Genomic DNA, 57,671 nt, shown 5'->3' with positions numbered 1-57,671 from the left:
GCGAGTTCCGTTGTTTGCTGGCGACACGGCCTACAGGGTTGTATTGCTTCCGTCACCATGGATTTCGACTCGGTGTTGCAGCATCGCATCGCCACGCATTGGCGGGTTGCAATCGATGGCGAGCACAGTATGCCCGACGCGCTTTCTGGCGACTTCGATGTGAGCCATATCCAGAGCAGCCATCTTGACCGATGGAGCAGGATCTGGGGCGAGCATGACGTCACTGTTCAAACCGCGCAGAGAGGTATCGATCTGGGCATCAAATACGCGACGTTTCAATTGCTGCAGCACGGCGCGGGAGTCGTGCCCCCCGAGCGGGGAACGCTCTCGCCGGCGCGCGGCCTGACCAGCACATATCACTCCGGAGCGACGTTCTTCGATACCGAACTGCACAAGTGCATGTTCTGGATCTGGAATGAACCCGGCGTCGCCAGGGCGTTGATTGACTATCGCTACCACTGTCTGGAACAAGCGCGGGAGTTTGCTCGGGCCAGTGGCTATGAGGGAGCGCGTTTTCCGGAAGCAGCCAATGATCGAGGGCGGGAAAATGGTCCCCATTATGTGCTGGCGTATCCCGAACAGGACATTCGACGAGAGTGGAGTGTCCATGAGGTGCTCCACATTTCGGCAGACGTTTGCTATGCCGTGAACAAATACTGGAAGGTCACCGGTGACGATGCGTTCATGATCTCTCGCGGCTTTGAAATGCTGCTCGAGTGCGCCCGTTTCGCCGCGTCCGTGTTCAAGTGGTCCGAGAGTCGTCAGGCGTATGTCGTTGAATCGGTCATGGGGCCGGACGAATACCACTATCATGTGGACAACAGCTTTTTTACCAATTACATGCTGCGCTGGTGTCTCCGGTCAGCGCTTTCCCTGTGCGACCGGCCGGGGTTTCCGGGATTGCCCGAGGGCCAGTCCAGGCGCTGGCAGTCGATAGCCGATAACGTCTTTCTGCCCTGGATCACTGTGGGTGGGGTGGTCATTCCTGAAGAGTTTGAGGGTTATGCCGCCTTACCTGACACGCAGCTGCGTTCCGACAAAAAGCGCGGACCGCAGTTTGCGGACGAGGCCGAACGGGAGAGCGCAGAGAACCTGCAGAATTTCGCGTCGCAGGTGGTCAAACAGGCCGACATCGTGTTGTTGATGTCGATGTTTCCAGAAGATTTTTCAACGGACGTGAAACGCGCAGCGTTCCAATATTATGAACCGCGTACGGTGCATGAATCGTCATTGAGCTACGGCCCGCACGCGGTTGTCGCCGCGCACTTGGGCAAGACGTCGATCAGTGCCGATTTCATTGCTCGGGCCAGCCGCTACAACCTGGATTTCACTCCGCTCGACGACTACAGCAATGGCCTGCATCTTTCCGCCTATGCCGGAGCCTGGCAGGGCTTGGTGGAAGGGCTGGCAGGACTTGATCTTGTTGCGGACCAACTGGCCTTCCGCCCGAGGTTGCCCGCCGATTGGAATGCCTACCACTTCACCCTTGAGTTTCGGGGCCGGCGTCTGCGCATTTCCGTAATCGGGGACGATGAGCTGGAAATCCGCGAGGGCGGCCGGCAGTTGCCAACAGAACATGGCCAGGATGGATATATATGCCTCAAGGAGGGGCACCGATGATTTCTATCAAAGAACGCTTATCCCCCTATAACGATGCGCTGCGAGTCTTGCCTTTTCGCAAGTTGCTGATCGGCCAGGGCCTGTCGATGGCCGGCGACGCCATCTGTCTGGCGGCGCTGCCGATAGCGCTGATACGGGACGGTTTTGGTGGTGATGTGTTTGGCTTCATCATGGCCGCAGTCGGAATCGGAACCGTCGTCGGTGCTCTGGCCGGCGGCATGCTGGCGGATCGCAAGTCGCCTCGACAGGTGCTCATCTACACCGATACGGCCCGAGGCATGGCGCAGCTTGCGGCCGTCGCACTGCTTCTGACCGGTGCGCCTTGGGGCTGGCTGGTGCTGGCCTATCTGATCTTCGGCATCGGCATCGGCGTTTCTCGGCCCTGCGCTCAGGTGCTGCTGGTCAGCCTGTTACCGAAAAAGGCGCTGGTCGCGGGCAACGGCGCGATGAACTTCATCGATAACCTGGTCGCCATTCTGTTTCCGGCGACGTTGGGCGTGTTCATCATCTTGTGGGATCCGGTCTGGGGGATACTGATCGATGGCTTGACCTTCTTCGGCGCGGCGATTTACACCGCTCAGTTACCGAATGTCGGCCGTCATGAATCCGAAGAAGAGTTCTCCCTGCGCGAGGCGTTCAAGGGCATCACCGTGGTCATCCACAACGCCACCCTGCTGCTGGGGTTTGCGGCGACGCTGGTGGTGAACGTGCTGTGTTTCCCGATTTTTCTGGTCGTTGCACCCTACGCGATCAGTCTTCGTTTCAGCGAAGAAATGTGGGGATATTGCCTGGCAGCATCAGGGTTCGGCGCTTGTCTCGGATCGGTTGTCACCGTGCTGGCCTCGGGGCACGAACGCCTGGTGGGCCTTGCTGTGGTATGCGGGTTGTTCCTGGCCGGAGCGATGGCGTTACTCGGGCTGGGGACGGCGGCATGGATGGCGGTTCTGGGGGCGACGTTCGTCGGTATCGTCGAAGCGTCCTGGCTCACCGGCTGGGCAACCGCCATGCAGACACTGTCGCCCGAAAAGGATCTGGGCAAAGTCGTGGCGGTGGATACCTTTGTCACCAGTGGTGTGCACCCGTTCATTTATCTGGGCAGCGGCGTAGTCGGCGGGATGATCGGCTACTCGCAGACGCTTGCGTTGACTGCCGTCATCAGCGCGGTTGGCACTCTGCTGATCGTCCTGACGTCCATCATGTTCATGCCAGGGAGTGCGCGTAATGATCAAGTGCAATAACGTACAGGAACAGGCCCAGGATCTCTGTGGCGAGATCTTTGAACGCTGGCGGGAGCTGTTGCAATCGGGCGAGTTCATTCTCGGCGATCAGGTTCTGGCGTTCGAGTCATGGATGTCGGATCGTTGTGGCGGCGCGCACGCCGTTGCCCTCAATTCAGGCACGGATGCGCTGTTTCTGGCATTGCGCGCGCTCGATATCGGCCCCGGTGACGAGGTGATCACCTGCGCCAATACCTTTGTTGCCACTGTCGGAGCCATTGTTGCTGTTGGCGCCCGGCCGATCCTGGCAGATGTGGGTGACGATGAACTCCTGAGCGTCGAGACGATTGCGCCACTTGTGAATGATCGGACCAAAGCCGTGATTCCTGTCTATCTGCGCGGACGCCCTCTGGATATCGACCCCATCATCGACCTGTGCCGCTCGCGCGGGGTTGCCGTGATCGAGGATTGCGCTCAGGCGATCGGCACTACGATCGATGGCCGGCAAGTCGGCACTTGCGCTGATGCGTCAGCGTTTTCCATGCATCCCTTGAAGACGCTCGGTGGTCTGGGTGACGGTGGGATGCTGGTGACTCGCGATCCGAGAATTGCCGAGTACGCGCGGATTGCACGCAATCACGGCCTGGAAAACCGTAACGAATCGATCCGGTTCGGCATCAACTCCAGACTCGACTCGTTGCAGGCAGCAGCACTCAACATCAAAGCGAAGTATCTGGATCAGTGGCTGAAGCGACGCGTGGAAATTGCCGCGTTCTATGATGACGTCCTCTCTACAACCCGCACGGGCGCTGACCTGGGGGGCGGCAAACCGGGAAATGCCTACTATCACTATGTCGTGCAATCCACGCACCGTGACGAGCTGCAGGCTTATCTGGCAGAGCATGATGTGCAAGCGGCCATTCATTATCCGTTGCCCATTCATTGGCAGAAGGCATGGTTGAGCAGTCAGCCGCGCATTGCGTTGCCCACAACCGAACGCCTGTCCCGGCAAATGATCACACTTCCTTGCCACCATCATTTGTCGGATGGCGATGTAGAAAAGGTCGTCACGCTGATCAAGCAATTTGAACGCGCGGTGAGACGGTGAGCGTCGATATCGAATGTGTTGTGATTGGCGCCGGAGTGCTCGGGCTGGCTGTCGCCCGGGCCCTGGCCTTGAGCGGCCGTGAAGTGGTTGTGGTAGAGGCGGGTGAACGCATTGGAACGGGCATCAGCTCGCGCAATTCAGAAGTCATTCACGCTGGCATCTACTACCCCACTGGCAGCTTGAAGGCGCAAGTGTGCGTCGACGGCAGGCATCGTCTGTATGCCTTTTGTGAAGCGCACGCAGTAGCGTGCCAACCTCTGGGCAAGCTTGTCGTCGCAACCGATGACGCGCAGTGCGGGACATTGCAGCGCTTATGGCAGCAGGGACGGCGCAACGGCGTCAACGACCTGCAACTGCTCAGCGCCCGGCAGACGCTGGAACTGGAGCCTGAGTTGTCATGTATCGCGGCACTCTGGTCGCCCTCTACCGCAATTGTCGACTCCCATGCCTTGATGCTTGCCTTGCAGGCAGACGCCGAGGCGGCGGGCACCTCGTTTGCCTTTAACACGCCGTTCGAATCGGCCTGTCGTCGCCCGCAGGGTTTTGAGTTGCAGATCGGCGGTGCGCAACCCATGAACGTCAGCTGTGGCGAACTGATCAACTGTGCGGGCTTGTCTGCGCCCCGGCTTGCGGGCCACATCGTTGGTCTGTCTTCGCGACATGTGCCGTTGGCCAGGTTGTGCAAAGGCAGCTACTTCAGCTTCAGCGGTCGGATACCTTTTCGCCATCTGATCTATCCCGCGCCCGAAGCTGCGGGTCTCGGCGTGCACATGACGCTTGACCTGGGGGGGCAGGCGCGTTTCGGACCGGATGTCGAGTGGATCGATCAGGTTGATTACCGTGTGGATCCTCAGCGGGCCGAAGGTTTCTATCAGGCGATTCGCCGCTATTGGCCCGGTCTGCCCGATGGCAGCCTGGAACCGGCCTATAGCGGCATCCGCCCGAAAATCAACGCCGTACACGAACCGGCGGCGGACTTTGTCATCAGTGGCCCATCGGCGCATGGAGTGCCGGGGCTGGTTAATCTGTTCGGCATCGAATCTCCAGGATTGACGAGCTGTCTCGCCATCGCGGAGCGTGTCGTACAGGCGCTCGGGCAAAATTGACCAGCCTTTGTCCAGAGGGGTCACACGTCCAATTCGATCAGCTCGCCTTCGTCTTTTTCCAGCCGCTGCAAAAACACCTGTGCGTCCAGCAGCTGGTACGGAAAATAAAGCCCGGGCGGGGCAGGCGGCTGCCCATCCAGCCCAACCAGCCGCTCCAGCAACATGGCCACGCTGAGCCCGGTCAACGCCGCTGCACCTGCGCGGTGAACTACGGCGTGGCGGGTGCGCAATGGCTGGCCATCGAGATCCGTGCCTTCGAGTTCAATGAGTATTTCCGTCGACATCGGCTGACCCTGACGCCGGGTCGAGCTGACGCCGCTGGCGAGGTTGAACTCGACGTTCGGGGCGTCGGTGGCGGCGGCCAGGCCGGTGACGTCGATCGAGGAAAAGCCGGCGCCCTGCATGATTGTGCCGTCGACGGCGCGGAAGCTGACCTTGGCGTCGTCGCCTTCGCGCCAGATGAATTTGCCGTCGCGGCGGGTCAGTGCGGCGGGCAGCATTTTGTTCAGGTGCTCGAAATCGACGGCTACGGTCGGGCCGCCGCCGTCCTGTTCGTCGACCAGTGCGTGGATGCGTATGTCGTGCACGCGGGCGAAGGCTTTGGCGATGTGCAGCGTCGCTACCGTGGTCGCGCCGACCATCCATTCGTAGCCGAGGACAATGGGAGACGCGTCGGGCGAGTGGATGAAACTGGCGATTTGCGGGGCGATTTCGAACACGCCGGAAGAGATGCTCAAGTGCGGAACCTTGCGCTTTTGCGCAAAGCGCAGTCCGGCGAGGGCGTGGTCCATGTAGAACAGGGCGATGGCGCTGACCGGGCGATCACCCAGCCCCAGATCATCTGCGCGAGCATCGATGACCACACCCTGGGCATTGCCGATTTGCTCGGCGGTTTGCTCAGCCTTGGCGAGGTCGCGTCCGCCGATCAGCAAGGGGACGTCGGGATGCGCTGCGCGCAATGCGCGAGCCGTCTGGTGGCCGATGGCGCCGGAGCCGCCCATGAACAGAATGGGATGAAGTGGCATGAATCCTCCTCATTTTTCCTGGATTGAAACGTGCTTGGGCTACACACCCTAGCACGCACTTTCCAGTTCGCCGGTGCGCTTGGCCTGCGCACCGACGAACGACCACTTGAGGAATCAGCCCAGATGATGCCGCTATGCAAGGCGATAGACATCGGTGTCGAGGCCTTCGAAACGGGCCTTCAACTGCAACGCCAGATACAGCGAATAGTGCCGTGACTGATGCAGGTTGCCGCCGTGGAACCAGAGGTTCTGCTGCTGGGTCGGCTTCCACATGTTGCGCAGTTCACCTTCATACGGGCCGGGGTCGTTGGTGGTGCCGGAACCCAGGCCCCAGCAGCGTCCGACCTTGTCGGCGACTTGCTGAGAAATCAGCTTCGCGGCCCAGCCGTTCATCGAGCCATAACCTGTCGCATAAACGATGAGATCGGCCGGCAAGCGGCTGCCATCGGTGAGCACCACCGCATCCGCTTCGATGCGTTCGACACCGAGGCCCGGCGCGCTCCTGAGCTTGATCGTGCCGTTGGCGATCAGTTCCGAGGCGCCGACGTCGATGTAGTAACCCGAGCCACGGCGTACGTATTTCATGAACAAACCCGATTCATCGTCGCCGAAATCGAGCATGAAACCCGCCCGGCTCAGGCGTTCATAGAAGTCCTTGTCGCGCTCCTTGATCGCGTCAAAGATCGGTCGATGAAACTGTGGCATGACCTTGTACGGAATCGAGGCGAACAGCAGGTCGGCCTTATCCGTGGTCAGACCCGACTCGAGCGCCTCTTCGGAATAAAGCCCGCCGAAAACCAGTTCCATCAGGCTGTCTGAACGCACGATGTGCGTGCTCGAACGTTGCACCATGGTCACCTCGGTGCCGTTTTCCACCAGATCGGCGCAGATGTCGTGGGCTGAATTGTTCGCGCCGATGACCACTGCGCGCTTGCCTTTCCACGCATCGCCGCCGGGGTGACGGCTGGAGTGATGTTGCTGGCCCTGGAAGTTTTCGGCGCCTGGATACACCGGCACATTCGGTACGCCAGACATGCCGGTGGCGAGGATCAGTTGCGTCGGTTGCAGGGTGACGGGCTCGCCGTTGCGCAGGACCTCCACGGTCCAGCGGCCAGTCTCTTCGTCAAACGTAGCGCCGAGGCACTCAGTGCGGGGCCAGTAGTTGAGTTCCATGACCTTGGTGTACATCTCCAGCCAGTCGCCGATCTGGTCTTTCGGGGTGAACACCGGCCAGTGGTCGGGGAAGGGCAGGTAGGGCATGTGGTCGTACCAGACCGGGTCGTGCAGGCACAGCGACTTGTAGCGGCCGCGCCATTGATCGCCGGGGCGTTCGGCTTTGTCGATGATCAGCGTCGGTACGCCCATGCGTTTGAGCCTTGCGCCGAGGCCGAGCCCGCCCTGACCGCCGCCGACGATCAGGCAGTACGGTTGCGTGGTGATGCCCAGCGCCGCTTCTTCATCGCGGCGGCGCTCCAGCCAGTTGCGCTTGTCAGCGTGGGCATGGCCGTGGCTCGCGCCCATAGGCCGGCGGCGGCCGCTGGGTTCTTCGAAGCCTTTGAGTTCGCGCATGGTGGTCAGCAGCGTCCAGCACAAACCTTCTTTCAGGCGCACATAGCCTTTGCCGCGCGCCGAGTCGGTTTCCAGGCTCATCCAGCCTTCAAGCACGCCATCGCTAAGCGTGGCTTCACCTTCGAGTTGCCAGCGTTCGGGCCGGGTCTGCTCAAGGCGTGTTTCGAGCATGTCGCGAATCGCCGGTTTGCCTTCCAGGGTGACGAGGTTCCAGCTGAACAGCAGCAAGTCACGCCAGTGGCATTCTTCGGCAAACAGCTCCAGCGTGCCGTCCACATCTCGTTGCGCCAGACGTCCGCCGAGGCGTTCGACCCAAGCGGCGAGTTGCGCTGTTGGCGATTGCAAAGGGGTTTCAATAGCGATGTTCATGGGGCCACTCCCGATCTTGTTGTTTTGGTAAGCCATGGCATCAGAGCAAGGCTTGGGCCATCTCCTTGAAAGGCGCGGGCCAGAGCGTTTGATGCAAAGGCCGACAAGGCTTGGCACAGGCGACATGTCACAAATTCGAGAATCGCGGATGACACTGTGTCACTCGGCGCGAAATTCCCCCGCAACGAGCTTTTCATCTAAGCTGCGGACACACCCGTGTCTTCACCGAAGCGGAGAACAACAACAATGAAACCGGCCTCGATCAACGCCCACGCGCGCCAGGTACTGCAAGCCGTGCAGGGCTCTGTTGCCAGCCACAGCGCGGCGGCAGACCTGGCGATCACCCGTTCGTGGCGGCGTTGCCTGGATCAATACCAGCTCGATCCGGCCAGCCGCCGCGCGCCGGATGTGCTCGAACAGGCGCGTTTGCGCGAACACCGTGCGCCGCTGGAACACATCATTTCCGTTGCGCACTGGCAGATGAACAGCCTGCACCAGCAACTGGGACGTGACGGCCATGTCGTGCTGCTCACCGATGCGCGCGGCGTGGCGATCGACAGCGTGTTCAACGAAGCCGAACGCGGCGAGTTCCAGCGCTCCGGGCTGTGGCTCGGCTCGGTCTGGAGCGAGGAGCACGAGGGCACCAACGGCGTCGGCACCTGCCTGGTCGAGCGCCAGCACGTGACCATTCGCCGCGACGAGCATTTCCGTGGCCAGCACGTCGGCCTGACCTGTTCGGCCAGCCCGATATTCGACGCCAGCGGTGGGTTGCTCGCGGTGCTCAACCTGTCCTCCGTGCGCGAGGAAAGCAGCCTTGAGCAACGCTTCAAGGCCATGGCCCTGACCAATCTGTCGGCCAGGTTGATCGAGAGCTGTTTTTTCCTCGGCCACGATCCGCAGCGCTATTTGCTGCGGTTTCATCCCGACGCCGGGTTTGTCGGGCTGCTGGGTGAAGGCCTGCTCAGCTTCGACGAGAGTGCGCGGATCTGTTCGGTGAATGCGGCGGCGCTGGATCTGTTGGGCCTGAGCCGCGAGCAGATGGTCGGGCAGTCGTTGACCATGTTGCTGGAAACGCCGATGGAGCAGTTGCTCGATCAGGCCAGTGCTCAGGCGCACGTCTGCTGGCCGATGCGCCTGGCCGACGGGCGCTTGTTCTACGGCCAGTTGCGCGAACCGATCCGCTCCGCGCCGTTGACCCTTGCGCCTGTCCCGCCAATCAAGGATGAGCGCGTGTGCCTGGAAGACCCGCGCCTGCAACGCGGATTCGCTCGCGCGTTGCGTGTACTGGAGCGTGACGTGCCGGTGTTTCTGCAGGGTGAAACCGGCACCGGCAAGGAGGCCTTTGCGGCAGCGCTGCATCGCGCCAGCTCGCGCGCCGGCCAGCCGTTTGTCGCGATCAACTGCGCGGCGATCCCCGAGACGCTGATTGAAAGCGAGCTGTTCGGCTATCGCGGCGGCAGCTTCACCGGCGCGCGCAAGGACGGCATGGTCGGCAAGCTTGAGCAGGCCCATGGCGGCATTCTGTTTCTCGACGAAATCGGCGACATGCCCCTCGCGCTGCAGACCCGTCTGCTGCGGGTGCTCGAAGAGCGCCAGGTCGTGCCGCTGGGCAGCGCAACGCCGCGACCGCTTGATGTACGCCTGATCAGCGCCAGCCACCAGAATCTGTCAGCCTGCGTGGCCGACGGACGCCTGCGCGAGGACCTGTTCTATCGCATTGGCGGTTTCGCCGTGGAACTGCCGCCGCTGCGCGAGCGTTCCGACAAGGGCCGTCTGCTCGACCTGCTGCTGCGCGAAGAAGCGGCGGGCGCCACTGTGCGGCTGCAAGCGGGAGTTCGAGAGCGCTTGCTGGCGCAGCCCTGGCCGGGCAACGTCCGGCAACTGCGCACCTGTTTGCGGACGTTGGTGGCGTTGGCAGTGGAAGGCCGGGTCACGCTGGAGGACGTGCATGAGTTACTGCCCGCAAGTGACGACCAACCTGTTGACGATCCACTGGGCGTATCCGAACGGCAAACTCTGCTGAGCTTGATTGAAGCTGAACACTGGCATGTCGCGCGAGTTGCCCGTCGTCTGGGGATTAGCCGCAATACCCTGTACCGCAAGCTTCGTCAGCATGGGATCACTCGACCTGGTTGAAGACAATCGCGATCATTTGCGTTCATTCGCTGTTGATTGCGTGCATTGCCGGGAAATTGCTTGGATCCAACCATTAGCTCACTATATCGCACGCCGACAAGCGGTAGGCTGAGCCTATTGCTAAAAGTGATGGCGCAATGACATATTGCAGCACCTTTCCTCACCTCAAGATGTACCGAAAATGCGCCCCCTCAAGTCACTTGTTGCAGCGTCGTTGCTGCTCAGCGGGTGCAATGGAATGCCAGTCGCTTTTGTTCAGGATCCTGTTTTAGACCAAGCCTTTGTCGTCCACTCCGGCGCGCCTTTGCCTTACCTGCTGATGGGTTCGGCTGTGCAATGGAATGAAGACTTCGCCGTGACGGTAAAGCACATTCCTTACTTGTCGGGCACGGTTTTCCAGGGGCAGGCAGATGTGCAGTTCTTCCGTCACAAGGCCAATAGCGTGCCGGCGTGGCGCGGCTACAAGCCGGGCGAGGAGCTGACTTCGGTGGGCTTCAATTCGCTGTACATGTCGGTCAAGGGCACCGGCCAGGCGTTGCCGGCGATGGTTCGCCTCGACGTCAAAGAGGGCAACGTGCTTTACGGCACCCATAATGGCGCGCTGGCCAAAGGCATGTCCGGCGGGCCGGTGTTTTCCGCCGATGGCAAAGTGGTTGGCATCAACGTGGCGTTCCTCACCCGTGACGACGTCAGCCGCCTCAAGCGCAAGGACTTGCTCGATCAACCGCGCGTAAGCATCTTTTTGCCGTACGCGGAGATCAATCGCGAGTGGTCGCGCTATCAGGCCAGCATCACTCCAACGACGCCACCAGCGACCAAACTGGCCAGTCGCTGATCAGCGTTCGCGCAACGCTTCGCGGGCGCGGTTGAGTGGTTTGATCAGGTAGTCGAGCACGGTTTTTTCGCCGGTACGGATGTCCACCGTGGCGATCATCCCGGGCACGATGGCGAAGCGTTTGCCAGCCTTGTTGCGCAGTTCATCCGAAGCGGTGCGGATGAACACGCGGTAGTAGAAGATCTCCGGCTTGGCTTCGTCCTGGATGGTGTCCGGCGAGATCGTCACCACCTCGCCGTCGAGGCTGCCGTAGATCGAATAGTCATAGGCGGTGATTTTCACTTTCGCCGCCTGGCCTGGGTGAATGAAGGCGATGTCGCGCGGCGAGATGCGCGTCTCGATCAGCAGTTGTTCGTCGAGCGGCACGATCTGCATGACCTGGCCGTTGGGCGCAATGACGCCGCCAATCGTGCTGACCTCGATGTCCTTGACGATGCCGCGCACCGGCGAGCGCAGGGTCAGGCGCGACAGTGAATCGGTGCGCCCACGGATCACCGCTTCGAGCATTTGCGCCTCGGCGTTGGCCTTGGCCAGGTCTTCGCGGGCGCGGACCATGTAATCGGAGCGGGCTTCGGTGGCCTTCAATTCCAGCTCCGAGCGCTGACGGGTCAGGCGCAGCACTTCAACCCGGCTCGAGGCGCCGATCTTCGCCAGGTTTTCAGTGATCGCCAGTTCGCTGCGCACCAGTTTCAGCGAGCTTTGAATACCGTCGAGGGTTTCTGCCAGACCTTTGCGCCGGGTCTGGTAAAGCTCGGTTTCGGCGCGGATCAGATCGGGAAATTCCTGCAGCGATGCGTCGAAGGTCAGCGGCTTTTCGCTGACTTCGGCCTGCAAGCGGTTGACGCTGGCCAGCGCCGCGCGGTACTTGGCCGCGCTTTCGCCGACGTTGGACTGGTTCTTCACCGGGTCCAGTTGCGCGAGGATCTGCCCGCGCTCGACCAAAGCACCTTCGCTGACATTGAGCTGCTCAAGAATGCCGCCCTCCATCGACTGAATCACCTGCTCGCGCGAGCTGGGCACCACTTTGCCGGTGCCGGTCGAGACTTCGACGATCTCGAACCACGCGGCCCAGGCAATGAAGCAGGCGAGCATCAGCGCGCAACCCCAGATCACCTTTGCGCCGCCGGCAAGAGCGCGCTCATCGCGGCCGTCGAGGTAGGACATCGGGTCCGGCACGTCGGTCATCATCGGCTTCATACCGCCACTCCTTTGCCCGGTGCGCGCAACCGCGCGAGTGCCGCGTCGCGGTGGTCGTCGATGACGATACGTCCGTTGTCGAGAACGATGATCCGCTCGACCAGTTGCAACACACTGACCCGGTGCGTAGCGACCACCAGCGTTCGGCCCTGGGTCCAGGTCGCGAGTTTTTCCAGCAGCAAACGCTCGGTGACGTCATCGAGCGCGGCCGTCGGTTCGTCGAGCAACAGCACTTGTGGCTGGCGGATCAACAAGCGTGACAGCAACAGGCTTTGACGCTGACCTCCAGACAAACCCAGCCCGCCCTCAAGTACCAGATGATCCATGCCTTTGGGCAGCTGCCGAACGAAATCCAGCGCGCCAGTGACAGTCAGCGCGGCGATGATTTCCTGATCGCTGGCCTGCCCGGCGCCGAGGGTGATGTTGTCGCGCAAGGTGCCGTGAAACAGTCGCGCCTGTTGCGACAACAAGCCCACATCGCGGCGCAGATCGGCCGGATCCAGATGCGCAAGGGCAATGCCGTCCAGGGTGGTCTCACCGCTGCTCAGATCCATCGCGCCGCCCAGTGCTTGCAGCAACGTCGACTTGCCGGCGCCGTTGCGGCCGAGCAGTGCGATGCGCTCGCCGGGGCGAATGCTCAAATCGATGTTGTTGAGCGCCGGGGTCGCTTCCTCGCTGTAGCGAAAACTGGCCTGACGCAGGCGGTAGTCGCCACGAATCGCCGGCAGGTGCACGCGCTGACTGCCTTCGGGATGATCCACCGGCATCTGCATGATCCGGTTCAAGCCTTCGAGCGCGACCTTGGCCTGCTGCCATCGGGTGAGCACGTGGGTCAGTTGCGCCATCGGCCCCATCATCCGCGACGACAGAATCGACGCCGCGACCAGACTGCCGGTGGTCAGGTCGCCGGCAATCACCATCGGCGCGCCGAACACGATGACCACCGCGAACACTCCGCCTTGCACGTTTTGCGTCCACGCCACCAGGCTGTTGGTCAAGGTGCGCAGGCGCAGGCTGCTGTCCGCCGAGGCGGCGTTGTACTGGTTCCACTGTTGCTGGAAACGCTGCTCGGCCTGCAATGCCTTGATGTCGTCGAGGCCCTGAATACTCTCCACCAGCATGGCGTTGCGCAACGCCGCCTCACGCATTGATGCATTGGCCAGTCGCGCCAGACGCGGTTGCGCGATGATCCCGGGCAGCAACATGAACACCAGCGCCACCAGTGGAATCAGCACCAGTGGCCCGCCGATCAAATAGAACACCAGCAGGAACAGCAGGAAAAACGGCATGTCCGCCAGTGCCGTGGCAGTGCTGGAGGTAATCAGGTCGCGGATCTGTTCCAGCTCGCGCAACTGCGAAATGAACGAACCGGTGGACTTCGGCCGCGCGGAATTGCGCAGACGCAAGGCGTGGCCGAAGACCAGATCGGAGACGCGCAAGTCGGCGCGTTTGCCCAGCACATCGGTGATGCGCAGACGCAGAATGCGCATGACGAAATCGAACAGCAGCGCCAGCATCACCCCGCCGAACAACACGTACAGGGTCGGCAGCGACTCGGCCGGAATCACCCGGTCGTACACCTGCATGGAAAACAGTACCCCGGCCATGCCCAGCAGGTTCGCGACCAGTGAGGCGATCATCACTTGGCTGTAGGGCCGCAGATCGGTGAGGACGATGCGCCGGAACCAGTGCTCGTCGTAGGGCTTGATGTAATCGTTGGTGCGCACGTCCGCCACTGGTTGCGTCGGACGCAGAATCACCGTGCGCAGGGCCTGCTCGGCGAGCGCGCCAGCCTCCATGCGACTCTGCAAACCTTGATCGCCACTGAAGCAGATGCCCAGCTCGCCGGTTTCGCCGATGCTTTCGAGCACGCCGACCTGACCATCACGCAGTTGCACCACCAGCGGCGTGCGCCAGCGACTCAGGCTCTTGTTGTCGAACACCGCGAATTTCACGCTCAAACCGGCCTGACGCGCCATGTGCCGAACCACTTCTTCGACGCGGCCTTCGCTGTGCACCGAGGCCAGACGCACGCTTTCCGGCGAGACGTCGAGTCGGTAGTGGCGGGCGACCTTCAACACCGCTTCCAGCCACGGTGAATAATCCTCGCGAGCTTCGGCAGCAGCGGGTTCGGGAACAGTGATGCTGGCATCGGTCATGGCAGGATCTCGACATTCTGGATGGCGCTGTGGTCGATGCCGAAGACCCGGCGAATCGCACCGCTGTTGTAGAAGCAGTCGATCTGCAGGCGTTGCAGATCAGCCTGGGTGTTGACCAGATCGAAGCGCGACTGATGGATTTCCTGCTCGGCGTTGAGCAGGTCGAGCAGCGGCCGCGTGCCCAGTTCCAGGTACTGGCGGCCATACAACATGCGCGCCTCGGTGATGCTGGTCTGGCGAAATTCCAGCGAGCGCAGCCGCCGGTTCAGGCCGGAGGTTTGCGCTTGGGCTTCAGCCAGGCCCTGGCGCGCTTGCAGGCGGGCGAAGTCTTCGGCCGAATCCGCTGCGGTCAGCGCATGCCCGGCGGCGCGGCTGCGCGCACTGATGGCGCCGCCCTGATAGATCGGCACTTCGAGGTTGAGGAAGATCCCCACCTGAGTGCGATCGGCGCGCGAGTTCTGATCGTCGTAGTGGTCGTCCAGGTATTGGTTGACCGACGGTTGCAGCGACAGGGTCGGGTAGGCCTCGGCTTTGGCCTGGGCTAGTTCGGCCTGGGCCTGAGTGCGTTGCGCGGCGGCCTGGAGGACGGCGGGCAGGGTGTCGGAGATCTGCGAGGCGTCGCAGGCCTGGGTTAGCGTAGGCGCGGCGGCGTCGCTGACCGCCGGCGGCGTGCGCCGTCCGAGCAGACTGGTCAGGGTCGCTTGCCAGCGTGCGTACTGCGCCTTGAATTCCTGCAACGTCGCCGTCGCGCCTTCGGCCCGGGACTGCGCCTGAACCATATCGGAGCGGGTGCTGGCGCCCATGTCGCTGCGCTGTTTGGCCAGATCAACGATGCCGCCGATGCCCTGAATCTGTTCGCGCGCAACCTCGAGCAGACGCTGATAACGCTGCACCTCGATGTAGGCCCTGGCGGTGTCGCGGGCGATGTCGTCGATCGCCAGCAGAATTCCGGCCTGACTGCGCGCCACCCGGGCGCGGGCGGCGTCGACCGAACTGGAAACCTTGCCGAAGTCATACAGCATCTGCTTGAGGGAAATGTTCACCGACTGGCTGCCGGCATCGCTGCCGTAACCGCTGGTGTAGCCACCCTTGATGCCGCCGGTGACCTGCGGGTAATAGCCGGATTCGGCGACGTTGACCCCTTCGCCTTGCTGGAACAGGGTGCCGATGGCTTCGCCGATGCGTGGGTGCCAGTCCACGGCGAGTCTGACCGCTTGTTCCAGCCCCAACGCGTCCGCATCGGCGGACGCTTTCAGAGCAGGGGCAGGGCGCTGACGGCTTTCATTGCCTGCCGGTTGTTGCAGTTGCGACGGGCTGATGCTGCGCAAGCTGCTGTCGAGATTGTCGTCGGCGCGAACGCCCACGGTGAAAGCGGGGTATAGGCCGATGGTCAACAGGACCACCGGCCATTTCTGGCGAAAAACTGACTCCACAGACTTCCCTTACTGTTGAGAGACCAACGTTCGATGTCTTGTTTCAAACCACTTGAATGCCGTTCTGTACCCACAAGTGGTGGCTCGGATCCTCCTGTGCCGTGTATTGAACATAGTCGATGCCGTCGGCCTGTTGCGTGCCATCGGCGACCCAGCCATCGGTCATGTGCACGCTGTCCCTGTCGTCACCCTTGATCAGCAGGGTGTTGTTGTCCGAAGAGGTAATCGCCAGCAGATCGCTGAGATTCAGTGTGAGCGCGACCGCACTGGAATGGTTGAGATCGAGGATTTCGACGTTGTGGATCTTGCTCTGCAGATCGCCGAGGTTGATCGACACATCGCCACCGGCCCAGAGCAGGGTGTCGGTGCCGCTGCCGCCGTCCACCGAGGTGAACTGCTGATCGGCGATGATCAGCGTGTCGTCGCCACCGCCACCTTGCAGGGTCACGGCGCCACCGTGCGAGCCGTCGAGGATGTCGTTGCCCTCGGTGCCCTGGATCAAGTCACTGCCAGTGGCATGGGCGAGACCGAGGTCATCGCTGGCCAGTGCCGAGAACGCGGTGCTGGCGAATGCGCCGGCATTGTTCAGGTCGATGGTCAGCGTCGCGGTATCCACGGTGCCGTTGGGGTGGGTAAGTTGGTAGGTGAAGGTGTCTTCCTGGCCGATCACCGCATCGGTCAGGCCGGCCTTGAGCGTGTAGGTGTAGTTGCCGTTGGCCTGGACCACCAGGGTGCCGTAATTGCCGACCAGCGAGACGCCGTTGTACCCCGGCGCGACGTAACTCCCAGCGACCAGCACGCTGAGCAAGGTGTAGACCGAGCCCAACACATCGGCGCCGCCGCCAGCGGTGTCGGTGAGCAGGTTGCCCGATACCGGCGTGTAGCTGCCGACCACGAACTGATTGTTGTAGGTCGCGACGTTGATCAGGCTGGTGTTGACGCTGGTCAGCAGGCCGAGGCCGCCTACTGCCACCCGCACCTGATAACTGCCGGCGGTCTGGTCGTCGAACTTGATCCCGTAGTTGCCGCCGCCGAGATTGACCAGCGCGTTGCCGCCGTAACTCTTGACCAGCACGTACTGGTTGGTGGCGGTGTTGAGTTTGTACAGGCCCACCGTCATCGAACCGAGCAGCGCCAACAGGTTGCTCGAATTGACCACCACGGTCAGGTCACTGACGGTATCGGCCGCGACCACCGTGTTGTAGTTACCACTGCCGCCGCCCAGCAGCACATTGAAAGTGCCAAGGGCAGAGTTGGTGGTGACTTCGCGGTTGATCAGGGTGACGTCAGTCGAGGCGATGTCCGCTGTGGCATCAACCACCAATGCCGGGCTGCCGAGGTTGGCGTCATTCCACACTTCGCTGGCTTGCGGGCTGTCGATGCGCACGTACAGATTGGCGGTGTCGCTCAAGCCGTTCGGGTGCACCAGTTGATAGTTGAACACGTCGACTTTGCCGACGCTTCCGACACTGCCGTTCGGTTTGTAGCTGTAGTTGCCATTGGCGTCGATGGTCAGCGTGCCGTACAACCCTTGCACCGTGGTGCCGGCGCCGGCGCTGACCCAGGCGCCGTTCTTGAAGATCTGCAACTGCGCGCCGTTGTCCGGGCCGGTCTGATCGGCCGTGCCATCGACGCCAACGTTGGTGATGACGTTGCCGGTCACCGCTGGCCCGGCAATGCCGTTGAACTGGGTCAGGCTGCTGACATCCAGTTGCAGCTGGGTATTGACCGTGGTCAGCACGCCGATGCCGGTGCTCGAAACCGTCAGTCGATAATCGCCTGACAGCAGGTTACCGATGTCGACCCGTACGCCCTGGCCGGCGAGCGCGATCAGGTCAAGCAGGCCGCCGCTGCCATTGACATCCAGAGTCACCCAGTTGCCGCTGGCATCTTTGACTTGCAGGGTGTAGACCACGCCATCGATCAGCGAAATCAGACTGCTGGTGGTCAGCGTCAGGGTCGGATCAAGACGCGTGCCGCCGGCGACGGTGAAGGTGAAGGTTTTCGAGAATCCGGCCAGCAGCGTGGTGAACGAGTCGTTGAAGGTCTGCGACGCGGTGACCGGTGCCAGGGTGACGGTGCCGACGGCGAGGTTATCGCTGGCGATCACTGGCGCGTTGACGTCGACGTCCGGCGCAATGACGTTGGCGGCCACCGAAACGTTGCCGCGTGCGTCGCTGAGGTTGACGGTGAGGTTTTCGCCGTTGATCTGCGCACTGCTCAGGGTGACGGTAAACACGCCGAGGTTGTTGACCGTGCCGGTGCCCAGAACGCTGCCGCTGGCCGATTTGATGGTCACGGTTGCACCGACTTCGCCGGTACCGGTGACGGTCAGGCCATCGGCACCGACCAGCAGCGCCGTGGCCGCAGCGGGCGGTGTCAGGTCTGGCGCCGTCGCGGTCGCCGCAGCCGATACGTTGCCGCTCGGATCCGCCTGGGTGACGCTGAGTACCTGGCTGTTGATCTGCGCCGAGGCCAGTACTACCGAAAAGCTGCCGTTGGCGGCAACGGTCGCGGTGCCGAGCACCACACCGCCGACGCCGCGTACGCTGATGGTCGAACCGGGCACACCGACGCCAGTGAGCGCGGTGCCGCTGCCATTGACGCTGACGCCGGTCGGCGCGCCGGGCGCGGTAATGTCCGGCGCTGTCAGGCTGGCGTTGGGCGACAGATTGCCGGCCGGGTCGACCAGACGCACGGTCAACAGCTGCCCGTCGAGTTGCGCGGTGTTCAGGTTGAAGCTGAACGTACCGCCACTGCCCACGGTGGTGGTGCCGATCAGCGCACCGCCCGGGCCGTAGACGTTGACCGTCGCACCGGCTTCGCCCGTACCGCTCAAAGTCAGACCGTTGGCAGCGAGCGTCAGACCGCTGGCTGCAATCGGCGCCTGCACGTCAGGGGCTGTCAGGTTGAAGACCTGCGACAGATTGCCCGTCGGGTCGGCCTGTTGGACGTTGAGCTGTTGGCCGTTCAGTTGCGCGCTGGACAGTTGCACGGTGAAGGTGCCGCCAGCATTGACCACAGCGGTGCCCAGCACGGTACCGGCTGCGTTGGTCACGGTGACGGTCGCGCCGGCCTCACCCGTGCCGCTGACGGCCAGGCCAGTACCGTTCAAGCTGACATTGCTCAGCGGCGCCGGCGCTGTGGTATCGGCGACGCTGAGGTTGGTAACCGGCGAAACGTTGCCCGCCGCATCACTCTGCGTGACGCTCAGCTGCTGGCCGTTGAATTGCGCCGATGACAAGGTCACCGAGAACGAGCCATTGCCCGCCACCGTCGCCGTGCCCAGCACCGTGCCACCCGCACCGCGAACAGTGACGGTGGCGCCAGCTTCACCGAGCCCGCCGAGGACCAGACCGGCACCGCTAAGGACCAGCGCCGTCGGAGCGGCCGGGGGAGTGATGTCGGGCGCGGTTACGTTAAGCCCCGACGAAGTGTTGAGTGCCGCATCGGTCTGAGTCGCATTGAGCACCTGACCGTTGACCTGCGGCGTATTGAGCTGCGCGCTGAAAGTGCCATTGGCGCCGACCGTCGCATTGCCCAGCACCACGCCGCCCGCGCCGGTGATGGTCACCGACGCGCCGACTTCGCCGCGACCGGTGACCAGTGTGCCGCTGGCATTGACCGCCAGATCGCTGAGTGGCGCCGGCGCCGAGGTGTCGCCTGCGGTGATTTCAGTCGGCAGCGAGGCGCCACCCAACGCAGTGTTGGCGGTGACTTCGAGGCTTTGGCCGTTGGTTTGCGCAGGCGTCAGCACCACGCTGAACGTGCCATCCGGGCCAGTGACGCCGGTGCCGATCAGGCTGTTGTCCGGCGCGTAGACATTGATGGTGGTGCCGATCGCCGCCGTGCCGGTCAGCGTCACGCCGTCGGCTGTCAGCACAAGATTGTCCGGCGCAGCCGGGGCTGGCACTGCCGGAACAGTCAGGTCGGCGTCTGCGGACACGTTAGTCGCGACGTCTGTTTGATTCACTGTCAGCACCTGGCCGGCGGTGATGCCGGGGTCCAGATCGATCAGGAATGTGCCGTTGGCCGCGACCGTGCCGCTGCCGACTATATTGCCCAGCGCATCGGTCACTTCGACACTCGCACCGGCTTCGCCACGACCGGCGAGCTGGCTCAGATCGCCGCTGATGGTCAGACCGGTGACGGCATCTGGAGCGGTAGTGTCAGCCGCCGGGTACAGCAGCTCTGGCGATGCGTTTTGCGCTTCGTCCGTCGCGATCACCGACAGCAACTGACCGTTGGCCTGGGCCGGATTCAGCGTGACGGTGTAGGTGCCGTCGCCCAATGCCACCGCTGTGCCGAGCACGGTGCCGGTGGCGGACAGCACAGTCACGGTGCTGCCGGCTTCGGCGGTCCCGGCGAGCAAGGTGCCAGCGCCGGTCAGCGATGTCACCGTTGGTGCGATCGGTGGAGTGCTGTCCGGCGCGTCGACCAGTACGGGCTCGGACTGGTTGGTTTGTGCGTCGGCCTGCACGACCGACAGTGCGCGGCCATCGAGTTGCGCAGCCGACAACGTGACGCTGAAACTGCCATCTGCCGCCACCGTCGCTGTGCCGAGCACCACCGCGCCGTCAAGCACGGTGACGGTTGCGCCGGGCTCGCCGGTACCGGTGACGGTCAAGCCGTCCTGGCTGACGTTGAGGTCGGCCACCTCCAGTGGATCGGTGATATCGCCCGCTTGCAGAGGTGCTGTGGGTGAAATGTTTGAAGCCGGATCAGTCTGATTGACGCTCAACAGCTCGCCATTCACCTGCGGCGGGTTGAGGGTCACGCTGAACGAGCCATTGCCGGTCACGGTTGCAGAGCCCAGTACCGTGCCAGTCGCACTGAGCACGCGCACCGTGGCGCCGGCTTCACCGGTACCGGTCAATGTCACGCCGTCGGACGTAAGAGCGAGGCCTGTGGGCGCAGCGGGCAGGGTGATGTCCGGCGCAGTGACGGGCACGATCGGCGAAGGGTTGCCCGCGGCATCGCGCTGGATCACCGACAAGGCTTCACCGTTGAGCAGAGGCTGGTCGAGGGTGACGCTGAAACTGCCGTCGGCCGCCACGGTACCGGTGCCGATGATGGTGCCCACCGCGTTGGTGACGACTACCTGCGAGCCAGCCGCACCGGAGCCGGTAATCAGGCTGCCGCTGGCGTCGATATCGACATCGGTCAGCGCGGCAGGAGGCGTGCTGTCCGGCGCGGTCAGGGTGCCGGCAGGCGAGGCATTGCCGGCCGCATCCGCCAACACTACGAACAGCGCTTGGCCATTGGTCTGCACCGGGGTCACGGTGATCTGGAAACGACCATCGCTGCCCACGGTGCCGGTGCCCAGTTCGGTGCCATCGGCCGACGTCACACGGACAGTGGCGCCGACTTCGCCGGTACCGGTGAGAAGACCGCCATCGGCATTCAGTTGCAGATCGGCCGGCGTCGCTGGCGGGGTCAGATCCGGGGCGGTGACCGTCACCGGGGCGCTGACGTTGCCGGGTGGATCAGCCTGCTGCACGCTGAGGATCTGTTCGTTGATCTGCGGCGGATTGAGGGTGACGCTGAAGGTGCCGTCGCCGAGTACCACGCTGGTGCCGAGCAAGGTGCCATTGGCATCGCGCACGGTCACGGTCGCGCCGGGTTCGCCAGTACCGATGACCAGCGCGCCGGACGAGTTGATATCGACGTTGTCCAGTGGATCAGGCGGGGTGAAGTCCGGTGTAGTCAGGTTCACTGCCGGCGAGTCGTTGCCCGCCGCGTCGGCCTGGACCACGGAGATCACTTCGGCGTTGGTCAACGCCGGGTTCAGTGGCAGGGTGAAGGTACCGGTCGCGCTGACCACGGCGGTGCCAAGCACGTTGCCGTCGCTGTCGATGACGCGCACCTGCGCGCCGGGTTCGCCGCGCCCGGTCAGGCTTGCGCCGTCGCCGCCGATGCTCAGTTGCGAAACGGCCGCTGGCGGTGTGCTGTCGACCGAAGTGAACGGCGTGGCTGCCGAGGTGTTGCCCGCCGCATCCGTCAGTGACACGGTCAGCGCCTGACCGTTGGCTTGTGGCGTAGTCAGGGTTATCGCAAACGTGCCGTCGATGCTCACGGTGCCGGTGCCGACCAGCGCTCCGGCGGCGTTGTACACGTTGACCGTGGTGCCGGCCTCACCGGTACCCGATAGCAGGGTGCCGTCAGCACTTGCCACCAGCGCCGCCGGCGCATTGGGCGCGAGCAGGTCCGGGGCGATCAGGTTGACGCTGTTGGATTCGTTGCCGGCGGTGTCGGCCTGGCTCAGGCTCAAAGTCTGGCCAGAGGTCTGTGCCGGGCTGAGGGTGACGCTGAAGGTGCCGTTGGCCGCCACCACCGCGCTGCCGAGAACCGTTCCGCCGGTGCCGAGCACGGTCACGGTGGCGCCGGCTTCACCGCGCCCGGTCAGGGCCGTGCCGTTCGGTGCCAGACTCAGTTCGCTGAGCGGCGTTGGCGCGGCGATATCGGCAGCGGTGTAGTCGGTCGGTGACGAATTGATACCGGTGCTCGAGGTTGCCACGGCAGACAGCTGTTCGCCGTTGAGTTGCGCGGCGTTGAGGGTGACGCTGAAAGTGCCATTGGCCGCCACCAGCGCGCTGCCGAGCAACACGCCCGAGGCATTGCGAATGCTCACGGTGCTGCCGGCGGTGGCCGAGCCGGTCAAGGTCAGACCGTCGACGCTGAGGGCCAGGTTGGTCGGTGCACTTTCCGCCAGATTGCCCGGCGCGGTCACCGGCGCCGCCGGTCCGGTGTTGCCGGCTGCATCGATCTGCACCACGGAAAGATTCGATCCAGCCACCGCTGCCGGGGACAACGTGACGCTGAAATTGCCATTGCTGGCAACGGTCGCAGTACCCAGCAAAACACCGCCGGCATCGCGAACTTCCACGCTGGCGCCGACCTCGCCGATGCCGGTCAGGGTGGCACCATCGGCGCTCACCGCCAGATCGCTCGCCACCAACGGCGCCGTGCTATCGACCGCATTGACGATTGCCGGGGCTGACGGATTGCCTGCCGCATCGGTGGCCGTCACGTTCAGCGACTGGCCATTGGTTTGCGGACTGTTGAGAGTAATCTGGAAAGTGCCGTTCGCGGCCGCCGTGGTGGTGCCGAGAAGATTGCCCCGGCTGTCGCGCACGGTCACGGTACTGCCGGCCTCGGCGTTACCGGCCAGTTGCACGCCGGCAGCATTGAGGGTCAATGCGCTCGGAATCGCCGGCGCGGTCAAATCCGCGGCGACGACTTCAACCGCCGTCGAAACGTTGCCCGGCGGATCTTCCTGAGTGACGGTCAGCACTTCGGCATTCAGTTGTGCTGCGTTGAGGGTGACCGTGAACGCGCCGCCACTGCCGACCTGCGCGGTGCCGAGCAAGGTGCCGTCGGCGCTGCGCACGGAAACGGTCGCGCCCGGTTCGCCATGACCAGTGACGGTGACGCCGTCAGCATTCACCGCGACCTGGGTCAGTGCCGCCGGTGGGCTGATATCGGGTGCGGTGACGCTGGTCGATGGCGAGACGTTGCCGGCAGGGTCGGTCTGGCTGATCGCGAGCGCCTCGCCATTGGTCGGCGCTGGCGCCAGGGTCACGCTGAACGAGCCGTCCGCGCCAACCACGGCGCTACCCAGCAGGGTGCCGTTGGCGGTGGTGACATTGACCGTCGCGCCAGCTTCACCCGTGCCGCTGAGGGTGCTGCCATCGGCGCTGATCAGTGGATTCTGCACGGCGGCCGGCGGGGTGCCGTCGATGGTGATCACGCCAGTGGAAGTCGAGGCGTTGCCATTGGCGTCGGTCAGAGTGACCTGCAGGGTTTCGCCGGTGTTCTGCGCGTTGGGCAGGGTGACCTGGAAGTTGCCGCTCTGATCGACTACGCCGGTGGCCAAAACATTGCCGGCGGCATCGCGCACGGTCACGGTGCTGCCGGCTTCGCCCTGGCCTTTGACCACGGTGCCGACGTCATTGATCGTAACGCCAGTCGCTGCTGCGGGCGGTTGCAGATCGGTGGCGATAATGCCGGCGGGTTGCGACAGGTTGCCGGCGGCATCGCTCTGGATCGCGGTAAGTGCCTGGCCATTAAGTTGTCCCGGCGTCAGCGTCAGGCTGAACGTGCCATTGCTGGCGACCAGTGCAGTACCGAGCACGGTACCTGTGGCGTCGGTGACAGTGACCGTCGCCCCGGCCTCTCCGCGTCCAGTGAGTGTCGTGCCGTTGGCATTCAGCGCCAGATTGGTCACCGCGTCCGGCGCCGTGCCATCGACCGCCGTCACCGTGCCCGGAATCGACACGTCACCGTCGGGACTGGTGGCCGTCACTTGGAGAACTTGCGCATTGATCTGTTTGCTACTGAGCAACAGGGTGAAGCGGCCGAAGCTGTTGATCAGACCTGAGCCGAGCACCGTGCCGCTGCTGCTGGTCACCGTCACGGTGCAACCGGGCGTACCGGCGCCGGTCAGGGTGAAACCATCGGCACTCAGAGCCAGATCGGTCGGGGTCGCGACCTGGGTACCGTCCAGTCCTGCCAGCGGCACGACGGGCGAATCATTGCCGCCGCCATCCGTGCTGATGACTTCCAGATTGCCGCCAGGCTCGGCCGGTGGGCTGAGGGTCACGACAAAGCGGCCATCCGCATCGGCCGTCGCGGTGCCCAGCACAGCGCCACCGCCGGCAATGCTGACGGTGACCGTGGTGCCCGGTTCGGCAAGGCCAGAGACCTGCGTGCCGGCCGGGTTGAGCGCGAGATCGCTGACCGCTGCCGGCGGGGTGCTGTCCGGCGCGGTGACGCTGCCGGGAAGCGAATCATTGGTGCCGTCCGACACCACGACTTGCAAGGCTTCGCCATTGGTCTGCGCCGTGTCGAGGTTGACCGTGAAGGCGCCCGTGCCGTCAGCGGTCGCGGTGCCAAGGACGTTACCGTCGGCATCCAGCACCTGCACCGTGTTATTGGGCTGCGTGGTGCCGGTGACCGTGGCACCTGAAGGATCGACGACCAGCCCGGTCGGTGCAGGCGGGGCGGTGATGTCCGGTGCGGTGACCGGCGTGGCCGGCGAGGGCAGGGCGCTCGCGTCGGTCTGGATCACGTTCAGCACCTGACCGTCGAGCTGAGCCGGGCTCAGGTTGACGCTGAAACTGCCGTCGCTGGCGACCACCGTAGAGCCGAGCACCGTGCCGTCGGGCGCGCTGACGGTTACGGTGCTGCCCGCTTGCCCGGTGCCGGTCAAGGTCACGCCGTTACTGGCGAGCACGACATTGTCCGGCGCCAGCGGTGCGGTGCTGTCCGCTGCCGTCAGCGGCGTGTTGGGGGAGACGTTCACGCCATCCGATTGGCTCACTTGCAGTTGTTGGCCATCGATCTGCGGGCTGTTCAGCGGCACTGTAAAGGCGCCGCTGCCGTCGACGATCACGGTACCCAACACATTGCCGGCCGAATCCTTGACTGACACCGTGGCACCGGGCTCGCCGGTGCCACTCAGTTCAGTGCCGCCTGCGTTCAGCGTCAGATCCGAAGGGGCAGTGGGAGCCAGGATATCCGGCGCTTCAACTGGAACTGCCGGGGAGCCAGTGGGCGAGCCATCGGTCTGCACCACGCTGAGGTTCTGGCCATTGGTTTGGGGCGAGGACAGGGTGACTTCGAACCGGCCGTTGCTGCCGACCAAAGCTGTTCCCAGCACGGTCCCGTTGGTGTCAGTGACAGTAACGGTGGCGCCGATCTGACCCGCGCCGGAGACTACGGCGCCATTGGCGGAAATGCTCACATCGGTCACGGCTACCGGTGTGGTCAGATCGGGTGCGATCACGTTGACCGGCGCCGAAGGATTGCCGTCCGCGTCGGTCTGGATCACTTGCAGCTGTTGCGCATCGGTCTGTGGTGTGGAAAGTGGAACGGTAAAATTGCCGTCGGCACCCACCGTGCCGGTACCGATGATATTGCCGGCCGGATCGCGCACGGTGACCGAGGCGCCCAACTCACCCTTACCGGTGAGCGTCTGCCCCTGAGCGTCGAGCGCAAGATCGGAGACGGCCGTCGGCCCTTGGGTGTCAGGCGTCACGTAGTTCAGTGGTGCGGAAGTGTTGCCAGCCGCGTCGCTGGCACTGATCTGCAGTGTTTCGCCATTGTTCTGCGGACTGCTCAGTTGCAGGCTGAACGTACCGTCCGCCGCCACCACGGCCGAACCGAGCACATTGCCGTTGGCGTCGCGCACCGTTACGGTCGAACCGACCTGGCCGCGCCCACTCAACTGCGTGCCATCGACGCTCACCGCGATGTCGCTGGGTTGAGTCACGCCATCCAGATCAATGGCGATAACGGTCGCTGCTGGCGAAGGGTTGCCGGCGGCGTCGGTGACCAGCACGCTCAGCGCCTCACCATCGATTTGCGCGGCATTGAGTTGCACAGTGAACGAGCCATCGGCGGCGACCAGAGCCGTGCCGAGCAGCGTGCCTTGCGCATTGGTGACGCTGACTGTGCTGCCGGGTTCGCCACGGCCGGTGACCGAGAGGCCATCGCTGCTCACCGCCAGATCCGTCGCAGTGCCGGGGCCGGTGATGTCCGGTGCATTGAAGGTCACGGTCGGCGATTGCGCACCGGCGCTGTTGACCGCCACGATACTGAAGGTTTCACCGTTGGCCTGCGCGCGAACCAGCGTCAGCAGGAAAGTACCGTCAGCGGCCACCGCCGCGCGCCCGAGCAATTCGCCGTTGGCGGCACGGACTTCGATCGTGGTGCCGGCCCGGGCGGTGCCGGTCAGTTGGCTGCCGTCGCTGCTCAAACCAAGATTGCCTGGCGTCGTCGGTTCGACGATCTCCGGCGCGCTGACCGTTGCGCCGGTCGAGATATTGCCTGCGGCATCGGTGGCATTCACTGTCAGCGGCTGACCGCCGGTTTGCGCGGGGCTGAGGATGACGCTGAAGGTGCCATCGGCCGCAACCACGGCGCTGCCGAGTAGCGTGCCATCGGCGGCGCGCACCTGGATGGTCGAGCCGGCTTCACCGGTCCCGCCGAGTTGCGTGCCATCGGCGCTCACAGCGAGGTTGCCAGGCGCAGTGGGCGCGGAGGTATCCGGCGCAGTGACCGTACCCGGCGTCGAAACGTTGCCTGCAGGGTCGGTGAGCGTGACGTCGAGCGGCTGGCCATTGTTCTGTGGCGTACCCAGGTCGACCTGGAAACTGCCATCGGCGCCAACGGTACCGGAACCCAAAAGGTTGCCGGCTGCATCGCGTACCTGAACGACACTGCCAGCTTCGCCAAAACCACTCAGCACCCGGCCATCGGCCGACAAGGTTAATCCGGTCGCGGGCGCAGGAGGCGTCGCGTCTGCACCGCCACCGCCACCGCCGCCGCCCTTACTTCCGCCGGCAGCGGCTGCCGCACCACCCGCGCCCAGCAGGCCAAGCCCGGCAATCGCCCATGCCGGCGTCGCGCCATCCACCACACCGACGCCAGCGATCAGCTCGTCCAGCGAATTGATTTCGTCAAAGGTAAAGCCGTTGAACGGCTCGGCGCTGTAGCGCGCCTGCCACAGCGTCGCGTCGTCACCCTGAAAGACAATGTCATTGGGCACGCCGTCAGGGCTGGTGACGAAAAAATTGGAGATTTTGATTTGCTCGCCGGACTTCAGATTGACGATCAAATCCTGACCGCTGCGACTGGTCGACGCCAATTGATCGGGCCGAACCGGCATTTGTACAACTGAAGGCTGACTGAGCTGAACATTGCCCCAGTTCTGGGCAGTGAGCTGAGAATTGGCTTTGTCGGCAATGACGATGTTGTCCATTACTACTCCCTGTAAATGGGTGGGGCGGACGTCCACGGGTGGTTTTAAAACCATAGATAGGGAGTGTCGGATGGGGCTGCCTGATTTTTGACGAGCGTATGGATGGGCCATTTGCCCACGTTTATCTATTTGAAAATCTGCTCTATTCAGGTCGTTACCGTTTGTCGGGACGTTGGATCCAAGCGGTTTTTGGGTGCAACAAAATGTGTCGTTTTCGACATTATCCAAAGGGGCGCTGGAAAAGGGCCGGGCGGAATCGCCGAGGGTGATGGCTAAGCGATATTGAAATTCTCAAAGCGCAGGCCACCCTCCGCAGTTGCCTGTCTGCGAAGGTATTAATCAATAAGCGTGAGAGGGGGGGAAGGCTTTGTATAAGAAATCCCGTTGTACCGTTTCAGCTGTTCTTTCTATCCCTCAGCAGTTAATGCGCTAGCTATCGATCGCCGAAGTGATCGGACGATATCCAGCGCAGACTGATCGCTAACGCTGCCGGGGCACTGATCAAACATATGTGGCGCCCCAGGGTAGACATGCAGTTCGACGGCAACCCCGGCGCGGGACAGGCGCAGGGCAAATGCAACGTCCTCTTCCAGAAACAGATCCAGCGCCCCGACGGCCAGAAACGTCGGTGGCAAGTCACGCAGATCGTCTTGCAGGGCCGGCGAAAACCAGCCGATTGGCAGATCATCCAGCGCTTGGTCAGCGCGCAGGCACTCCCAACAGAACTGGTTGGCTTGCGCCGGCCAGCCAATCACGCCGGTCGTGCTGTTCTGCTGAGGCGAGGCCGCGCTGCCCGAACGGTGATCGAGCATCGGATAAACCAGCACCTGACTGGCGATGGAATACTCGCCGCGATCCCGCGCCACAATTGCCAGCGCTGCTGCCAGCCCGGCGCCGGCACTGTGGCCCATGACGATTACTTTGTCGGCGTCAATATTGAGCGTTTGCTGGTGGGCGAAAACCCAGCCAAGGGCCGTGTAGCAATCTTCCAGGGGAATAGGAAAGGGGTGCTCTGGCGCGAGACGATAATCGACGGCGACGATGATCGCCTTAAGTGCTTCGGCGAGGTCAGCCAGATAGTCATCGGCCATTTCGGGGCAACCGAGGACGAAACCTCCACCATGGATGTACAGGATCACCGCAAAATTACCGTCCGCTGCTGCGGCGGCGGGCCGGTAAAGACACAGGCGCAAATTCTCACCGTCGTGGGCCTTGGTCCATAGGTTTTCTCCGAGCGCTTGTTCTCGGGATTTGAATGTCGCGTGAACACGCTCCCTGATCGCGGGCAGCGTTTCCAACGTCCAGGCTTCTGCGCTGGGGGTTAAAAAGCTTTTGAAGTCGGGATCCAGCAGTTCATGTGCTTTCACGTTCTGCCTCCTGGTTGCGAATGAACGAGCGCCTCGGATGGAGGCGCCGCTCACGGTGGAGTTACAGCCAGGCTTTGATCTGCGCGCAAACGGCCGGCGTCGAAATGCCGTAGCGATCATGCAGCGTCGGCAGGGCGCCGGCGTCAAGGAACGCGTCGGGCAACGCGATCTGTCTGAAGGTGGGCGTCACGCCATTGCGCAACAACAACCCGGCAACCGCCTCACCCAAACCGCCGATGATCGAGCTGTTCTCGGCTGTGACCACCAGACGCCCGGATTTGCGCGCTTCGGCGAGAATGGTTTGTTCATCCAGCGGCTTGATAGTCGGCACGTGCAGCACGGCCACATCAATGCCGTCGGCCTGCAATTGCTTGGCCGCTTCCAGTGAGCGCATGGTCATCAGCCCGGTGGAGATGATCAGCACGTCGTTGCCCGTGCGCAGGGTCTTGGCCTTGCCGATCTCGAATTTATAACCGTACTCGTCCAGCACCAACGGCACATTGCCGCGCAGCAAACGCATATAGACCGGGCCTTGGTGAGCGGCGATGGCCGGCACGGCCTGTTCGATTTCCAGCGCATCGCAGGGGTCGACAATCATCAGATTGGGCATGGCGCGGAAAATAGCCAGATCATCGGTGGCCTGATGGCTCGGCCCGTAACCCGTGGTGAGGCCGGGCAGGCCGCAGACGATTTTGACGTTGAGGTTTTCCTCGGCGATGGCCATGCAGATGAAGTCGTAAGCACGCCGCGAGGCGAACACCGCGTAGGTGGTGGCAAACGGCACGAAACCCTCACGCGCCATGCCCGCCGCAGCGCTCATCAGCAACTGTTCGGCCATGCCCATCTGATAGAAACGCTCCGGATGCGCCTTGGCAAAAATGTGCAGGTCGGTGTACTTGGACAGGTCAGCTGACAGGCCGACGATGTCCGCGCGTTGCTCTGCCAGCGCCGCGAGCGCATGGCCGAACGGTGCCGAGCGGGTCGCCTGGCCCTCGGAGGCAATCGAGGCAATCATCGCCGAGGTGGTCAGGCGCTTTTTCACCGGCGCGCCAGTAGCAGTCGAAGGCGCAGTGTTGGCGGCGTTGCTCATTGGTCTTTTCCTTCTTCAAGGTTGCTCAGTGCCAGGTCCCATTCGTGCTCTTCGACGCGAATGAAGTGGGTCTTCTCCCGGTTCTCCAGAAACGGCACGCCTTTGCCCATTTTCGTGTCGCAGATGATCACGCGCGGTTGCCCGCCGGGGTGATTGCGCGCGGCATCGAATGCAGCGACCAGGGCGTCGAGGTCATTGCCGTCGACGCGCTGGGTGAACCAGCCAAAGGCTTGCCAGCGATCGACGATGGGTTCGAACGAGAGAATCTCGCTGGAATGGCCGTCGGCCTGTTGGTTGTTGACGTCGACGATGGCGATCAGATTGTCGAGCTGCCAGTGCGAAGCCGACATCACCGCTTCCCAGGTCGAGCCTTCATTGAGTTCGCCATCGGACAGCAGGTTGTAGACGAAAGATGAAGAGCCTTTGCGTTTGAGGCCCAGGCAGGCACCGACCGCGATACCCAGGCCCTGACCCAGCGAACCGCCGGTGATTTCCATCCCCGGGGTGTAGGCGGCCATGCCCGACATCGGCAGGCGGCTGTCATCCGAACCGTAGGTTTCCAGCTCGTCGAGCGGAATGATCTCGGCTTCGATCAGCGCTGCGTACAGCGCGATGGCGTAGTGGCCGATGGAGAGATAGAAGCGATCGCGTTGCTCCCATTCGGGATCTGTCGGGCGATGGTTCATCGCATGAAAGTAAGACACCGCCAGCAGGTCAGCCGCGCCGAGGGCCTGGCCTACATAGCCCTGGCCCTGAACCTGGCCCATGCGCAGTGCATGGCGGCGAATGTTGTGCGCGCGCTGGGTCAGGCTCAGCGATGCAGCGTGTGCAAGATTAGTCGTCATGATGAAACTCCGTTGACTCAACGATTGACCAAAGCGGCAGGAATACGCAGGACCAGGCTCGCGCCGAGGAACAGCACGCCGGTAATCAGGTACATGCCAATGGCACTGGAACCGGTCAGGGTGGTGATCCAGCCGATCAGATAAGGCGAGCAGAACCCGGCGAGGTTGGCGAAGCTGTTGACCGCGGCGATGCCGGCCGCCGCAGACACTCCGCCAAGCAGCGTGGTGGGCAGCATCCAGAACAACGAGGTGGCGGAGAGAATGCCGGAGGCGGCCAGGCACAGGCTGAGGATCGACAAGGTCGGATTGCCGCCCATCAGCGCTGCCAGGCTCAAGCCGATGGCACCGGCGATCATCGGCACGATCAGGTGCCAGCGGCGCTCGCGGTGTTTGTCGCCACTGCGGCCGACCAGGAGCATGGCGGCGATGGCGCACAGATAGGGCAGGCTGGTCAGGAAACCGATGTGCAGCGGGTCGGAAACCCCTGCGTTACGCACCAGTGTCGGCAGCCAGAAGGTGATCGCATATTGGCCCATGACCACACAGAAGTAGATCGCCGCCAGCAGCCACAAGCGCCGGTCGCGGATGAACTCGCCGATCGAGGCGTGGGTGACCTTTTGCTGGTCGTCTTCGGCCAGTTCGCGAGTGATCAGCGCTTTTTCCTCGTCATTGAGCCAGGTCGCCTGATGCACGCCGTCCTTCAGATAACTCAGCACCAGCAGGCCGACGACCACGGTGGGCACCGCCTCGAGAACGAACATCCACTGCCAGCCGGCCCAGCCGTGCACGCCGGCAAAGTGGTTCATGATCCAGCCGGACAGCGGGCCACCGACCATGCCTGACAGCGGAATGGCGATAAACCACAACACGGTCATGCGCGCCCGCCGATAGGACGGAAACCAGTAGGTCAGGTAGAGCAGCAGGCCCGGCGCCAGACCGGCTTCGGCAATCCCCAGCAGAAAGCGCAGCGCGTAGAACTGCCAGGCGGTTTCGACGAAGGCGAACAGCGCCGAGACGATGCCCCAGGTGATCATGATCCGTGCAATCCACACCCGTGCGCCGACCTTGTGCAGGATGATGTTGCTAGGCACTTCGCAAAGGAAATAGCCGATGAAAAACACCCCCGCGCCTAGTCCGTAGACCGTTTCGCTGAGAGCCAGATCGTTCATCATTTGCAGCTTGGCGAAACCGACGTTGACCCGGTCCAGATAGGCGCACAGGTAGCACAGCATCAGGAACGGCATCAGCCGCCAGGCCGTTTTGCGATAGGCAGAAGAACGCACGGTCGAAACCGCTTCGAGCGACAGGGTAGTCATGATGGTCTGATCTCTTGTTTTTATTGACCGCCAGGCCATCAGGCCCGGCTGCGTCATCGATCCAGAACCGCACGGGCCACGCAGGCCCGCCCAGAGTTACTCAGTGAATCAGCATGCCGCCGTTCACATCGAGGGTGATGCCGGTCAGATAGGCGGACAGGTCGCTGGCCAGAAACAGCGCGGCGTTGGCGACGTCCTGCGCTTGACCCAGGCGCCCCAGCGGAATGCCTTCGATGATGGCGTGGCGGCGTTCATCCTGCATCAGGCCGCCGGTGATGTCGGTGTGAATCAGGCCGGGAGCGATGGAGTTGACGCGGATGTTGTCCGGCCCCAATTCCCGCGCCATGGCCTTGCCCAGCCCCAGCACACCAGCCTTGGCCGCGCTGTAATGCGGGCCGCCGAAGATGCCGCCGCCGCGCTGGGCCGACACCGACGACATGCAGACGATGCTGCCGGAAGACTGTTGACGCATCAGCGGAATCACCGCCTGGGACATGAGCAAAGTGCCGCGCAGGCTGACGTCCAGCACCTTGTCGTAGTCCGAAGGGCGAATATCCAGAGTCTTCAGTGGCTGGGTGATGCCGGCGTTGTTGACGAGAATATCGATGCGCCCGAAGTGCTCGATGATGGCGGCGACGGCTTGCTGAACCTGCGCTTCGTCGGCCACGTTGGCCGCCAGGCCCAGATGACCTTCGCCCAGTGCTGCGGCGGCGTCACGTGCTGCGGAGGCATCCAGATCGAGGATGACCACGCGAGCGCCGTGTTGCGCAAATGTGCTGGCGGTAGCGCGGCCAATGCCACGGGCAGATGCGGCACCGGTAATGATTGCGACTTTGCCTTGAAGAAGCATGGAGGATTCCCTCGAATTGTTTTTATTGGGTCGGTGTGTAAGTAACCGATGACTCAGCTTGTCCTCCGGGGCGAGCGTGAGCAATAACGTGGAAGTCACTCAATGCTGAAAAAAATTCAGCACTCGTCAGGCCGTTTCGCAAATGCTTGAATGAAACCGGTCCGTACATCACAAGAAATCACCACGGAGTCCCCATGCGCTCTGACACTGAGGCATCGATCATCCTGCCACCGCTGAAAGCAATTCAGGCCTTCGAACAAACCGCGCGCTTCGGCAACGTCGCCAGAGCGGCGGAAGTGCTGGACCTGACACCCTCGGCAGTCAGCCATCAACTGGCGAAACTCGAAGGGATGATCGGCCGGCAATTATTCGTTCGCGCTGCTCGGGGCGTCTCGCTGACGCCGGTCGGCGAGCAGTACCTCAAGGAAGTCTCCGGGATTCTGCACAGCCTCGCCGTTGCCACCGAGCGTGCGGCCAGCGATGTCAGCCTCGATTGCCTGCGCTTGCACTCATCGCCAAGCTTCGGCCTGCTCTGGCTGATGCCGCGTCTGGAAGCGTTTCGCGCCAGTCACCCGGACATACAGATCAATCTTTCGTGCTCCTATGAATCGCTGCACTTCAGTCGCGACAAGATCGACGTCGATATCCGTCACGGCCTGCCGAACTGGCCCAGTTATGAGGTGCGCACGGTCAGGAACGAGACGTTCGCGGTGCTGACCTCACCGAAACTGCTCGCGCAACGCCCGGTACGCGGCGCGGCGGATCTGCTGGAGTGTGATCTGATTCTGTCGGAAGCCACCCTGCTCAAATGGGCGCAATGGTTTGCCCAGCATGGTCTGGCGCGTCCGGAGCGGCCGTACGCGCTGAGCTTCGATCGTTCCTACATGTCGCTGGAAGCGGCGAGTCATGGCTTGGGTTTCGCGCTGGAAAGCACATTGCTGGCGCAGAAGTATCTGGCCGCGGGCACGCTGGTTGAAGTCGCGCCTGAATCTCTGAGTGCTGCGGTGGCTGCGCACCATCTGGTATTCCCCAAAGCGCATTCGAGCTTTCCACGGGTCAGGCGTTTTCTGGCGTGGATGGAGAGCGAGTTGGGGCACGAGTTCGCGTATTGAGTGGGGATCAATTCTTTCAAACTCTCTGAACCGCTCAAGGTCAATCCTTTAACGGTCACGTCATTCACATCAGAGGTGAAGGAATGGATAACTACCACATCAACAAAAACCAGCAGCGCTGGGAACTGGTCAAAGAGGGCGCGCAGCGTGCTTCGAAAACGGCTGCAACCAAAGCCGAGATCACCCAAATTGCCAGCGACTACCTCCAAGACAAAACCGCCTCGCTGAAAATCCATAAAGAAGACGGGACGATTCAGGAAGAACGCACCTTTCCGCGCGCAGCCGACCCGCGAAAAACCAAAGGCTGAGCAGGCTGTTCTTTTCTGTGTTCATCGTTTCTTCAGAAGGGTCTGATTTATGGTCATTGCATGTCTGGGATGGGGCTCACTGATCTGGAAACCGGACGGCTTGCCGCTGGCCAGCGAGTGGTTTGCCGACGGGCCGCAGGTACCGATCGACTTCGTTCGCGTCAGTGACAATGGCGAGTTGACTACAGCCATAAGCGCGAACGCGCCGCCGTGCAAAGTGCTGTGGTCGGTCCTCGACGTGACCGATCTCGATCAGGCCCGCGAACTGCTGCGTATTCGAGAAGGCGTGCCGGAGGGCAGGGAGGATGGCATCGGCAGTTTCACCGTCGGTACCTCGCCGATGGGCATGCTCGCCGAATGGGCAATTCCTCGGCAACTGGATGCAGTGATCTGGACGGCGCTGCCCGGCAGATTCAAGAACATCGAAGGCCTGGTGCCGAATGTCGACGACGCAGTTTCTTATCTGGCCGGGTTGAGCGGCGCGGCGCACGAACAAGCGCGCGACTATATCGAACAGGTGCCGGCGCAGATCGACACGCCGTATCGCCGTGAAATCATTGCCAGGCTTGGGTGGAAATGATGAGCACCCGCAGCCAGGCGCAGATTGCCGCTATCTTCGATCAGCTGTTGGCACTGCGAGAAAGTGTGGACATTCTCCAGCACGTGGAGAGCGCTAGCGTCGAGTCGCTGCGTGGCCATCAGACCGTGGACGCTCCCGAGTCGCTGGATCTGGTGTTTCAAAAGCTGCATGAAGACATCGCCAGCATGGAGGAAACTTTGGCGACGATTGCCGAGGCGACCGGGGACGTGCCGAAGTTGTGAGGGTGCCGCGCGGCTGGCATGCAGAGATGATTTGCTTGGTCTGGCGCCTTCGCGAGCAGGCTCGCTCCCACATTGGACTTGTGAATCGATTGCTTTCCGGGGTCTGACGCAAAAACCTGTGGGAGCGAGCCTGCTCGCGAAAGCGCTGGATCAGGCACTTACCCTGTTGGATGTGCCGACGCTATCGCGAGCAGGCCCGCTCCTACAACGGTGCTGGATCCACGCGCAACGCATCCACCACCAGAGAAAACGCCGGCGATGGTTGGCGGCGGCTGGGGTAGTAGAGGTGGAAGCCACCGAACGGTTCGCACCAGTCTTCCAGCACTCTGACCAAACGCCCTTCGGCCAGATGCGCACCGAACTCGTCTTCAGGCAGGTAGGCAATCCCTAACCCGTTCACAGCGGCGTCGGCGATGTGCACGGTGGAGTTGAACACCAGTTGGCCGTCGACCCGCACTTTCAGCTTTTTGCCCTGCCGCTCGAATTCCCAGGCATCGACACCGTCGTAGGTCGGGAAGCGAATGTCGATGCAGCGGTGCGCCGCCAGCTCGCGCGGATGTTGCGGGGCGGGGTGCCGGGCAAAGTAGTCGGGCGAGGCGACGACGGCCATGCGCAGCGGCGGGCCGATCGGTACGGCGATCATGTCTTGGGCGACGGTATCGCTGAAACGCACGCCGGCATCGAAGCGGTCGGCAACGATGTCGCGGAAACCGTAGTTGATATCGAACTCGACCTTGATGTCCGGGTATTGCAGCAATAGTGGCGTCAGCTTGGGCAGCAGAGTGGTCTTGATGATGTTGTCGCCGCAGGTGATGCGCACCGTACCGGCAGGCTTGTCGCGCAACTCGGTCAGCGCGTCCAGCTCGGCTTCGATCTCATCGAAACGATGCCCCACGGTGTGCAGCAAGCGTTCGCCGGCCGCGGTCAGTGACACGCTGCGTGTGGTGCGGGTCAGCAGGCGAATTTTCAGGCGCGCTTCCAGCGCCGAGACTACCTGGCTCACCGCCGACTGCGTCACGCCAAGTTGCACCGCCGCGCGGGTGAAGCTGCCGCTGCGGGCAACGGTGACGAAGGCGAGCAGGTCATTGAAGTTGGGTTTGGCCATGGCGCAATGCTCAGGTTTATTGATTAGCAGCGTTTATAACCGCATTAAGCACTCATTAGCTAATCAAAGCCTCACGCCTGCGCAACAATACCTTCATCCCGGCCTCGCCTGGTTTCTCGATCAAGGACACCCCATGAAACGACTGTTCATACTGCTCGGGTTTCTCCTGAGTTCATTTACTGCATTCGGAGCTGACATGTCCCACGGTGCCGACAATTTCTTCAAAAGCGACAAGGTGACCGCGCAGAAGGTCAGCTTCAAAAATCAATATCAACTCACCGTGGTCGGCAACCTGTTTGTCCCCAAAGGACTCGACCCGGCAGCCCGCAGCGCGGCGATTATCGTTGGCCATCCGATAGGCGCGGTAAAGGAGCAGAGCGCCAATCTGTATGCGCAGAAACTGGCGGAGCAGGGCTTTGTCACCCTGTCGCTGGATCTGTCGTTCTGGGGCGAAAGCGAGGGCGCGCCGCGCAACGCGGTGTTGCCGGACATGTATGCCGAAGACTTCAGCGCGGCCGTCGATTACCTCGGCACACGGCCATTCATCGACCGCGAGCGCATCGGCGTGTTGGGCATCTGCGGCAGCGGCAGCTTCGTGATCAGCGCGGCGAAAATCGACCCACGCATGAAAGCCATCGCCACCGTCAGCATGTATGACATGGGCGCGGCCAACCGTGATGGCCTCAAGCATTCGCAAAGCCTTGCGCAGCGCAAGCAGATCATTGCGCAAGCGGCCGAGCAGCGTTACGCCGAGTTTACTGGCGGCAAGGTCGAATACACCGGCGGCACCGTGCTGGAACTGAAGGCCGACACCCACCCGATCCAGCGTGAATTCTTCGATTTCTACCGCACCCCGCGCGGCGAATTCACCCCGGCCAGCTCGACGCCGCAACAGACCACGCGTCCGACGCTGAGCAGCAACACCAAGTTCATGAACTTCTATCCGTTCGTCGATATCGAGAGCATCTCGCCGCGCCCGATGTTGTTTATTGCCGGCGCCGACGCGCACTCCCGTGAGTTCAGCGAAGAGGCGTTCCGGTTGGCGGGGCAGCCGAAAGAACTGGTGATCGTGCCGAATGCCGGCCATGTCGATCTGTACGACCGGGTCGAGCTGATTCCTTTTGCCAAGCTGACGCAGTTCTTCAAGAGCAACCTGAAGTAACTTTCAACGCGACGGAGCAAAGCGATGCGGTTTTTTGCCAACGGCTGGAAGGGATTCGTACTGATGGCATGGCTGCCCGTTGCTCTGTCTGCTGCTAACCCGGAGGAGACCACGATGTGGATGACCGTCGGAGAACAGCGTTTTGCCATTGCTCTGGAGGACAACCCGAGTACGCGGCAATTGCTCACGCGATTGCCGCTGAGCCTGGACATGACCGACCTGCACGGCAATGAAAAATACGCCACCGTGCAGCCGCCATTGCCCACCCAGCCCTACCGGCCGGACACGATCCACAACGGCGATTTCCTTTTGTATGGCGACGATACGTTGGTGGTCTTCTACAAAACCTTCGATTCGTCCTACCGCTATTCGCGTCTTGGTCGCATCGACCGCCCGCAGGACTTGGCTGAAGTCTTGGGGCGTGGCGATGTGCGGGTGACGTTCACGCTGGATGAGTGAGGAAATTCATTGATGAAGCTGAAAACCCTGCATCAGCCGCGCCTTCTGCGCATCGTGGCCCTCGGCTGCGCGGTCCTCGCCAGTGCAGCCTGCGTGAATCCCCTCTGCGCCAATCCTTCCCGATCACCGGAGAAACCGATCATGAAAGAACAGCCTCTGACGCCTGAACAACTGGCGATCGCCCCGATTGCCGCCAACGCTGCAATCGGCGACATGCCGCGTTTGCACGACGCACTCAATCGTGGTCTCGATGCCGGGCTGAGCATCAGCGAGACCAAGGAAATTCTGGTGCAGCTGTACGCCTACGCCGGCTTCCCGCGCAGCCTCAACGCCTTGTCCTTGCTGATGAAGGTTCTGCAGGAACGCGCCGCGCGGGGCATCGAAGACGTGCCGGGACGCGAGCCGGGTCCGGTTCCGTCAGGATATGCGCTCACTGAACTGGGCACCGACAATCAGACTCGTCTGGTCGGTGCGCCAGTGTCCGGCCCACTGTTCGAATTCGCCCCGGCGATCGATCAGTTTCTGAAAGTGCACTTGTTCGGCGACATCTTCGCCCGCGACAACCTGGCATGGACGGATCGGGAACTGGCAACTGTTGGTGCGCTGGCAGCGATGGCTGGGGTGGAATCACAGCTGGAGTCGCATTTGAAGATCAGTCTGAATGTGGGATTGACGGTTGAGCAGTTGCGGCGAGTGGCGCAGGAGTTGGAGTCGCGTGGGGATTTTCAGGCTGCTGAGCGGGTGGGCGCGGGGCTGGACAAAATCCAGCGGTGAGGGCGGCTCGGATTCATTGCCGCTCTGTTAATGCAATTCTTATAGTGCGCGCTGGCGCCGACTCGCTCCCGGTGAGCTTCCTGTTATCCGCTTGAACGCACGACTGAACGCCGCTTGGGAGGTGTAGCCCAAGCGCTGCGCCACTTCTTCGATTGGCAGTCTTTCCAGGGTCAGCCACTGACTGGCCAAGCGCATGCGCAGTTCGGTGGCGTAGCGCAGCGGCGGGGTGCCGAGGGTGCTCTGGAAGCGTTCGGCGAAGACCGAGCGTGAGGTGTTGCACAGCGTTGCCAGTTCAGCGACGCTCCAGTCGCGTCCCGGTTGTTGGTGCAGGGCCAGCAAGGCCTGCGCCAGGCGAGGATCGCGCAGTGCGGCGACGAGACCGGAGGCATTGCCGCAAGCGCATTCGACCCAGCCGCGAACAATCATTGCCGCCACTACGTCGGCAAGGCGCGCGAGAATGCCGGCGAAGCCAATGCGCGCTGCGCTGACTTCGCGTTCCATGGTCGCAAGGATTGGCATAAGTCCCGGATAACGCTGGCCGCCAGCGTCGATCAGCATAAGACCCGGCATCAGCCGACCGAGGCCTTGCAGGCTGCCGAGTTCGAACTCCATACAGCCACTAAAGAGCAGGGCGCTATCGGGCGAATCGGCGCTGTGTCCGACCTGCACCGCGCAGACCGTGTCGCCGAGCGGTGCGGCGACGGCGCTGTCAATGTCCTGCACTTCAGCTCCGGCGTGTGACAGCAACTGGTGCGCGGCACCATGAGCAATGAATACCGCATTGCCTGCTGACAACTCGTACAGGCTGCCGTCCTCCAGTCGCAATACCGTCGATCCAGCGGCGACGAAGTGGAAATACGCATGGCCGGGCTTGTCGCTGAAACCCAGGCCATACGGCGGACCAGCGTGGATCCGCCGATATTGCACGCCACGCAGACGCATGCTGCGCAGCAATTCAGTGATCAGGTCTGATGACAGTGCAAAGGGATCGGTGCTGCTCATGTTCGGGGTTTCGATCAAAAGTTCAAGACTGTGCATCATAGATCATCCGGCTTGTTGCCAATAGACTGCCCTCTCGAAATGTCCGAGGGAGTCTTGAAATGAGTGAACGTGTAGGTGATGGGCGAACTGACGGGGAGCCGCTGGTGCCTGCGTGGATGGCGGTGTTTTCACTGGCGATGGGCGTGTTTGGTCTGCTCACGGCGGAATATCTGCCGGCCAGCCTGCTGACGCCGATGGCGCTCGATCTCGGCGTCAGCGAAGCGCTGGCAGGGCAAGCGGTGACGGTGACTGCGGTGGTCGCGCTGTTTGCCGGATTGCTGGTGCCCGGGTTGACGCGCAGCCTTGATCGGCGGCTGGTATTACTCGGCTTTTCGGCACTGATGATTGCTTCGAATCTGCTGGTCGCGTTGTCGTCCAGCCTCGCGGTGTTGCTGATCATGCGCATCCTTTTGGGCATAGCCCTCGGCGGATTCTGGAGCATGGCGGCGGCCGTGGCGATGCGCCTGGTGCCGGCGGCGCTGCTGCCGCGTGCGCTGTCGATCATCTTCAGCGGGATCGCCGTGGGGACCGTGGTGGCGGTGCCATTGGGCAGTTATCTCGGCGGTCAGTTTGGCTGGCGCAGTGCGTTTTTCGCAGCTGCGGCGGTTGGCGTGGTGACGCTGGTCTTTCAAATGTTCACGCTACCCAGTCTGGCGCCGCATCGTCCGTCACGCCTGCGCACGGTGCTCGAGGTGTTGCTGCGACCGGGCATTGCCGTCGGCATGTTCGGCTGTGTATTGGTGCATACCGGCCATTTCGCGTTGTTCACCTACATCAGGCCATTTCTGGAAAGCACCACCGGCGTCGGCCCGCAGATGCTGGCACTGATGCTCCTTGGTTTCGGCGTGGCGAACTTTGCCGGCACGCTGTTCGCCGGCTGGCTGTTGGAGCGCAATCCAAGGGCAACGTTGGTGCTGATGCCAGTGTTGGTGGGCGTTGCTGCTCTGGCGTTGGTCGGGTTACCGGCGTCGATCACCGGGCAGGCGTTGCTCTTGGCGCTATGGGGGATGGCCTTTGGTGGCGTGCCGGTCGCATGGTCGAACTGGGTGGCGCGCTCGATACCCGATCAGGCCGAAAGCGCGGGCGGCATGGTGGTCGCATCGGTGCAGTCGGCGATTGCCGCAGGCGCCGCCGCCGGCGGTTCGGTGTTCAGTTTCAGCGGTATCCATGGTGTGTTTGTAGCGGCTGGAATTCTGATGTTGCTGGCCGCGCTGCTGATTGCACTGAAGGTCAATGTCGATGTGCCGGAGCCGGGTTCGGCGCCGGTGGCACCGGTGCATTTGTGATTTGATCAATCCGCCTTACGCGTGACGGCAATGTCCCAGGTTTGCATGACCTGAGTGATAGCAGCATCAATGTTATCCAGCGCGGTGTTGTCTCTGGCGAGGATGGATATGCCCTGCAGGAAACTGTCGAATACCGTCGCCATCGCCGCCGCACTTGTGCCGCTGGCCAGCTCGTCGGCATTCACAGCGCGTTCGACGCAGGCTTGAATGCCGGCACGGGTGCGCTGCCTTGAGTGGGTCAGGGCTTGCGCCACATGGGCGGTTTCCGGGCTCGGTGCGCTCATGACGCCGAGGGTAACCATGCAGCCCTTGGGGTGTGTGTCGTCGCACTGCATGCGTGCCGACTGGCGCAAAGCGGTCTCGATCGCCTGGCGTGGTGGCAGGCTGTCGTCCCACAGGCACTCGGTGACTTGCGCATAGGTGGTTAAATAACGCTGCACGCATTCATCGAACAACGCTTCCTTGGAACCGAACGCGGCATAGAAGCTAGGTGCAGAGATACCGCCACCCAGGCCTGCCTTCAATTGGGCCAGCGATGTCGCGTCGTAGCCGTGTTGCCAGAACAGTTGCAAAGCCTGATCGACGGCGTCGTCGCGATCAAACTGACGGGGGCGACCGGTTCTCGCCATGACCTGACTCCTCATTGATTTAATATAAAGACTAGTCGATACAGAAATTGTTGACAACGCTGCGCATGCACCCTCAGGATCTAGATCGATCGGTATTTAAATCTGAGTCGGTTTTTCGAGGAGCTTCCAGTGACACCTTCAATCACGTTAACGGCTACGCCAAAAGGTCTGCCCATCGGCGCTTTGCTGGCGCTGGCCATGACTGGCTTCATCTGCATCGTCACCGAAACCCTGCCGGCGGGCCTGTTGCCGTTGATCAGTGAAGGCCTGGCGATTTCGCCGTCCATGGCCGGGCAAATGGTTACCGCGTACGCATTGGGTTCCGTACTGGCGGTGATCCCGATGACCATCGCCACCCGGGGCTGGCGGCGCCGCAACGTGCTGCTGCTGACGATTGTCGGTTTCCTGCTGTTCAATTCGATTACCGCGCTGTCGTCGCACTACGGCGTTACGCTGGTCGCGCGGTTCTTCGCCGGGGTTGCAGCGGGTTTGGCATGGAGTCTGTTGGCCGGCTATGCGCGACGCATGGTTGAGCCCGAACAGCAGGGCAAGGCGTTGGCACTGGCGATGGTCGGCACACCGATTGCGCTGTCGCTGGGCGTGCCTCTGGGTACGTGGCTCGGTGGGCTGGTCGGTTGGCGCACTACATTCGGCCTGATGTCGGCGCTGACCTTGGTACTGATCGTCTGGGTGCTGGTGAAAGTGCCCGACTACCCGCCGCAGCCGGCCCATCAACGCCTATCGCTGAGCAAAGTCTTGACTACCCCGGGCGTGCGTCCTGTGCTTGCAGTGGTGATCAGCTGGATGCTGGCGCACAACATTCTCTACACCTATATCGCTCCGTTCGTGGCGCCGGCGGGCATGGCCGAGCGGGTGGATGTGGTGTTGTTGATCTTCGGCATCGCCGCGCTGGTCGGGATATGGCTGACGGCGAAGCTGGTCGAGCCGCTGCTGCGCTCGACTGTTCTGCTGAGTTTGGCGACCTTTGCCGCGGTCTGCGTGGCGCTGGGTTTTGGCGGACGCAACCCAGAGGTGATTTATCTCGGCGTGGCGGTATGGGGTTTGACGTTCGGCGGCGCGGCGACGCTGTTGCAAACGGCGCTGGCTGACGCGGCGGGCAACGGAGCGGATGTCGCCTTGTCGTTGAATGTAGTGGCGTGGAACAGCGCGATCGCTGGCAGCGGTGTCGTCGGCGGCGTGCTGCTCGATCAGTGGGGCGTTGCCTCATTTCCGTGGGCCATGCTGGCACTGGTCGCTATCGCCTTCGCCATTGCCTGGGGTGCCCGGGCCCACGGTTTCAAGTCGGGCCCGCGCTCTGTAGAAGCTTCGGTGGTGGCGGGGCATTGAACCCCGCCAGCAGTTTCTTCAACCGCGCTTCGGCAGTTTCCAGTTAGGCCGGATGAAATGGCAAGTGTAGCCATTCGGAATCCGCTCCAGGTAATCCTGATGCTCGGGTTCCGCTTCCCAGAACGGCCCGGCCGGTTCGATTTCGGTTACCACACGGCCCGGCCACAGCTTCGAGGCGTCGACATCGGCAGCGGTGTCTTCGGCGACGGCACGCTGCTCGTCGTTGAGGTAGTAGATCGCCGACCGGTAGCTCGGGCCAAGATCGTTGCCTTGACGGTTGGGCGTGCTCGGGTCGTGGATCTGGAAGAAGAACTCGAGGATCTGCCGGTAGCTGATTACCGCCGGATCGAATTCAATCTCGATGGCTTCGGCGTGGTTGCTGTGGTTGCGATAGGTCGCATTCGGCACATCGCCGCCGGTATAGCCGACGCGGGTTTTCAGCACACCCGGATAGCGGCGCAACAGATCCTGCATGCCCCAGAAGCAGCCGCCGGCGAGAATGGCAGTTTCGGTTTGAGTGGTCATGGTGTGTGCTTCCTCTCGAGACGATGTGGGGATACCCACTGTTATGAGGGCGGGTTGAGAGAATCCAAGGTTACGCTCATCAGAATCGACCACTGGCCTGCTGATCAAGCGGCATGCAGGCGTGTCAACCAAAGCCAAATAACGAACGCAGCCTGCTCGGTGACTTGCGTTCGTAGAACGGTTTGGTCTCCCTGAGGAAGTAATCACTCAGCCCGGCTTGTCCCGTCAGCACGCGGCAAAAATCAACTGGTCCGCCATCGGGGGCTGTGTCCGCAGCGACATTGCCGGCTTCGCGCATGACCTGTTCGATATCGCCATCCGCTTCGATGCCGACGATCAAGTGCGGTTTTTCATCAACCGAGGCGTCGTGCATCAGCGCCAGGAATGCGCGTTTCACATTGGCGTGTTTGGCCAGCAATTGCGAGAGCGAATGGACCATCGTCGATGGGTAGTCCGAAGGCTGTCCAAGCAACACGTTGGTTTCTTTTTCGACGGTACGCTGCGTGGCGGGCCGGCCGATTTCGCCTGAGAGCAGGCGTTGCACTTCATCCGGAAGGAATTCTTTGCCGTACGGCGACTTCGGATTCAGAAAAAGCAGCGCGCCCAGCGTGATTTCGAACAATGATCGTGCCGGTATCTCCACATAGCTCTGTTCGCTGTCGATGGATTGTTGCAGCGTTGGCAGCGAGGAGAAGAACGGAATGACAGGCGTGCCATCGGGCTTCTGCCAATGGGCGATGCTGATGTTGCTGCCGGCTTCGAGATTGACATGACCTTGCGCCGCACCGGCGGTGCCGAGGATGTAGACGGTCGAGTCCAGAAGGGTGCGATAGAACTCAGGGCGATGCGCGGGTTCGTCCGCGGCCAGCCGGAGTGATGTTTCCAATGGGTTTTCTTGTGAAGTATCCATGAGGTCAGTCCGTTATTTTCAATGGAGAGCGATGATTACCTGGCCGATCGAAGATGCCTGCATTCACCAGCATTTCATCCAGCCTCTCGGGCCATATCTGATCGTCGGTGCCTCGTAGCGATTCAGCGGACCACCAACGATGATCGGCCATGACCTCGGTTTCTTCCTGAGTCCAGCCAGTTCTGGATAGCCGCTCGCTTGGCGTATGCACGACGAAATATTGTTCGACCGCGAGTACTGTTTCGCCGCTGGGTAATAGCATGGAAAAATCACGGTGCGCTACAGGTCCCTCAACGGCGCTGGCCTCTATGCCGGTTTCCTCAAGCAACTCACGTATTGCAGCGTCATGGAACGTTTCGTCGCTTTCAAGGCCGCCGCCTGGGGTTGCCCAGTAATTTCTGCCGGCCAAGGCGCCGTTTTCATGGATAAATCTGAAAAGCAGAACTTCTTGCGAAGGACTTATGACCAGTAATCGTGCTGCTTTGCGTTCGCGCATCTACATCTTCCTTGAAGGGCTTGCCACTGCTTGTTGCGTTTCGGATTCGTATTGCAAGAGGACGTCGGGCTGGCAAGAGCTCCTTATTGCAAAGCCATTAAAGACCACCCAACCCGCTAAACCATGGAAAAACAACGCCAGATTCATGGCCTTTATACGCTGACCTCGCCCGTAATTGTCTGCGACAACGAAGGCAGCTGATGATCGCCGGTATCGCCAATAGCGTCAGAAACCACTGGAAAGCATTGCTGGACTGAAGCGCGAGGGCCAGAAGCACATTGATCAGCAATGCCCCAAGAATCGCGACGTTGTACTTGATGTGCCGACGTTTGATCGCAGCAAATTCTTCCCAGTCGTAAATCAACCAATCGTGGGAAAACTCTCCGCACTCAGGGCATTTATGCGTGGGCGGAAGGTTATCGGTGGTGAACCCACAATCAGGGCAGCAGACTGTCATTGAGCGAACCCTCCGCAAGCTGTCTCATATCGCTAGCCAGCGTAGTGCAGATTGGCTGGAGTTGTCCGTCTACAGCCAACAGGCCTCACAACAAACTCCACGAAACCCCAACATAAACCCCCATCCCTTCACCCGGAGTCGACCGCGCGGCATCCAGACCTTTGTCGTCATACCCCGGCGTGACCGTTGCCGCATAACGCTTGCCGGTCAGGTTGCGCATGTCGACCCAACCTTGCCAGTCGCCCTTCGGGGCGTTGTAGCCCAGCGTGGCGCCAAACAGGGCGTACGGGTCGGCGTAGTAGCTGTTGGCGTAGTCCACGGCAACTTTGGAGACTAGTTGCGTGTTCACGGCGGCGAAGAAGCCCTGCGGCCAGTCGTAACGCAGTTCGCCCTGGTAATAATGCATCGGCAGGCCCGGCAGGCGGTTGTCGCCGAAGCGTTCGTCGTCGCGGTAGTGGAAGTCGCTGAAGGTGTAGGCCTGGCGCAAGCTCAGCTGGCGGCCGTCGGCGGCGGTCCAGAGTTTGCTGTTGAGGCTGGCCTCGATGCCTTGGTGCACGGTCGGGCTGGCGTTAAGTTCGTAGGGCGTGACGGCGTTGGCGTCCGGCAGTACCGAGAGCAGTTCGTGACGAACTTGCGCGTAGTACCAGGCCAGGCTCCATTCGCCCAAATGGCTGTCGCCCCGGCCACCGATTTCCAGAGTGGTTGCAGTCTGGTTTTGCAGTTCGACCGGGTCGCGCTGGGTGCCGGTGGCGGCGCCGTTGCCGGCAGGGAAGCGCACGTTGGAGCTGTAGATCAGCGACCACGGGTGCGGTGCTTCGACGGAGCGGCTGAGGTTGCCGAACACTTGCACGTCGGGGGTGATCTGATAGCGCAGGCCGATGCGCGGTGCATAGTCCCAGTCGCTGAGACTGGTTTTGCCGCCGCCCTGCGGATAGGTCACGGCGCTTTCGCGGCGGGTGTAGATCGCGGCGAGGCCGGTGGTCAGCCAGAGGTCGTCGGCAATTTCCAGGTCATTGCCGAAATGCAGGACGGTGTCCGAACCCTGATAAGTGAAGTTGCGCATCCGCGTGCCAGGGGCATAGCTGGCGGTGTTGCCACTCGGGATGCGCACGAACTCGCTGGCGCCGTCGTTGGGCAGGTGCTTGGTCACGCGCAGGCCGACGTTGCTGCGGCTTTCCATGCCGAACAGGGTGTCGCGGCGCTTGTAGTCGAAGGTGCCGCTGACGTCGGTATAAGCCACCTTCAGCCGGTTCGGGCCTTCGCGCAAATCCATTGGGTAGTCGTGGTAGACGAGGCCGGTCTGGATGCTCGAATCGTCGTCGAGGTAGAACGTGGTCTTGTTGCCGATGAAGGTACTGCCGGGCTGCTTGCGGCTGTCATCGCGGGCCACATACGCCGGGTTGGCTGCCCGTGGGCTGTGTTCGATGGAATGCTTGGTCACGCGACCGGCGAGGTCGTTGTCGGTTTCGCGATAGCGGAAATAGAAGCGGGTTTCCAGATTCGGGTTGAAGCGATAGCCGAAGTTGGCGATCAGGCCTTTGCTCTCGCTGGCGGTGGGGTCCTGATAGCCGTCGGCGTTGGCATCGGTCAGCGACACGTAGTAATCGAAATCGCCCAGCACTTGCCCGGAGCTGACCTGGCGCTGCTGATAGCCATGGCTGCCGGTGGCGTAGCGCACTTGCAGTTTCGGCGCGGTGTAACCGGTGTGGCTGACGTAATCGATAGCGCCGCCCAGCGCCAGCGCGCCGCGATCGAAGCCATTGGCGCCGCGTAGCACTTCGACATGCTCGACCCACAGTGGCTCGAGCAATTCATACGGTGTGCCGCCGGGGCCGGTGAGGGGCAAGCCATCCAGCATCGTGTACAGCCCCGAGGCGTGGGCGCCGGGTGCGCGGTTGATGCCTGAACCACGGATGGAAATCTTCACGCCTTCGTTGCCCGCCGACTGTGCATACACCCCCGGCTGATAGGCCAGCACATCCTGATTGCTGGCAATGCGGCCCTGAATCGGCTGGCGCATGTCGACCACGTTGGTGCCGCCGGGAACCTGCTCAAGGCGTTCCCGCGCTTCTTCGACCGCTGCATCGCTGCCACTGCGCTGATCTGCCGAAATCAGCACTTGCCCCAGCTGCAGACCTCGGGTCTCGGCCATCACCGGGCAGGCCAGGGCCAGACCGAGCAGGGCAGTGGGCAATGATTTGGGCGACGGCATCGAAAAAACTCCAGCAAACAGGGGATCGGGCAATGAACAGTGCGACGTCGGAACAAACCCAGGAAACACATGGCGACAGGGCTTTTTTGCCCGGCGATGGCAAACAACCGGGCGTGAACTAACCTCACGGATCAGGGCCATCGGGTCAATAAACAAATTCAGCGGGCTGTTGAAGCGCGAGGAAAGGTTCATGGCGAAAGACAAGAAGAAACCTGCAAAGGCAATTGAACGCCCGCGCTTGAAAAACAAGGACTATCTGGAACAGCTGCGCAAGCTGCACATTGAATTGGTCAAGCTGCAGGAGTGGGTCATCGCCAAAGGTGTCAAGGTGTGTATTGTTTTCGAAGGGCGCGACGGTGCGGGCAAGGGCGGGGTGATCAAGGCGATCACGGAACGCGTCAGCCCACGGGTGTTCCGCGTGATGGCACTGCCGGCGCCAACCGATCGCGAAAAGAGCCAGATGCATGTGCAGCGCTACCTGCCGCATCTGCCGGCGGGCGGTGAGGTGGTGATTTTCGACCGCAGTTGGTACAACCGCGCCGGTGTCGAACGGGTCATGGGCTTTTGCACCGAGGAGCAGGCCGACAAGTTTCTCAAGTCGATTCCCTGGGTGGAGAACGCCATCGTTGATTCGGGGGTGATCCTGCTCAAGTACTGGCTTGAGGTCAGTCCGGAGGAGCAGACCCGCCGGCTCGAAGCGCGAATCAATGACGGGCGCAAGACCTGGAAATTGACACCAATGGATCTGAAATCCTACAGCCGCTGGTATGACTACTCACGGGCGCGGGACGAGATGTTCAAGCATACCGATACCGATTGGGCGCCGTGGAGGGTTGCCGACTCCAACGACAAACGTCGTGCACGGCTGAACATCATCACTGATCTGCTCAGTCGCATCCCCTATGAAGAGGTGAAGCGCGACAAGGTCGAGTTGCCGAAACGGCAGAAGCCGGGCAAGTATCGGGAGCCGGATTATGCGTACAAGCGGGTGGCTGAGCGGTTTTGACATTTGCGGGTTTTTTGGGGCTTGGCGGCCTTTGGGCCGACCAGGCTTTGGTTGGTTTGGGTGGATATCCGTTTTTTGTGGTGTTGCGGCTGGCGGTTTCGCCCTTACGGCGAGTCACCTTTTCCAAACGCCGAAAAGGTAACCGAAAAGGCTTGCTCCTACGTTCGGCCCCTCGCGGGCTCGGGGTTCCTTCGCTACGGGACTGATCCGGGCGCAGCGGCTACGGTTTGCTTCGCTGCACCTCCTTCCGCTGTGTTCGACTTCGTCGAACGGTCGCTGCGCTCCCACGCCCGGATCAATCCCTCCACTCAGCCTTCCGACGTCGCCGGTGGATCAAAAGCAAGATCAAAAGCACTCGAGCTTGCGCTCATTGTTGAGTGGGGCGGCTTCGCCGCGGGCAGCTGCGCTGCTTTGCTTTTGCTTTTGTGGGAGCGAGCCTGCTCGCGATGACGGAGGCACATTCAAATGTTTTGAAAGATATATCGCTATCGCGAGCAGGCTCACTCCTACAAGGTTTTGCGTATCAACCGTCCATCCGTCGTCTGCCCTGAACCTCTGTCGCGCTGTTTTTTCTACCGGGTAAGTCCATCAGGAGATACCCGTATGTTCGATCAGCAAAAGAAGGCATCACTGGCGGCATGGCGCAGGATGGCGGAGCAGGCCGAGGGCGATCTGGATCCGGAACAGCAGTATGACGAGCTGCTCAAGGCTGCGGATCAGATGGAGGAGCAAGGCCTGATCACCAGTGCCGAATGGCGCCAATTAGTGCGTGACGCCGGCAACATTTTTACCCTGAACGAGGAACAGCCACAGCGCTGACAGCTGCCATCGGAGGACGTCTCATGCTCAGTTATCTGTTTATCGGCGCCAACGATGTCGAGCGTTCGGCGGCTTTTTACAAGGCGATCCTGACGCCGCTTGGCTACCGGCATGACCGTGAAGAACACTACTGTTTCTACTTGCCCGATTGCGCCGACAAGTCCAACGGGCCCGGGAGTGTGCACATCTCGCAACCGTTCGATGGTGAGTCGGCGACACCCGGCAACGGCATGATGCCGGCATTTCGCGCCGACTCGCGGCACCAGGTCGATCAGGTGCACAAGGCCGGGCTCGACAGTGGCGGCAGCAATGAAGGACCGCCGGGCACTCGCGAGGCCTATACGCCGGATTTTTACGTGGCCTATCTGCGCGATCCTGAAGGCAACAAGCTGGCTGTGTTCTACAGCGGCTGATGGATGGAGCCCGTTGATTCGGCCCTGATGGCGGCCCGCGCCCAGTTTGCGATCACGATCAGTTTCCACATCGTGCTGGCGGCGTTCAGCATCGGTCTGGCGAATTTCCTTATGGTGCTGGAAGCGTTGTGGTTGAGGACCGGGCGCCAGGTTTATCTGGATGTCTATCGCTACTGGCTCAAAGTGTTTGCGCTGAATGTCGCAGTGGGCACGGCGTCGGGATTGATTCTGGAGTATCAGTTCGGCCTCAACTGGTCGCGGCTGTCGGTGCAGGCCGGTGATGTCCTCGGTCCGCTGATGTTCTATGAAGTGATGGCGGCGTTTTTCATCGAAGCGGGATTTCTCGGCATCATGCTGTTCGGCCTGAAGAAGGTCGGTCCGCGTCTGCACTTTTTTGCCACGTGTGCGGTGGCGGTGGGCTCGCTGATCAGCGCGTTCTGGATTCTTTCCGCCAACTCATGGATGCAAACCCCCGCCGGCTATTCGATTGGCGCGGACGGGCGTTTCCTCGCCGAGGACTGGTGGGCAATCATCTTCAATCCTTCGTTTCCCTATCGTCTGGCGCATATGCTGCTTGCCGTGCTCATCGGCAGCGCGACGCTGATTGCCGGGATCAGTGCCTGGCAATTGCGCAAGGCCCCGGACAACCCGCGTGCTCGCCTGCAATTCTCCATGGCGCTGTGGGTGATTGCGCTGCTGATGCCGGTGCAGATTGTTGTCGGGGACCTGCATGGCCGGCACAGTTTGCACGCTCAGCCGCAGAAAGTGGCGGCCATCGAAGGCTCATGGACGCGCCCGGACCAAGGGGCAGGGGAGCCACTGCGCCTGTTCGCATGGCCGGATATGCAAGAGCGCCGCAACCATTGGGAAGTGGCCATTCCACGCATCGGCTCCCTCTATCTGCAGCATGACCTGACCAGCACCATCGCCGCGCTTGATGAATTTCCGGCTGAGGACATCCCGCCCGTGGCGCCGGTGTTTTTCGCGTTCCGGCTGATGGTCGGGCTGGGACTGCTGATGCTTGGGCAGGGTGTGGTCAGCCTGTTCCTGCGCCGACGTAATCGCCTGTACACGGCGCGGCGCTGGCTGGGCGCGTGCGTGCTGCTGGCGCCGGCCGGGTTTCTGGCGATGCTCAGCGGCTGGGTCGTCACCGAAGTGGGGCGACAGCCGTTTACGGTTTACGCATTGCTGCGCACGGCGGACAGCCTGTCATCGGTGTCCAGGGCTCAAGTCGTCGGGTCGACGTGGCTGATTCTGCTGTTTTATCTGTTGATCTTCGGCATCGGTCTGTGGGTGTTGCTGCGCCTGTTGCGCGAGCCGCCACAGCAGGATCAACCCGGGCCGCAGCCCACCCTTGCCGACGAAACCGGGCACTGAGGAGTCGCAGACATGGACACCGACTGGCTGACCCTGTTGTGCGCTGCCGCACTGGCGTTCTCGGTGATGAACTATGTGCTGCTCGACGGCACCGATCTGGGTGTCGGCATGCTCATGGGGCTCACGGCTTGCAGCAAGCAGCGCAGGGTGATGGCGGTGACGATTCTGCCGGTATGGGACGCCAACGAAACCTGGCTGGTGCTCGGTGGCGGCGGGCTGCTGGCGTTGTTTCCGCTGGCGTATGCGATCTTGCTGCCGGCCTTGTACGTGCCTTTTATCGTGATGTTCCTCGCCTTGATCGCGCGGGCCATGGCGCTGGAATTTCGCGATTACGCACCGAACGAGCGACGCAAGCGCATCGTCGACGGCGTGCTGGCCCTGGCTTCGCTGCTGACCGGGTTTGTCCAGGGCATGGTGCTCGGCACTCTCGTGCAAGGCGTTGCGCATCAGGGCGGTCAGTACATTGGCGATGGCCGCGACTGGCTGAATCCGTTCCCGGTGTTTTGCGGTTTGGTGCTGGTGCTCGGTTACGTCTGGCTGGGGACGTGCTGGTTGTACTGGCGGACCCTGGATGAATTGCAGCAGCACTCGGCCCGCCAGGCCCGCGTCTTGGCGCTGGTCGTCGTGGCGTTATTGCTGCTGCTGATCGCATGGACGGCGACGTTGCAGCCGCAATACGCCCGGCGGCTTGCCGAAATTCGGCTGTGGTTGCCGGCAGGGGTCATCCTCTGTGCTCTGGGATGGGTATTCAGCAAAGGCTTTCACAGCCGCTTCGACTTCATCCCGCTGTTCGCCGCACTGGGCGTTTTCGTGCTGGCTTTCGCGGTGATGCTGGTCGCGCTGTATCCCTTCATCATTCCGCCGGATCTGACCTTGAGCGAAGCAGCATCAAGCCCCAACAGCCAGATCTTCATGCTGGTCGGATTCGCCGTGCTGATCCCCATCACCCTGGCCTACAACACCTTCGGTTTCCGCGTGTTCAGCGGCAAGGTCCGCGTTGCCAGCGATGGCTGATATTCACGTCACCCGACCTTTTTTGCTCACTAGCGACAGTCGCGAAGCCCGTAGCAGATCAGCAAAAGCCGCCTTGTCGATCGGCCGACTCATGAAATAACCCTGCACCTCGTTGCATTGATCTTTACCGAGAATCGCCAGTTGCTCCTCGGTCTCTACGCCTTCGGCCGTCACCGTCAGTCCCATGGCTTTGCCCAAACCGATGATCGCCTGCACCACGGCACGGTCGTTGGTGCCGCTGCTGATCGAGGCGATAAAGCGTTTGTCGATCTTGATCCCGTCGAACGGATAAGCGCGCAGATAACCGAGCGACGAATAACCGGTGCCGAAGTCGTCCATGTTCAGACGTACGCCGAGCTCCTTGAGCTGATTCATGGTGGTCAGCGCGCCATCGGTGTCGTTGAGCATCACGTTTTCGGTGATCTCCAGCTCCAGACGGCTGGCCGGGAAACGCGTATCCACCAGCACTTCACGAACATCCTCGACAACATCGCTGAGGGCGAACTGCGCAGGCGAGAGGTTGACCGACAGCAGAATGTCATGGGGCCATTCCAGTGCGGTTTCGCAGGCTTCGCGCAACACCCAGCGGCCCAGCGGGACGATCAGGTCGGTCTGCTCGGCCAGCGGAATGAACACGTCCGGCCCGAGCAAGCCCTGGGTCGGATGCTGCCAGCGCACCAGCGCTTCCACCGAAACGATGTGCTTGCCGTCGACCTTGTAGCGCGGCTGGTAGTGCAGGACGAACTCGTTGTGCTTGAGCGCATGGCGCAGGTCATCTTCCATTTGCCGACGCGTCTGGATCTGGTCGCTCATGTGCGCTTCGAAGTAGCACCAGGTGTTCTTGCCGTCGGATTTGGCCTGATACAGCGCGATGTCGGCGTAGCGAATCAGATCGCTGGCGACGAAACCGTGTCGACGACTCAGGGCGATGCCGACACTGGCGCCGATATGCAGCGGATGCTGTTCGTAGAGGATCGGCTGATGCAGGCTGCCGATCAGCCGTGTGCAGAATTTGTCGATCTCGTTATGGCTGTCCATGCCATTGAGCACCACGACGAATTCATCACCACCGAGGCGGGCGACGAGGTCGTGCTCGCGGGTGCATTCGCGCAGACGCGTGGCGACTTCCTGGAGTACCGCGTCACCGGCAGGATGGCCGAGGGAATCGTTGATCGGTTTGAAGTTGTCCAGATCGATCATCAGCAGCGACAGCGGTGGCGAGTGTTCTTTCAATATCAGCACTTCATCCAGATAGCGCGCCAGTTTGTTGCGGTTGGGCAGGCCGGTCAGGGCGTCGTGCATCGACAGGTGCTGGATCTGCGCATGGGCGGCGACTTCGTCGGTGATGTCGCTGGCAGTGCCGCGATAGCCGACGACGCTGTCCTTGTCGAAAATCGGCCGCGCCGAGAGCCGGCAGTGGCGTGGCTGCCCGGAGTGATCGCGATAAGTACAGCGCAAATCGCCGGCGCTGTTTTCTTCGCTGAGTTTGCGCAGCCACAGCTCCAGTGGTGTGGTGTCGCAAGTCAGTAATTCGCCGATGTCCTGGCCCAGCCACAGGGCTTGCGGGTAGCCGGTGACTTCGCTGAAGCGCGCCGACAGATAGGTCAGCGCCAACTGATCATCAACTTCCCAGATCCAGTCCGACGCCGCTTCGGCCACGGCGCGAAAGCGTTCTTCACTGGCTTCGAGGGCATGATTGGCTTTCTCGAGTGCCTGATTCGAGGCCTGCATGGCATGAATGCTGTTGTCGACGTATTGCGATGAGCGCAATGCATGGCGGAAAAAATAGGCGGTGAGCAGCATCAGCACCAGAAACGTCGCGCCGAGCGGCGGCACCAGCGTCCACAGCAATTGTTGACCGGGCCGTTGCAGGTCGGCGACCAGGCTGTAGCCGGTGCTGTCGAGGGGCACGCTTGGATGGCCTTTCTCAATGGTACCGTCCGGGACCAGGGTCAGATTCGTCAGGCCATAACCGCTGCCGATCTTGCGCAGTTTGGTCGGGGTCAGCTTGTCGACGAACACCAGCACCGAGGTGTTTCTCAGTTCATCCAGCGGGCGCTCGTCGTTGGGAATGATCGCGGCAGCGGTGATCAGCGCCGGCCAGCCTTCGAACAATGAATAACTGCTGATCGGCTTGGTCAGATCAGGCTGACTCAGCACCTGCTCGACCAGCGCCGAGGCGGGCGCTTGCAGTACGCTGGATACGTCGGTTTCAACCATCTGCCCGCGAATCACCGCGTACTTGGTGCGATTGCGATCGAGGACGAACACGCCGTCGTAGCCGTCGCTGGTGAACAGGGTCTTGCCCATGTTCTGTTCGGTATAGGCCCAGTTGACGTCGATCGGCCCGCTCAAGGCTTCATAGGCGCGGGTCCAGTAGGCATAACTGGTGATGTAGTTTTTCGACGCGGTGATGCGGTTTTCCACGGCGCGCACGGAATAGAACTGGTTCTGTTCCAGATCCTTCGCGTCAAGGGTATTGGCGATCCCAAGCAAGGTGCTGATCGCGGCGATGACACCCGCAACGAACAGTGCGCCAACGGCGATGGCCAGGCGCCGGGTCACGGCGCGTTGCGGGGTGGGGATTGGCTGCGCAGGGAGAGTAACGGCCATGTGCTCGTCCTTGATCCGGTGTCTTCTGAATCTAGAACAATGGCGAGCGCACAATGTTCAGATTGTTGTTATTGGTATCGCCTGGATTTTTTCAAAGTGTAGCGAATCCGTTGGAATTTCCAGCAGCGCCGGCCAGCGGCGAATCCCGAAAGGGCGAGACTTCCCGCACAAAAACCGGATAATGGCCGCCATTCGTTTAGCCGTATTCTGGTAATCCCGCATGGAAATCAAGGTCAACTTTCTCGACAACCTTCGACTTGAAGCCAAGTTCGACGACTTCACGGTGATCGCCGATCAGCCCATTCGCTACAAGGGCGATGGCTCGGCACCGGGGCCGTTCGACTACTTCCTGGCGTCGTCGGCCTTGTGCGCGGCTTACTTCGTCAAGCTGTACTGCGACACGCGCAATATTCCGACAGAGAACATTCGCCTGTCGCAGAACAACATCGTCGACCCGGAAAACCGCTACAACCAGATCTTCAAGATCCAGGTCGAATTGCCCGCCGACATCTCGGACAAGGATCGCCAGGGCATCCTGCGTTCCATCGACCGTTGCACCGTGAAGAAAGTGGTGCAGACCGGCCCCGAGTTCATAATCGAAGAAGTCGACAACCTCGACGCCGATGCCCAGGCCTTGTTGATGCCGCAGTCCGATTCCCAGGCAGGCACCTATATCGCCGGCAAGGACCTGCCGCTGGAACAGACCATTGCCAACATGTCGAAGATCCTTGCCGACCTCGGCATGAAGATCGAAATCGCTTCGTGGCGCAACATCGTGCCCAACGTCTGGTCGCTGCACATTCGCGATGCGCATTCGCCGATGTGCTTCACCAACGGCAAGGGCGCGACCAAGGAGGGCGCACTGGCGTCGGCGCTGGGCGAGTTCATCGAGCGCCTCAATTGCAACTTCTTCTATAACGACCAGTTCTGGGGCGAAGACATCGCCAACGCCGAATTCGTCCATTATCCGGACGAGAAATGGTTCAAGCCGGGTCCGAAGGACGAATTGCCCAGCGAGATTCTCGACGACTACACCCTCGGCATTTACAACCGCGACGGCGAACTGCGTGGCTCGCACCTGTACGACACCAACTCCGGCAACACCCAGCGCGGCATCTGCTCGCTGCCGTTCGTGCGCCAGTCGGACGGTGAAGTGGTGTACTTCCCGTCGAACCTGATCGAAAACCTCTACCTCAGCAACGGCATGAGCGCCGGCAACACCTTGGCCGAAGCGCAGGTGCAGTGCCTGTCGGAAATTTTCGAGCGCGCAGTCAAACGCGAAATCCTCGAAGGCGAAATGGCCCTGCCGGACGTACCGCAAGAGGTACTGGAAAAATACCCGAGCATCCTCGCCGGCATCAAAGGCCTGGAAGAGCAGGGCTTCCCGGTGCTGGTCAAGGATGCCTCGCTGGGCGGTGAATTCCCGGTGATGTGCGTGACCCTGATGAACCCGCGCACTGGCGGCGTCTTCGCTTCCTTCGGCGGGCACCCGAGCCTGGAAGTCGCGCTGGAACGCAGCCTGACCGAACTGCTCCAGGGCCGCAGCTTCGAAGGCCTCAACGACTTGCCGCAGCCGACTTTCTCCGGGCAGGCAGTGACCGAGCCGAACAACTTCGTTGAGCACTTCATCGATTCCAGCGGTGTGGTGTCGTGGCGCTTCTTCAGTGCCAAGCCAGACTTCGAATTCGTCGAATGGGACTTCTCAGGCCAAGGCGAAAACTCCAATGCCGAAGAAGCCGCGACCCTGTTCGGCATCCTCGAAGACATGGGCAAGGAAGTCTACATGGCGGTCTACGAGCACATCGGCGCCAAGGCCTGCCGCATCCTCGTGCCGGATTACTCGGAGATCTACCCGGTCGAAGACCTGATCTGGGACAACACCAACAAAGCCCTGCAATTCCGCGCCGACATCCTCAACTTGCACAACCTCAGTAAGGTTGGCCTGCGCAATCTGGTCCAGGGCCTGGAACGCAGTGAGCAGGATGACTACACCGATATCACCACGCTGATCGGCATCGAGTTCGATGACAACACACCGTGGGGCAAGTTGACGATTCTGGAACTGCGCCTGCTGATCTACCTCGCGCTGCAGAAGTTTGACGAGGCCAAGGATCTGGTTGAGGCATTCCTGCAATACAACGACAACACTGTTGAGCGCGGCTTGTTCTATCAGGCTGTGAATGTGGTGCTGGAGATGGAGCTGGACGAGGATCTCGAGTTGGAAGACTACGAGGCCAACTTCCGTCGGATGTTTGGTGACGAGCGTATGGATGCGGCGATTGGTTCGGTGAATGGCAGTGTGCGGTTCTATGGCCTGACACCGACGAGCATGAAGCTGGAAGGGCTGGATCGGCATTTGCGCTTGATCGAAAGCTATAAAAAGCTGCATGCGGCGCGGTCTGGTGTGGCGGCTTTGTCGCGTTGAAGAGCTGGCTCAGAACGTTTCGCTTTCGGCTTGAGTGTGGCTGCGTGGCTTGAACCGCAGCCCCTCACCCCAGCCCTCTCCCGAGGGAGAGGGAGCCGATTTTCAAGCTTTTCAGAATTTGTTTTCGACTCGGTTTCCCAGGTCGGCGTATTTCCACCAAGCACCTCGGTCAGTTCCCTCTCCCTTTGGGAGAGGGCTAGGGTGAGGGTTTTTTCAGAATTTGTGTTCGACTCGGTTTCCCAGGTCGGCGTATCTGCACCAAGCACCTCGGTCAGTTCCCTCTCCCTCTGGGAGTGTATGTACCGGGGACATGGTGGACACATGTTCGGAGACATGGTGGACGGTTTTAGATC

At 61.8% G+C, this 57,671-nt stretch carries 40 protein-coding genes (1 of these 40 running past the window's edge); 21 read left to right on the top strand and 19 right to left on the bottom strand.

The genetic code is table 11. From position 1 onward, the window contains the following. The 4 genes in view from AAEZ10_RS19805 to AAEZ10_RS19790 are tightly spaced (each overlapping or abutting the next) and all read left to right on the top strand, a layout consistent with a single transcriptional unit that may run on beyond the window. Positions 1-1,620 carry the 3' portion of a glycosyl hydrolase family 65 domain-containing protein gene (locus tag AAEZ10_RS19805; RefSeq protein WP_350570613.1) on the top strand. 645 nt of this gene lie to the left of the window's left edge, so the window shows 1,620 of its 2,265 coding nt (coding positions 646-2,265); the start codon falls outside the window, past its left edge; it ends in the stop codon at positions 1,618-1,620. Beyond that, positions 1,617-2,858 (top strand): MFS transporter, encoded by a 1,242-nt coding sequence (locus AAEZ10_RS19800; protein WP_350570611.1) that lies wholly within the window; start codon positions 1,617-1,619, stop codon positions 2,856-2,858. The genes AAEZ10_RS19805 and AAEZ10_RS19800 overlap by 4 nt, the downstream gene beginning before the upstream one ends. Then, positions 2,842-3,945: a DegT/DnrJ/EryC1/StrS family aminotransferase gene (locus tag AAEZ10_RS19795; protein WP_350570609.1), complete on the top strand. Its 1,104-nt coding sequence runs from the start codon at positions 2,842-2,844 to the stop codon at positions 3,943-3,945. Before AAEZ10_RS19800 ends, AAEZ10_RS19795 begins: the two co-directional genes overlap by 17 nt. After that, positions 3,942-5,051 carry an NAD(P)/FAD-dependent oxidoreductase gene (locus AAEZ10_RS19790; RefSeq protein WP_243242924.1) on the top strand — a complete coding sequence of 370 codons (1,110 nt, stop codon included), beginning with the start codon at positions 3,942-3,944 and terminating at the stop codon, positions 5,049-5,051. Before AAEZ10_RS19795 ends, AAEZ10_RS19790 begins: the two co-directional genes overlap by 4 nt. Positions 5,052-5,071: 20 nt before the next feature. Here AAEZ10_RS19790 and AAEZ10_RS19785 read toward each other — a convergent pair whose 3' ends face one another. Together AAEZ10_RS19785 and AAEZ10_RS19780 are read right to left on the bottom strand one after the other, a co-directional pair. Then, positions 5,072-6,076 carry an NAD(P)-dependent oxidoreductase gene (locus AAEZ10_RS19785; protein WP_243242925.1) on the bottom strand — a complete coding sequence of 335 codons (1,005 nt, stop codon included), beginning with the start codon at positions 6,074-6,076 and terminating at the stop codon, positions 5,072-5,074. Positions 6,077-6,208: 132 nt separating this feature from the next. Further along, positions 6,209-8,014: an NAD(P)-binding domain-containing protein gene (locus AAEZ10_RS19780; protein WP_350570606.1), complete on the bottom strand. Its 1,806-nt coding sequence runs from the start codon at positions 8,012-8,014 to the stop codon at positions 6,209-6,211. Between the two features lie 246 nt (positions 8,015-8,260). Between AAEZ10_RS19780 and AAEZ10_RS19775 the strand changes: the two genes are divergently transcribed. Further along, complete coding sequence (locus AAEZ10_RS19775) at positions 8,261-10,150, top strand: sigma-54-dependent Fis family transcriptional regulator (protein ID WP_350570604.1); 1,890 nt, start codon at positions 8,261-8,263, stop codon at positions 10,148-10,150. Positions 10,151-10,388: 238 nt separating this feature from the next. Next, positions 10,389-10,985, top strand: a complete 597-nt coding sequence (locus AAEZ10_RS19770) for a trypsin-like peptidase domain-containing protein (protein ID WP_125916053.1) — start codon at positions 10,389-10,391, stop codon at positions 10,983-10,985. Here AAEZ10_RS19770 and AAEZ10_RS19765 read toward each other — a convergent pair whose 3' ends face one another. From AAEZ10_RS19765 to AAEZ10_RS19725, 9 genes are all read right to left on the bottom strand, one after another. Then, the gene (locus AAEZ10_RS19765) at positions 10,986-12,173 is read right to left on the bottom strand and encodes an HlyD family type I secretion periplasmic adaptor subunit (protein WP_370593533.1); all 1,188 of its coding nucleotides are present in this window, start codon (positions 12,171-12,173) and stop codon (positions 10,986-10,988) included. A gap of 5 nt (positions 12,174-12,178) precedes the next feature. Beyond that, on the bottom strand, positions 12,179-14,341 hold the full coding sequence (locus tag AAEZ10_RS19760; protein ID WP_122708074.1) for a type I secretion system permease/ATPase: 2,163 nt from the start codon (positions 14,339-14,341) through the stop codon (positions 12,179-12,181). Beyond that, on the bottom strand, positions 14,338-15,744 hold the full coding sequence (locus AAEZ10_RS19755; protein WP_502947701.1) for a TolC family outer membrane protein: 1,407 nt from the start codon (positions 15,742-15,744) through the stop codon (positions 14,338-14,340). Before AAEZ10_RS19755 ends, AAEZ10_RS19760 begins: the two co-directional genes overlap by 4 nt. A 73-nt stretch (positions 15,745-15,817) precedes the next feature. Further along, positions 15,818-27,538: a BapA/Bap/LapF family large adhesin gene (locus AAEZ10_RS19750; protein ID WP_350570599.1), complete on the bottom strand. Its 11,721-nt coding sequence runs from the start codon at positions 27,536-27,538 to the stop codon at positions 15,818-15,820. Between the two features lie 407 nt (positions 27,539-27,945). Beyond that, entirely contained in the window at positions 27,946-28,905 is a 960-nt protein-coding gene (locus AAEZ10_RS19745) for an alpha/beta hydrolase (protein ID WP_350570718.1), read from the bottom strand. A gap of 61 nt (positions 28,906-28,966) precedes the next feature. Further along, positions 28,967-29,995, bottom strand: a complete 1,029-nt coding sequence (locus AAEZ10_RS19740; protein ID WP_123442686.1) for a transketolase family protein — start codon at positions 29,993-29,995, stop codon at positions 28,967-28,969. Next, positions 29,992-30,840 (bottom strand): transketolase, encoded by an 849-nt coding sequence (locus AAEZ10_RS19735; protein ID WP_073474917.1) that lies wholly within the window; start codon positions 30,838-30,840, stop codon positions 29,992-29,994. Before AAEZ10_RS19735 ends, AAEZ10_RS19740 begins: the two co-directional genes overlap by 4 nt. A 17-nt stretch (positions 30,841-30,857) precedes the next feature. Next, positions 30,858-32,156 carry an MFS transporter gene (locus AAEZ10_RS19730; RefSeq protein ID WP_073474915.1) on the bottom strand — a complete coding sequence of 433 codons (1,299 nt, stop codon included), beginning with the start codon at positions 32,154-32,156 and terminating at the stop codon, positions 30,858-30,860. Between the two features lie 100 nt (positions 32,157-32,256). Then, positions 32,257-33,006, bottom strand: a complete 750-nt coding sequence (locus tag AAEZ10_RS19725) for an SDR family NAD(P)-dependent oxidoreductase (protein ID WP_024012667.1) — start codon at positions 33,004-33,006, stop codon at positions 32,257-32,259. A gap of 194 nt (positions 33,007-33,200) precedes the next feature. Here AAEZ10_RS19725 and AAEZ10_RS19720 point away from each other — a divergent pair, with 194 nt between their 5' ends. The 4 genes from AAEZ10_RS19720 (at position 33,201) to AAEZ10_RS19705 (ending at position 35,248) form a co-directional block, all read left to right on the top strand. Further along, positions 33,201-34,118, top strand: coding sequence for a LysR substrate-binding domain-containing protein (locus AAEZ10_RS19720; protein WP_350570596.1), 918 nt, complete (start codon positions 33,201-33,203; stop codon positions 34,116-34,118). Positions 34,119-34,201: 83 nt separating this feature from the next. Beyond that, entirely contained in the window at positions 34,202-34,426 is a 225-nt protein-coding gene (locus tag AAEZ10_RS19715; protein ID WP_016774410.1) for a DUF2188 domain-containing protein, read from the top strand. Between the two features lie 49 nt (positions 34,427-34,475). Further along, positions 34,476-35,006 (top strand): hypothetical protein, encoded by a 531-nt coding sequence (locus AAEZ10_RS19710; protein ID WP_130929457.1) that lies wholly within the window; start codon positions 34,476-34,478, stop codon positions 35,004-35,006. Beyond that, a complete protein-coding gene (locus AAEZ10_RS19705; RefSeq protein ID WP_122610325.1) occupies positions 35,006-35,248 on the top strand; it encodes a hypothetical protein in 243 nt (80 codons plus the stop codon). Before AAEZ10_RS19710 ends, AAEZ10_RS19705 begins: the two co-directional genes overlap by 1 nt. Before the next feature lie 202 nt (positions 35,249-35,450). Here AAEZ10_RS19705 and AAEZ10_RS19700 read toward each other — a convergent pair whose 3' ends face one another. Beyond that, positions 35,451-36,353 (bottom strand): LysR family transcriptional regulator, encoded by a 903-nt coding sequence (locus AAEZ10_RS19700; protein WP_206420472.1) that lies wholly within the window; start codon positions 36,351-36,353, stop codon positions 35,451-35,453. 133 nt (positions 36,354-36,486) lie between these two features. Here AAEZ10_RS19700 and AAEZ10_RS19695 point away from each other — a divergent pair, with 133 nt between their 5' ends. The 3 genes from AAEZ10_RS19695 (at position 36,487) to AAEZ10_RS19685 (ending at position 38,748) form a co-directional block, all read left to right on the top strand. Continuing rightward, positions 36,487-37,515, top strand: coding sequence for an alpha/beta hydrolase (locus tag AAEZ10_RS19695; protein ID WP_339100022.1), 1,029 nt, complete (start codon positions 36,487-36,489; stop codon positions 37,513-37,515). 114 nt (positions 37,516-37,629) lie between these two features. Further along, on the top strand, positions 37,630-37,974 hold the full coding sequence (locus AAEZ10_RS19690; RefSeq protein WP_243242935.1) for a cyclophilin-like fold protein: 345 nt from the start codon (positions 37,630-37,632) through the stop codon (positions 37,972-37,974). A gap of 12 nt (positions 37,975-37,986) precedes the next feature. Further along, positions 37,987-38,748 carry a carboxymuconolactone decarboxylase family protein gene (locus AAEZ10_RS19685; protein WP_243242936.1) on the top strand — a complete coding sequence of 254 codons (762 nt, stop codon included), beginning with the start codon at positions 37,987-37,989 and terminating at the stop codon, positions 38,746-38,748. Positions 38,749-38,787: 39 nt separating this feature from the next. Here AAEZ10_RS19685 and AAEZ10_RS19680 read toward each other — a convergent pair whose 3' ends face one another. Then, on the bottom strand, positions 38,788-39,786 hold the full coding sequence (locus AAEZ10_RS19680) for an AraC family transcriptional regulator (protein ID WP_243242937.1): 999 nt from the start codon (positions 39,784-39,786) through the stop codon (positions 38,788-38,790). A 62-nt stretch (positions 39,787-39,848) separates the two neighbouring features. On the opposite strand from AAEZ10_RS19680, the gene AAEZ10_RS19675 reads away from it, so the two are divergent. Further along, a complete protein-coding gene (locus AAEZ10_RS19675; RefSeq protein ID WP_243242938.1) occupies positions 39,849-41,075 on the top strand; it encodes an MFS transporter in 1,227 nt (408 codons plus the stop codon). A gap of 5 nt (positions 41,076-41,080) precedes the next feature. Here AAEZ10_RS19675 and AAEZ10_RS19670 read toward each other — a convergent pair whose 3' ends face one another. Further along, positions 41,081-41,704 (bottom strand): TetR/AcrR family transcriptional regulator, encoded by a 624-nt coding sequence (locus tag AAEZ10_RS19670; protein ID WP_016774418.1) that lies wholly within the window; start codon positions 41,702-41,704, stop codon positions 41,081-41,083. 129 nt (positions 41,705-41,833) lie between these two features. On the opposite strand from AAEZ10_RS19670, the gene AAEZ10_RS19665 reads away from it, so the two are divergent. Further along, positions 41,834-43,051, top strand: a complete 1,218-nt coding sequence (locus AAEZ10_RS19665) for an MFS transporter (RefSeq protein WP_016774419.1) — start codon at positions 41,834-41,836, stop codon at positions 43,049-43,051. Between the two features lie 18 nt (positions 43,052-43,069). Here the strand turns inward: AAEZ10_RS19665 and msrA are convergent, their stop codons facing one another. The 4 genes from msrA to AAEZ10_RS19645 all read right to left on the bottom strand — a co-directional run bounded on the left by msrA (position 43,070) and on the right by AAEZ10_RS19645 (position 47,651). Next, positions 43,070-43,576 carry a peptide-methionine (S)-S-oxide reductase MsrA gene (gene msrA / locus AAEZ10_RS19660; protein ID WP_243242939.1) on the bottom strand — a complete coding sequence of 169 codons (507 nt, stop codon included), beginning with the start codon at positions 43,574-43,576 and terminating at the stop codon, positions 43,070-43,072. A 124-nt stretch (positions 43,577-43,700) separates the two neighbouring features. Continuing rightward, entirely contained in the window at positions 43,701-44,486 is a 786-nt protein-coding gene (gene sseB / locus AAEZ10_RS19655; protein ID WP_243242940.1) for an enhanced serine sensitivity protein SseB, read from the bottom strand. A gap of 4 nt (positions 44,487-44,490) precedes the next feature. Next, positions 44,491-44,982: an NUDIX hydrolase gene (locus tag AAEZ10_RS19650; protein WP_083386947.1), complete on the bottom strand. Its 492-nt coding sequence runs from the start codon at positions 44,980-44,982 to the stop codon at positions 44,491-44,493. A 542-nt stretch (positions 44,983-45,524) separates the two neighbouring features. Further along, positions 45,525-47,651, bottom strand: a complete 2,127-nt coding sequence (locus AAEZ10_RS19645) for a TonB-dependent receptor family protein (protein WP_350570589.1) — start codon at positions 47,649-47,651, stop codon at positions 45,525-45,527. 190 nt (positions 47,652-47,841) lie between these two features. On the opposite strand from AAEZ10_RS19645, the gene ppk2 reads away from it, so the two are divergent. The 5 genes from ppk2 to cydB all read left to right on the top strand — a co-directional run bounded on the left by ppk2 (position 47,842) and on the right by cydB (position 52,280). Continuing rightward, positions 47,842-48,657, top strand: coding sequence for a polyphosphate kinase 2 (gene ppk2, locus AAEZ10_RS19640; RefSeq protein ID WP_243242968.1), 816 nt, complete (start codon positions 47,842-47,844; stop codon positions 48,655-48,657). A gap of 603 nt (positions 48,658-49,260) precedes the next feature. Then, positions 49,261-49,476: a hypothetical protein gene (locus tag AAEZ10_RS19635; protein WP_130928185.1), complete on the top strand. Its 216-nt coding sequence runs from the start codon at positions 49,261-49,263 to the stop codon at positions 49,474-49,476. A gap of 23 nt (positions 49,477-49,499) precedes the next feature. Then, on the top strand, positions 49,500-49,889 hold the full coding sequence (locus tag AAEZ10_RS19630; RefSeq protein ID WP_348971517.1) for a VOC family protein: 390 nt from the start codon (positions 49,500-49,502) through the stop codon (positions 49,887-49,889). 3 nt (positions 49,890-49,892) lie between these two features. Next, positions 49,893-51,266 (top strand): cytochrome ubiquinol oxidase subunit I, encoded by a 1,374-nt coding sequence (locus AAEZ10_RS19625; protein ID WP_350570586.1) that lies wholly within the window; start codon positions 49,893-49,895, stop codon positions 51,264-51,266. A gap of 12 nt (positions 51,267-51,278) precedes the next feature. Then, positions 51,279-52,280: a cytochrome d ubiquinol oxidase subunit II gene (gene cydB, locus AAEZ10_RS19620; protein WP_350570584.1), complete on the top strand. Its 1,002-nt coding sequence runs from the start codon at positions 51,279-51,281 to the stop codon at positions 52,278-52,280. 3 nt (positions 52,281-52,283) lie between these two features. Here the strand turns inward: cydB and AAEZ10_RS19615 are convergent, their stop codons facing one another. After that, on the bottom strand, positions 52,284-54,893 hold the full coding sequence (locus AAEZ10_RS19615) for a bifunctional diguanylate cyclase/phosphodiesterase (protein ID WP_350570582.1): 2,610 nt from the start codon (positions 54,891-54,893) through the stop codon (positions 52,284-52,286). Between the two features lie 220 nt (positions 54,894-55,113). On the opposite strand from AAEZ10_RS19615, the gene AAEZ10_RS19610 reads away from it, so the two are divergent. Further along, complete coding sequence (locus AAEZ10_RS19610) at positions 55,114-57,318, top strand: OsmC domain/YcaO domain-containing protein (RefSeq protein WP_350570580.1); 2,205 nt, start codon at positions 55,114-55,116, stop codon at positions 57,316-57,318. Positions 57,319-57,671 lie beyond the last annotated feature (353 nt).

This window comes from Pseudomonas sp. H26/SER47-MNA-CIBAN-0231 (assembly GCF_040310465.1).
GTDB classification, from domain to species: Bacteria; Pseudomonadota; Gammaproteobacteria; order Pseudomonadales; family Pseudomonadaceae; genus Aquipseudomonas; species Aquipseudomonas atacamensis.
This window is presented reverse-complemented; position numbering and strand designations above follow the sequence as displayed.

Excerpts from the sequence above, each read along its gene's own strand:
- AAEZ10_RS19800 (WP_350570611.1), top strand. The coding sequence starts at position 1,617 with ATGATTTCTATCAAAGAACGCTTATCCCCCTATAACGATGCGCTGCGA.
- AAEZ10_RS19795 (WP_350570609.1), top strand. The coding sequence starts at position 2,842 with ATGATCAAGTGCAATAACGTACAGGAACAGGCCCAGGATCTCTGTGGC.
- AAEZ10_RS19785 (WP_243242925.1), bottom strand. The coding sequence starts at position 6,076 with ATGCCACTTCATCCCATTCTGTTCATGGGCGGCTCCGGCGCCATCGGC.
- AAEZ10_RS19780 (WP_350570606.1), bottom strand. The coding sequence starts at position 8,014 with ATGAACATCGCTATTGAAACCCCTTTGCAATCGCCAACAGCGCAACTC.
- AAEZ10_RS19775 (WP_350570604.1), top strand. The coding sequence starts at position 8,261 with ATGAAACCGGCCTCGATCAACGCCCACGCGCGCCAGGTACTGCAAGCC.
- AAEZ10_RS19770 (WP_125916053.1), top strand. The coding sequence starts at position 10,389 with ATGCCAGTCGCTTTTGTTCAGGATCCTGTTTTAGACCAAGCCTTTGTC.
- AAEZ10_RS19765 (WP_370593533.1), bottom strand. The coding sequence starts at position 12,173 with ATGATGACCGACGTGCCGGACCCGATGTCCTACCTCGACGGCCGCGAT.
- AAEZ10_RS19760 (WP_122708074.1), bottom strand. The coding sequence starts at position 14,341 with ATGACCGATGCCAGCATCACTGTTCCCGAACCCGCTGCTGCCGAAGCT.
- AAEZ10_RS19750 (WP_350570599.1), bottom strand. The coding sequence starts at position 27,538 with ATGGACAACATCGTCATTGCCGACAAAGCCAATTCTCAGCTCACTGCC.
- AAEZ10_RS19740 (WP_123442686.1), bottom strand. The coding sequence starts at position 29,995 with ATGAGCAACGCCGCCAACACTGCGCCTTCGACTGCTACTGGCGCGCCG.
- AAEZ10_RS19735 (WP_073474917.1), bottom strand. The coding sequence starts at position 30,840 with ATGACGACTAATCTTGCACACGCTGCATCGCTGAGCCTGACCCAGCGC.
- AAEZ10_RS19730 (WP_073474915.1), bottom strand. The coding sequence starts at position 32,156 with ATGACTACCCTGTCGCTCGAAGCGGTTTCGACCGTGCGTTCTTCTGCC.
- AAEZ10_RS19725 (WP_024012667.1), bottom strand. The coding sequence starts at position 33,006 with ATGCTTCTTCAAGGCAAAGTCGCAATCATTACCGGTGCCGCATCTGCC.
- AAEZ10_RS19720 (WP_350570596.1), top strand. The coding sequence starts at position 33,201 with ATGCGCTCTGACACTGAGGCATCGATCATCCTGCCACCGCTGAAAGCA.
- AAEZ10_RS19715 (WP_016774410.1), top strand. The coding sequence starts at position 34,202 with ATGGATAACTACCACATCAACAAAAACCAGCAGCGCTGGGAACTGGTC.
- AAEZ10_RS19710 (WP_130929457.1), top strand. The coding sequence starts at position 34,476 with ATGGTCATTGCATGTCTGGGATGGGGCTCACTGATCTGGAAACCGGAC.
- AAEZ10_RS19705 (WP_122610325.1), top strand. The coding sequence starts at position 35,006 with ATGAGCACCCGCAGCCAGGCGCAGATTGCCGCTATCTTCGATCAGCTG.
- AAEZ10_RS19700 (WP_206420472.1), bottom strand. The coding sequence starts at position 36,353 with ATGGCCAAACCCAACTTCAATGACCTGCTCGCCTTCGTCACCGTTGCC.
- AAEZ10_RS19695 (WP_339100022.1), top strand. The coding sequence starts at position 36,487 with ATGAAACGACTGTTCATACTGCTCGGGTTTCTCCTGAGTTCATTTACT.
- AAEZ10_RS19690 (WP_243242935.1), top strand. The coding sequence starts at position 37,630 with ATGTGGATGACCGTCGGAGAACAGCGTTTTGCCATTGCTCTGGAGGAC.
- AAEZ10_RS19685 (WP_243242936.1), top strand. The coding sequence starts at position 37,987 with ATGAAGCTGAAAACCCTGCATCAGCCGCGCCTTCTGCGCATCGTGGCC.
- AAEZ10_RS19680 (WP_243242937.1), bottom strand. The coding sequence starts at position 39,786 with ATGCACAGTCTTGAACTTTTGATCGAAACCCCGAACATGAGCAGCACC.
- AAEZ10_RS19675 (WP_243242938.1), top strand. The coding sequence starts at position 39,849 with ATGAGTGAACGTGTAGGTGATGGGCGAACTGACGGGGAGCCGCTGGTG.
- AAEZ10_RS19670 (WP_016774418.1), bottom strand. The coding sequence starts at position 41,704 with ATGGCGAGAACCGGTCGCCCCCGTCAGTTTGATCGCGACGACGCCGTC.
- msrA (WP_243242939.1), bottom strand. The coding sequence starts at position 43,576 with ATGACCACTCAAACCGAAACTGCCATTCTCGCCGGCGGCTGCTTCTGG.
- sseB (WP_243242940.1), bottom strand. The coding sequence starts at position 44,486 with ATGGATACTTCACAAGAAAACCCATTGGAAACATCACTCCGGCTGGCC.
- AAEZ10_RS19650 (WP_083386947.1), bottom strand. The coding sequence starts at position 44,982 with ATGCGCGAACGCAAAGCAGCACGATTACTGGTCATAAGTCCTTCGCAA.
- AAEZ10_RS19645 (WP_350570589.1), bottom strand. The coding sequence starts at position 47,651 with ATGCCGTCGCCCAAATCATTGCCCACTGCCCTGCTCGGTCTGGCCCTG.
- ppk2 (WP_243242968.1), top strand. The coding sequence starts at position 47,842 with ATGGCGAAAGACAAGAAGAAACCTGCAAAGGCAATTGAACGCCCGCGC.
- AAEZ10_RS19635 (WP_130928185.1), top strand. The coding sequence starts at position 49,261 with ATGTTCGATCAGCAAAAGAAGGCATCACTGGCGGCATGGCGCAGGATG.
- AAEZ10_RS19630 (WP_348971517.1), top strand. The coding sequence starts at position 49,500 with ATGCTCAGTTATCTGTTTATCGGCGCCAACGATGTCGAGCGTTCGGCG.
- AAEZ10_RS19625 (WP_350570586.1), top strand. The coding sequence starts at position 49,893 with ATGGAGCCCGTTGATTCGGCCCTGATGGCGGCCCGCGCCCAGTTTGCG.
- cydB (WP_350570584.1), top strand. The coding sequence starts at position 51,279 with ATGGACACCGACTGGCTGACCCTGTTGTGCGCTGCCGCACTGGCGTTC.
- AAEZ10_RS19615 (WP_350570582.1), bottom strand. The coding sequence starts at position 54,893 with ATGGCCGTTACTCTCCCTGCGCAGCCAATCCCCACCCCGCAACGCGCC.
- AAEZ10_RS19610 (WP_350570580.1), top strand. The coding sequence starts at position 55,114 with ATGGAAATCAAGGTCAACTTTCTCGACAACCTTCGACTTGAAGCCAAG.